The 47,165-nt window shown below is 45.4% G+C and carries 46 protein-coding genes and 3 tRNA genes; 22 read left to right on the top strand and 27 right to left on the bottom strand.

The genetic code is table 11. The features are described from left to right. From Q0389_RS12185 to Q0389_RS12205, 5 genes are all read left to right on the top strand, one after another. A partial coding sequence (locus Q0389_RS12185) for an acetolactate synthase large subunit (RefSeq protein ID WP_298694519.1) occupies positions 1-1,553 on the top strand: 1,553 nt, incomplete at its 5' end. Further along, on the top strand, positions 1,553-2,023 hold the full coding sequence (gene ilvN, locus Q0389_RS12190) for an acetolactate synthase small subunit (protein ID WP_298694521.1): 471 nt from the start codon (positions 1,553-1,555) through the stop codon (positions 2,021-2,023). The genes Q0389_RS12185 and ilvN, both read left to right, overlap by 1 nt. A 4-nt stretch (positions 2,024-2,027) precedes the next feature. Next, on the top strand, positions 2,028-2,981 hold the full coding sequence (gene lpxD / locus Q0389_RS12195) for a UDP-3-O-(3-hydroxymyristoyl)glucosamine N-acyltransferase (RefSeq protein WP_298694523.1): 954 nt from the start codon (positions 2,028-2,030) through the stop codon (positions 2,979-2,981). Between the two features lie 14 nt (positions 2,982-2,995). Then, positions 2,996-3,541 (top strand): hypothetical protein, encoded by a 546-nt coding sequence (locus Q0389_RS12200; protein ID WP_298694524.1) that lies wholly within the window; start codon positions 2,996-2,998, stop codon positions 3,539-3,541. Between the two features lie 73 nt (positions 3,542-3,614). Then, positions 3,615-3,839 carry a hypothetical protein gene (locus Q0389_RS12205; RefSeq protein ID WP_298694527.1) on the top strand — a complete coding sequence of 75 codons (225 nt, stop codon included), beginning with the start codon at positions 3,615-3,617 and terminating at the stop codon, positions 3,837-3,839. 61 nt (positions 3,840-3,900) lie between these two features. Here the strand turns inward: Q0389_RS12205 and Q0389_RS12210 are convergent, their stop codons facing one another. Further along, on the bottom strand, positions 3,901-5,067 hold the full coding sequence (locus Q0389_RS12210) for a pyridoxal phosphate-dependent aminotransferase (RefSeq protein ID WP_298694530.1): 1,167 nt from the start codon (positions 5,065-5,067) through the stop codon (positions 3,901-3,903). A 174-nt stretch (positions 5,068-5,241) separates the two neighbouring features. Here Q0389_RS12210 and Q0389_RS12215 point away from each other — a divergent pair, with 174 nt between their 5' ends. The 3 genes from Q0389_RS12215 to Q0389_RS12225 are packed head-to-tail and all read left to right on the top strand — an operon-like array spanning position 5,242 to position 8,950. Next, entirely contained in the window at positions 5,242-7,200 is a 1,959-nt protein-coding gene (locus tag Q0389_RS12215) for a TonB-dependent siderophore receptor (protein ID WP_298694533.1), read from the top strand. A 5-nt stretch (positions 7,201-7,205) separates the two neighbouring features. Then, complete coding sequence (locus Q0389_RS12220) at positions 7,206-7,703, top strand: YfiR family protein (protein ID WP_298694536.1); 498 nt, start codon at positions 7,206-7,208, stop codon at positions 7,701-7,703. After that, the gene (locus Q0389_RS12225; RefSeq protein WP_298694537.1) at positions 7,700-8,950 is read left to right on the top strand and encodes a sensor domain-containing diguanylate cyclase; all 1,251 of its coding nucleotides are present in this window, start codon (positions 7,700-7,702) and stop codon (positions 8,948-8,950) included. The genes Q0389_RS12220 and Q0389_RS12225 overlap by 4 nt, the downstream gene beginning before the upstream one ends. Positions 8,951-8,965: 15 nt before the next feature. Here Q0389_RS12225 and Q0389_RS12230 read toward each other — a convergent pair whose 3' ends face one another. The 6 genes from Q0389_RS12230 to Q0389_RS12255 form a co-directional block, all read right to left on the bottom strand. Then, a complete protein-coding gene (locus Q0389_RS12230; protein WP_298694538.1) occupies positions 8,966-10,885 on the bottom strand; it encodes a GGDEF domain-containing phosphodiesterase in 1,920 nt (639 codons plus the stop codon). Beyond that, on the bottom strand, positions 10,882-11,412 hold the full coding sequence (locus Q0389_RS12235) for a hypothetical protein (RefSeq protein ID WP_298694540.1): 531 nt from the start codon (positions 11,410-11,412) through the stop codon (positions 10,882-10,884). The genes Q0389_RS12230 and Q0389_RS12235 overlap by 4 nt, the downstream gene beginning before the upstream one ends. Beyond that, positions 11,409-12,344 carry a TonB-dependent receptor gene (locus Q0389_RS12240; protein WP_298694542.1) on the bottom strand — a complete coding sequence of 312 codons (936 nt, stop codon included), beginning with the start codon at positions 12,342-12,344 and terminating at the stop codon, positions 11,409-11,411. The genes Q0389_RS12235 and Q0389_RS12240 overlap by 4 nt, the downstream gene beginning before the upstream one ends. After that, on the bottom strand, positions 12,250-13,413 hold the full coding sequence (locus Q0389_RS12245) for a TonB-dependent receptor plug domain-containing protein (protein ID WP_298694544.1): 1,164 nt from the start codon (positions 13,411-13,413) through the stop codon (positions 12,250-12,252). Before Q0389_RS12245 ends, Q0389_RS12240 begins: the two co-directional genes overlap by 95 nt. 132 nt (positions 13,414-13,545) lie before the next feature. Next, positions 13,546-14,475 (bottom strand): GGDEF domain-containing protein, encoded by a 930-nt coding sequence (locus tag Q0389_RS12250; RefSeq protein ID WP_298694547.1) that lies wholly within the window; start codon positions 14,473-14,475, stop codon positions 13,546-13,548. A gap of 79 nt (positions 14,476-14,554) precedes the next feature. Then, on the bottom strand, positions 14,555-15,316 hold the full coding sequence (locus Q0389_RS12255; RefSeq protein WP_298694550.1) for a TerB family tellurite resistance protein: 762 nt from the start codon (positions 15,314-15,316) through the stop codon (positions 14,555-14,557). A gap of 73 nt (positions 15,317-15,389) precedes the next feature. Here Q0389_RS12255 and Q0389_RS12260 point away from each other — a divergent pair, with 73 nt between their 5' ends. Then, positions 15,390-16,061 carry a tRNA-uridine aminocarboxypropyltransferase gene (locus tag Q0389_RS12260; RefSeq protein ID WP_298694552.1) on the top strand — a complete coding sequence of 224 codons (672 nt, stop codon included), beginning with the start codon at positions 15,390-15,392 and terminating at the stop codon, positions 16,059-16,061. On the opposite strand, the gene Q0389_RS12265 is transcribed toward Q0389_RS12260, so the two are convergent. From Q0389_RS12265 to gspG, 9 genes are all read right to left on the bottom strand, one after another. Further along, complete coding sequence (locus Q0389_RS12265) at positions 16,058-16,288, bottom strand: hypothetical protein (RefSeq protein WP_298694555.1); 231 nt, start codon at positions 16,286-16,288, stop codon at positions 16,058-16,060. The two genes, Q0389_RS12260 and Q0389_RS12265, sit on opposite strands and share 4 nt — an antisense overlap. A 59-nt stretch (positions 16,289-16,347) precedes the next feature. Continuing rightward, complete coding sequence (locus tag Q0389_RS12270) at positions 16,348-16,758, bottom strand: rhodanese-like domain-containing protein (protein ID WP_298694557.1); 411 nt, start codon at positions 16,756-16,758, stop codon at positions 16,348-16,350. 51 nt (positions 16,759-16,809) lie between these two features. Beyond that, entirely contained in the window at positions 16,810-17,235 is a 426-nt protein-coding gene (locus tag Q0389_RS12275; RefSeq protein ID WP_298694559.1) for a lytic transglycosylase domain-containing protein, read from the bottom strand. Positions 17,236-17,237: 2 nt separating this feature from the next. Then, positions 17,238-18,428: a cytochrome c peroxidase gene (locus tag Q0389_RS12280; protein WP_298694561.1), complete on the bottom strand. Its 1,191-nt coding sequence runs from the start codon at positions 18,426-18,428 to the stop codon at positions 17,238-17,240. 75 nt (positions 18,429-18,503) lie between these two features. Continuing rightward, complete coding sequence (locus Q0389_RS12285) at positions 18,504-20,807, bottom strand: alkaline phosphatase PhoX (RefSeq protein ID WP_298694563.1); 2,304 nt, start codon at positions 20,805-20,807, stop codon at positions 18,504-18,506. A 124-nt stretch (positions 20,808-20,931) separates the two neighbouring features. Then, the gene (locus tag Q0389_RS12290; RefSeq protein ID WP_298694565.1) at positions 20,932-21,435 is read right to left on the bottom strand and encodes a type II secretion system protein J; all 504 of its coding nucleotides are present in this window, start codon (positions 21,433-21,435) and stop codon (positions 20,932-20,934) included. Then, positions 21,432-21,872, bottom strand: coding sequence for a type II secretion system protein (locus Q0389_RS12295; RefSeq protein WP_298694568.1), 441 nt, complete (start codon positions 21,870-21,872; stop codon positions 21,432-21,434). Before Q0389_RS12295 ends, Q0389_RS12290 begins: the two co-directional genes overlap by 4 nt. Continuing rightward, entirely contained in the window at positions 21,859-22,407 is a 549-nt protein-coding gene (locus tag Q0389_RS12300; RefSeq protein ID WP_298694569.1) for a type II secretion system protein, read from the bottom strand. The genes Q0389_RS12295 and Q0389_RS12300 overlap by 14 nt, the downstream gene beginning before the upstream one ends. Further along, positions 22,407-22,838: a type II secretion system major pseudopilin GspG gene (gspG, locus tag Q0389_RS12305; protein ID WP_298694570.1), complete on the bottom strand. Its 432-nt coding sequence runs from the start codon at positions 22,836-22,838 to the stop codon at positions 22,407-22,409. The genes Q0389_RS12300 and gspG overlap by 1 nt, the downstream gene beginning before the upstream one ends. A gap of 132 nt (positions 22,839-22,970) precedes the next feature. Here gspG and Q0389_RS12310 point away from each other — a divergent pair, with 132 nt between their 5' ends. The 10 genes from Q0389_RS12310 (at position 22,971) to Q0389_RS12355 (ending at position 33,662) form a co-directional block, all read left to right on the top strand. Next, on the top strand, positions 22,971-23,879 hold the full coding sequence (locus Q0389_RS12310) for a hypothetical protein (RefSeq protein WP_298694571.1): 909 nt from the start codon (positions 22,971-22,973) through the stop codon (positions 23,877-23,879). Continuing rightward, a complete protein-coding gene (locus tag Q0389_RS12315) occupies positions 23,880-25,007 on the top strand; it encodes a hypothetical protein (RefSeq protein WP_298694573.1) in 1,128 nt (375 codons plus the stop codon). It abuts the gene before it with no gap. Next, a complete protein-coding gene (locus Q0389_RS12320) occupies positions 25,004-25,405 on the top strand; it encodes a hypothetical protein (protein ID WP_298694575.1) in 402 nt (133 codons plus the stop codon). Before Q0389_RS12315 ends, Q0389_RS12320 begins: the two co-directional genes overlap by 4 nt. Continuing rightward, on the top strand, positions 25,402-25,914 hold the full coding sequence (locus Q0389_RS12325; protein WP_298694576.1) for a hypothetical protein: 513 nt from the start codon (positions 25,402-25,404) through the stop codon (positions 25,912-25,914). The genes Q0389_RS12320 and Q0389_RS12325 overlap by 4 nt, the downstream gene beginning before the upstream one ends. Then, complete coding sequence (locus tag Q0389_RS12330; protein WP_298694578.1) at positions 25,898-26,716, top strand: hypothetical protein; 819 nt, start codon at positions 25,898-25,900, stop codon at positions 26,714-26,716. Before Q0389_RS12325 ends, Q0389_RS12330 begins: the two co-directional genes overlap by 17 nt. Next, positions 26,700-28,304: a secretin N-terminal domain-containing protein gene (locus tag Q0389_RS12335; RefSeq protein ID WP_298694580.1), complete on the top strand. Its 1,605-nt coding sequence runs from the start codon at positions 26,700-26,702 to the stop codon at positions 28,302-28,304. The genes Q0389_RS12330 and Q0389_RS12335 overlap by 17 nt, the downstream gene beginning before the upstream one ends. Beyond that, complete coding sequence (locus Q0389_RS12340) at positions 28,301-29,815, top strand: GspE/PulE family protein (protein ID WP_298694582.1); 1,515 nt, start codon at positions 28,301-28,303, stop codon at positions 29,813-29,815. Before Q0389_RS12335 ends, Q0389_RS12340 begins: the two co-directional genes overlap by 4 nt. Next, positions 29,815-31,032 (top strand): type II secretion system F family protein, encoded by a 1,218-nt coding sequence (locus Q0389_RS12345; RefSeq protein WP_298694584.1) that lies wholly within the window; start codon positions 29,815-29,817, stop codon positions 31,030-31,032. Before Q0389_RS12340 ends, Q0389_RS12345 begins: the two co-directional genes overlap by 1 nt. Positions 31,033-31,145: 113 nt before the next feature. Beyond that, on the top strand, positions 31,146-33,095 hold the full coding sequence (locus tag Q0389_RS12350; RefSeq protein WP_298694585.1) for an esterase-like activity of phytase family protein: 1,950 nt from the start codon (positions 31,146-31,148) through the stop codon (positions 33,093-33,095). A gap of 129 nt (positions 33,096-33,224) precedes the next feature. Continuing rightward, entirely contained in the window at positions 33,225-33,662 is a 438-nt protein-coding gene (locus Q0389_RS12355) for a bacteriohemerythrin (RefSeq protein WP_298694587.1), read from the top strand. 14 nt (positions 33,663-33,676) lie between these two features. Here the strand turns inward: Q0389_RS12355 and Q0389_RS12360 are convergent. The 3 genes from Q0389_RS12360 to Q0389_RS12370 all read right to left on the bottom strand — a co-directional run bounded on the left by Q0389_RS12360 (position 33,677) and on the right by Q0389_RS12370 (position 33,976). Next, positions 33,677-33,753, bottom strand: a tRNA-Met gene (locus Q0389_RS12360). A 61-nt stretch (positions 33,754-33,814) separates the two neighbouring features. Beyond that, positions 33,815-33,891 (bottom strand) — tRNA-Met (locus Q0389_RS12365). A gap of 10 nt (positions 33,892-33,901) precedes the next feature. Next, a tRNA-Gln gene (locus Q0389_RS12370) sits at positions 33,902-33,976 on the bottom strand. A gap of 160 nt (positions 33,977-34,136) precedes the next feature. Between Q0389_RS12370 and Q0389_RS12375 the strand changes: the two genes are divergently transcribed. Both Q0389_RS12375 and Q0389_RS12380 read left to right on the top strand, forming a co-directional pair. Further along, complete coding sequence (locus tag Q0389_RS12375; RefSeq protein WP_298694588.1) at positions 34,137-35,174, top strand: bifunctional 3,4-dihydroxy-2-butanone 4-phosphate synthase/GTP cyclohydrolase II; 1,038 nt, start codon at positions 34,137-34,139, stop codon at positions 35,172-35,174. 56 nt (positions 35,175-35,230) lie between these two features. Continuing rightward, positions 35,231-35,977 (top strand): complement resistance protein TraT, encoded by a 747-nt coding sequence (locus Q0389_RS12380; RefSeq protein WP_298694590.1) that lies wholly within the window; start codon positions 35,231-35,233, stop codon positions 35,975-35,977. Here the strand turns inward: Q0389_RS12380 and Q0389_RS12385 are convergent. The 8 genes from Q0389_RS12385 to flgA form a co-directional block, all read right to left on the bottom strand. Continuing rightward, positions 35,963-36,319, bottom strand: coding sequence for a VanZ family protein (locus tag Q0389_RS12385; protein WP_298694593.1), 357 nt, complete (start codon positions 36,317-36,319; stop codon positions 35,963-35,965). The two genes, Q0389_RS12380 and Q0389_RS12385, sit on opposite strands and share 15 nt — an antisense overlap. Then, positions 36,319-37,020 (bottom strand): serine O-acetyltransferase, encoded by a 702-nt coding sequence (cysE, locus tag Q0389_RS12390; protein WP_298694594.1) that lies wholly within the window; start codon positions 37,018-37,020, stop codon positions 36,319-36,321. The genes Q0389_RS12385 and cysE overlap by 1 nt, the downstream gene beginning before the upstream one ends. A gap of 9 nt (positions 37,021-37,029) precedes the next feature. Continuing rightward, a complete protein-coding gene (gene speA, locus Q0389_RS12395) occupies positions 37,030-38,859 on the bottom strand; it encodes a biosynthetic arginine decarboxylase (protein ID WP_298694595.1) in 1,830 nt (609 codons plus the stop codon). A gap of 10 nt (positions 38,860-38,869) precedes the next feature. Continuing rightward, positions 38,870-40,087, bottom strand: coding sequence for a histidine--tRNA ligase (hisS, locus tag Q0389_RS12400; RefSeq protein WP_298694597.1), 1,218 nt, complete (start codon positions 40,085-40,087; stop codon positions 38,870-38,872). Beyond that, positions 40,084-40,665, bottom strand: coding sequence for a dTMP kinase (gene tmk, locus Q0389_RS12405; RefSeq protein ID WP_298694599.1), 582 nt, complete (start codon positions 40,663-40,665; stop codon positions 40,084-40,086). The genes hisS and tmk overlap by 4 nt, the downstream gene beginning before the upstream one ends. After that, positions 40,656-41,165 (bottom strand): pantetheine-phosphate adenylyltransferase, encoded by a 510-nt coding sequence (coaD, locus tag Q0389_RS12410; RefSeq protein WP_298694600.1) that lies wholly within the window; start codon positions 41,163-41,165, stop codon positions 40,656-40,658. The genes tmk and coaD overlap by 10 nt, the downstream gene beginning before the upstream one ends. A gap of 108 nt (positions 41,166-41,273) precedes the next feature. Beyond that, positions 41,274-41,798, bottom strand: coding sequence for a UbiX family flavin prenyltransferase (locus Q0389_RS12415; protein ID WP_298694603.1), 525 nt, complete (start codon positions 41,796-41,798; stop codon positions 41,274-41,276). Further along, positions 41,795-42,658 (bottom strand): flagellar basal body P-ring formation chaperone FlgA, encoded by an 864-nt coding sequence (flgA, locus tag Q0389_RS12420; protein WP_298694605.1) that lies wholly within the window; start codon positions 42,656-42,658, stop codon positions 41,795-41,797. The genes Q0389_RS12415 and flgA overlap by 4 nt, the downstream gene beginning before the upstream one ends. A gap of 83 nt (positions 42,659-42,741) precedes the next feature. On the opposite strand from flgA, the gene Q0389_RS12425 reads away from it, so the two are divergent. Further along, complete coding sequence (locus Q0389_RS12425) at positions 42,742-45,084, top strand: EAL domain-containing protein (protein ID WP_298694608.1); 2,343 nt, start codon at positions 42,742-42,744, stop codon at positions 45,082-45,084. The last annotated feature ends 2,081 nt before the right edge of the window (positions 45,085-47,165 follow it).

Consider the following 47,165-nt stretch of genomic DNA (forward strand, 5'->3'; position numbering starts at 1 on the left):
GTCACGAACAAGCGGCAGTCCATGCAGCCGAAGGCTATGCAAAAGCAACCGGAAAAGTCGGCGTAGCGATGATTACGTCAGGTCCCGGATTTACCAACGGTGTGACCGGTTTAGCGGATGCCTATATGGACTCGATTCCCCTCGTCGTTATCAGCGGTCAAGTCCCTATGTCGTTGATCGGTACGGATGCATTTCAAGAGATCGATGCTGTCGGTATCAGCCGTCCGTGTACAAAACATAATTATCTTGTTACCGATGCGGCTGATTTGCCGCGAATCCTCAAAGAGGCATTTTATATCGCCCGTACGGGGCGTCCGGGGCCGGTTCACGTCGATATTCCAAAAGACGTAACGGCTCAAATCGCAACATTTGACTACACGAAAGATGTTGAATTGGAGACCTATAAACCGACGATGAAAGGGAATGCCCGTCAGATCAAAAAAGCGATTGAAGCCATCGCATCGTCAAAACGTCCGCTTTTGTATCTGGGCGGCGGTATTATCAACTCCAATGCGGCAGATTTGGTACGTGAGTTTTCAAAAATGACACAAATTCCTGCTGTTGAGACGTTTATGGCACGCGGAACGCTTAGATATGATGATCCGTTGTTGATCTCAATGCTCGGGATGCATGGATCGTATGCTGCGAATATGGCTATGTCTGAGACCGATATGGTTATCGCGCTAGGGGCCCGTTTTGACGATCGCGTTACGGGTAAACTCTCCGAGTTTGCCAAAAATGCGCAAATCATCCATGTAGATATCGATCCGGCGAGTATTTCGAAACTCGTTACGGCTCATTATCCGATCGTCGGCGATGTTAAAAATGTACTTGAAGCGATGATCCCGTTGGCCAACGAGCAAATCGATCCACAGCGTTATATACCGTGGCACAATACGATTGCCAACTTTAACAAACTTCATCCGCTTGGATATAAAGAAGAGGGTGATCGCATTAAACCGCAATGGGTAGTCGAACGAATCGGGCAGCTTCTAGGCGACGGAGCAAACATCTCCACCGATGTAGGACAACATCAAATGTGGACGGCACAGTTTTATCCGTTTACCCGACCGCGCCAATGGATCAGCTCCGGAGGTCTTGGGACAATGGGATTTGGATTCCCTGCCGCAATGGGGGTTAAACGAGCCGATATGGAGCGGGTAAGTATCAATATTACCGGAGACGGATCGATTCTGATGAATATTCAGGAATTGATGACGGCGGTCGAATATAAACTTCCGGTTATCAACGTCATTCTAAATAACAACTTTTTGGGAATGGTTCGTCAGTGGCAAACGCTCTTTTACGATAAACGCCATTCATCGACCGATCTGTCGATGCAGCCTGATTTTGTTAAATTGGCAGAGAGTTTCGGCGGAATAGGGTACCGTGTAACGACCAAAGAAGAGTTTGATGCCGCCTTGAAAGATGCGGTTGAAAAAAATGTCGTTGCCATTATCGATGTTGCCGTCAACCGTTTTGAAAATGTTTTGCCGATGGTTCCTGCCGGCGGATCGTTGTTTAATATGATGTTAGAGTACAAGGAGAAATAATGGAAGAAGCACGTCGCGTTATTTCGGTTATTGTAATGAACGAAGCGAGCGTATTATCACGTATCGCCGGGTTGTTTTCAGGACGGGGGTATAATATCGAGTCGTTGACTGTGGCTCCGATTCCCGATTCCAAATACTCCCGTATTACCATCGTTACCTCAGGGTCGGTACGGGTGATAGAGCAAATTACGAAACAGTTGCATAAACTGATTCCGGTTTTAAAAGTATATGAACATGCCGATCTCGTTGAAAAAGAGATGGCTATGGTTAAAATTCCGATGAGCGAGTCATTAGGAGATATCGAAGCTTTGGCGCACGCGTATAACGGACGTATCGTTAATGTCGGGAGCGATACATTGATCGCTATGGTAGCCGACGAACCGTTGCGCGTAAGTCATTTCCTCGAAGCGATCAAACGGTTCCACCCTAAAGAGATTGTCCGCAGCGGCTCCGTTGCGCTTGAGAGATAACAGGATGAAACTTCAGGAAATCGCTCTGTTACTGGGATGTGATGGTGTCACGGACACCACGGAGATATTCGGTATGAATACTCTTAAAGAAGCAGGTGCGGGCGAAATTTCGTTTCTTTCGGATTCGAAATACGAAAAAGATTTATCGCTGACCCGTGCTTCAGCCGTAATTCTCCCTAAAGCAAAAGGGCATCTTTTACCTAAAGGTGTTATCGCATTAGAAACCGACGAACCCTATTTGACGGTAGCAAAACTTTCAAAATATTTTGCTATACCGATTCGAAGCAGTGATGTAGCACCGATTATCGGAACCGGTACTGTTGTCTATCCGACGGCACATATCGAAAACGGTGCTAAAATCGGTGAAAACTGTACGATAATGAGCGGTGTTTATATCGGTACCGACTGTATTATAGGAAATGATGTTATTTTATATCCTAATGTTGCCGTCTACCGCAACTGCCGTATCGGTGATGGCGTGATGATTCATGCCGGCAGTGTCATAGGAAGTGACGGTTTCGGATACGCCCATACAAAGACGGGCGAGCATGTCAAACTCTATCAAAACGGTAATGTGATTATTGAGAACGATGTTGAAATCGGTGCGAATACCACAGTCGACTGTGCTGTATTCGGTTCGACGATTATTAAACAAGGCGTTAAAATCGACAATCTTGTCCAAATCGGTCATAATTGTGTGATCGGTGAATACACCATTATGGTGTCCCAGTCGGGACTCGCAGGGTCGACGGTACTTGGACGCAATGTTGTGATGGGCGGGCAAAGTGCAACTGCAGGACATCTAAGTATTGCCCCTTTTACGACGCTTGCGGCACGTTCGGGAGTAACAAAAAGCATTGATAAAAAAGGGGTCTACAGCGGCTTTCCGCTGATGGAACATAAGTTATGGCTGAAAATGCAGGCAAAATTGGCTAAAATGTTGGATAAAAACGTTTGATGCAAGGAGAAGGGATGCGAAAAACGGCAGCGGGACTGATATTCTTGACTACACTTGTGAGTGCGGATGACCTCCCGACCGATATTCGTATGCCTGACATTGTTCTGGATGCAATCAAACATTGCGAATGCCTGAAAGAAAACGGCGAATGCAATCCGAATGTAATTCGGATTAATGCCGTCGAAGAAGCGCAGCGCGCCGCTGCCGCAGGTTTTGCGGTAGAAGGACATCTTATCCGGTGCGGGTCTAGTCAAGAGTGCAGCGTACAGGCGCAGGCTCTCATAGAGGGTGGAATCGTCAACCTCGATCTCGGACCGTATCAAATCAATTACAAATATCATCCGAACCCGATGCTGCATGAATACTTTGAAGAGAGTACAGCCCGCGAACAGGCCAATGCAATTTTGACGAAGCTTGTGAAAAGTTTCGGCTATTCATGGGAAACCTTGGGACGATATCACCACTTTAGTGCAGTAGATAGAACACGAAACGAGCGTTACTACCGTAAAATGTATGCATTTATTTACGGTGATAACGCAAAAGCACAAGGTTCGGAGTAATTCTATTTTTTTTAAGATTGCTTTAGCCAAAATCGGTTAAACTCTTTCCTATACTGTACACATAGGAGAAATTATGAGTTCTGCCGTAACCATTATCAAAGAGATTCCGCTAGACGGAACGAAAAAAGGTGTGATCTCTATTAGTAAGGTAGATGAGCCGTATGGGGCAGGAAGTGACAGTGTCGCAAGTATCGGAATCTCATTATCGGGTGATGTCAAAAATCCGGAATGGAAAGTTCATTTGCCTATGGGAAATATCGATGCGGTCGTTGAAGCCCTCCAAAGTTTGAAGGTATAATCACCGAATTGCTTTAGAAAAAAACTGTCGCGCTTTCGGTTTATACCGAAAGCATCAATAATTACTTTTTAGTTGCAACGAAAGTTGCAATCCGCTTAATCCCTTCACGGATACTGTCGATGTCGGTTGCGAAGCTGAATCGGAAGTATCCCTCAGAGCCGAATCCAACCCCCGGAACTACCGCAATACCTTGATCCTCAAGAAGCTCTTTACAAAACTGCATTGAGTCATTGCTTACTTGTTTAATATTGACGAAGAGATAAAAAGCGCCGGCAGGTGATAAAACGGATAAGCCGTCGATTTCGTTGAAAAGTTTTACCGCTTCGTCACGTCGTGCTTTAAAAGCGACGCGCATTGCTTCGATATCGGCATCCGCAGCACCGTTGAGACCTACGATAGCTGCTTTTTGAGTAATACTGTTGATATTGGATGTGCTTTGGCTTTGAAGTTTTTTGGTTGCTTGGATGATTTCGGTGTTAGCTGCTGCCATATATCCGAAGCGCCATCCGGTCATTGCTACCGATTTTGAAAGACCGTTAATGGTAATGGTACGTTTGTACATATCGTCACTGACGGCTGCTGCAGAGGTGAATTCACCGTCATAAATCAGTTTCTCGTACATCTCGTCACTGGCAACGATAACATTCGTCCCTTCTAAAACTTTTCCGAGAGCCGTAAGCTCCTCGCGGGAATATACCGCACCGGTCGGATTTGAAGGAGAGGTAAGAATCAACATTTTTGTTTTCGGCGTTAGCGCGTTTTTCAGTTGTTCCGGTGTGATTTTAAAGCCGCTTGCATCATCGGTCATAATTTCGACAACTTTCCCGCCGCAGTACATCACAAGCTCGGGATAAGTGACCCAGTAGGGAGCCGGGATAATCACTTCGTCCCCGTTTTGGATCGTACAGGCAAAAAGGTTGTAAAGAGAGTGTTTCGCACCGTTGTTGGTGATGATCTGGTTGGGTTTGTAGTCGAGATTGTTATCCCGTTTGAGTTTAAGGGCGATTGCCGCTTTTAAATCGGGGATCCCGTCTACTGCGGTGTATTTGGTAAAGCCTTCATTAATAGCTTTAATAGCGGCATCTTTGATCACTTGCGGAGTGTCGAAATCAGGTTCGCCGGCGGAGAAACTGAGGATGTTTTTTCCCTGTGCTTTGAGTTCTTGCGCTAGCGTACTGATAGCAATGGTAATCGATTCGGAGAGTGTATTGACGCGATCGGTTAGCATAAAAAGCCCCTGTAAAAAATTTCGGAATTATAACATGGATCGAATAAAAGTTTAATTTGTATACCACACTGGAAAATAAGATCATAATAATGAGTAAAATCTAACCATGAATGCGCTACAATGCGACTCAAATTTGCCGATATCGTAAAATTTATATACAAGGAGGGAGTGAACGTGGCTCGTAATCGTATCAAACGCCGTTCTCTCTCTCTCTCTTTATTGTGCTGTTCGTTTCTTTTTTCATCGGTTCTTATCGCGGATGAGCCGATATCAGTCGATGCTACGTCTATCGACTTCGAAGAGCTTCTGCAAACGGAATATATCCCTGCCAGCCACATCGCCAATCAAATCAGCAACGCGGCTTCCGCCGTATCGATCGTTACTGCACAGGACATCAAAGACTACGGCTATCGAACGCTCGGAGAGATACTGGGAAGTATGCGTGGATTACATACGTTCGAAGACTACAGTTATACCTACCTGGCCGGTCGAGGGTATAGCAGTCCGGGACAATATGCGGGCCGAATTATTGTTCTAATCGACGGATACCGTGCCGATGACAGTATGTTCGGACAAGCATATATCGGCAATGACGGTATTTTAGACATCTCCTTGATTGAACGGGTGGAGTATATCCCCGGCGGAAGCTCTGCCGGATACAGCAACGGTGCGCTACTCGGAGTCATCAATATCATCACGAAAAAAGGTTCCGATCTCGATGCGGTTCAAGTCGCTTACGGATATGGAAGCCATGACACCCACAGCCGTAGAGTTTCATTCGGTAAAAAACTCGATAACGGAGCCGATATCCTCCTTTCGGCATCGGATTACAATAGCGACGGGCGCAATTTCACCTACGATGACGGCGGCGTTGCGACTATGCAACGCGGACAGCACGGCGAGTCGAATAAACGGCTCTTTTTTAAAGGCACATACGATCATGTGACCTTGACAAGCGGATGGGCAAAACGAAAAATCGGTATGCCGACGTATGCTTATGGGGAAGTATGGGAAAAAGATCCGGTACTTAATACGGATGAAAACGGCTTTGTCCGTTTGGTCGTTGATTCGGATTTAGCACAAAATCTTAAACTTTCGGCGTCTGTTTGGTATGGAATGTACCGCTTTGGCTTCGATGATTCCGCATCAATGGCCTTTATGGATTCTAAAATGGAACTCAAAAGTACCGCTCGATGGTATGGAGCCGATGCAAAATTTGTCGGGACGTGGTTCGATAATCACGTTATTTCATTCGGAGCGGAGTATCGTCACGATTATCAATGGGATTATTCACACATATTTAGCGATGTGACGACCGGTGATGTATGGTATGCAGGAAACCATCACTATCCTACCCGAAAAACGTATAGCCTTTACGGTTATGATGAGTTTACGATCACCCCTGAATGGAGATTTAATTACGGTATGCGTTTAGAGACCAGCGATAACGATTATGGTGCCCTCAGTCCGCAGGCGGCGTTGATTTGGAAACCGAGAGAAACGACACAGCTAAAATTATCGACTGGAATCAGCACCCGGCAGGCTACGGCATCGGAGGCACAGACGACGACTCCCGAACAGGTACAAACGACGGAACTAGTAGTCGAAGAAAAATTCGGACATGAAAGTAAAGGGTTGATCTCTTTGTATCGGTATCACTTCGGCGACCGAATATCGCGAACGCCGGAGTCGGATATTATCGCCAGAGGGATCGAAGCCGAGTTCGAAAAGCACTGGGACTCCGGTGTACGGATGCGGACGAGTTATACCTATCAAAAGGCTTACGAGAAAAAAGACTCTCTGCCGCTTGTCAACACTCCGAAACATATTGCTAAGTTTAATTTATCAACCCCGATCATGGACGAGCGGCTCCGTGGCGGAGTCGAAGTACACTATTTGGGCAGCCGCCCACTCGATACGGATACAAGAGAGGAATGCGCTCCGTCGTACACGCTGACAAATGTGACGTTGCTATCGCATGAATGGATTCCGAACAGCGATCTGACGTTTAAAATTCGCAATGTTTTCAATGAACATTACGGTGATGTCGTCAATCTCCAAAGTAACGATGATCTGCTATATCCTCAAGACGGGCGAACCTTCTGGATTGAATGGGAGTATAACTTCCGATGAAATTCTTGAAGAGCTTATTAATCCTGAGTGTTGTATGCTGGCAGATGCTAAGAGCCGACGCATTACCTGAAAATACCCTCAAAGCGGCATACCTGTATAACTTTGCCCTTTTGACCGATTGGCCTAAAGGAGATAAAAGTGAAAATTTTAATCTCTGCTTTTTCCGAGAAAATTTGGGTACGGCGTCGGATGTGCTTCAAAACAAAACGCTGCATAATCAAAAGCTGAAAGTTTTGACCGTGACGAATGCCCAAGAAGCCAAAGAGTGCAAAATGCTCTTTATTCCCGAATCCGAAGAACAGCGGGGGGAAAAAGTGATTCAAAAACTTGCGGGGACTCCGGTATTGGTTATTACGGAAAATATGTCATTTGCCGATACTCATATTATGATTGTACGTGATAATCGCAAATTGGCATTCGATGTCAATTTGCAAACGTTTAAAAATACAGATTTGGATGTCAGTTCCCGATTATTGAAGCTGGCGCGAAAAGTTGAACCGTGATCCCTTTTAAGCAGAGGCTGAATTATTGGCCGATCCAAAAAAAATTGTTTTATTCGAATATGATTGCGATTGCGGCAGCGTTTATCCCTGTCGTCATTGTATTAATGGTGTATGAATATTATGCTTTACGCAGTGCCGTTTTGGATGAAATACGGGTGCAGGCGGATATCGTGGGAGAAAGCTCGGCTGCGGCGATGGCGTTTGGGGATGAAGGTTCGGCTCTCGAAACACTTTCGGCATTGCACGGCGCACAAGACTTGATCGAAGCACATCTGGTGTTAAAAAACGGGACGGTTTTGAAAAGTTATTATGTCGACAGACGTGACCGCAAAAAAAAGATTGAGCATTTTAATGTTTCGAAAGTACATCAAGAACATTTGACAATAAATGATATTACGATTGAAAAACCGATCTTTTTGCGTTCGGAATTTGTCGGCTCCTTGATTTTAAAAAGTAGTCTGAACTCTTTTTACGACCGTATGGGATGGTTTGCTCTGATTGTACTGATGACGGCATCGGCAGGATACTTTCTGGCACGATTGGTAGCGATTCGCATCAGCCGAACTATCACCGATCCTCTTTTGGATTTGATCGCCGCGACACAGAAAGTGACGGACGAGAAAGATTATTCCACTCCGGTGAAGGTGGACTCTCATGATGAAGTCGGGAATCTTTCCCGTGCGTTCGGAGAGATGATGTCACAGATTCGCAAACGTGATCTGACAATGCAGCAGTTGGCCTATTATGACCGTGTAACCGGAATTGCCAACCGTCATTATTTTGAAGAACGGATTGAACAAAGTGTCGGAAATGCTTTACGATACGGGACTACATGCTATCTTATGATTATCGATTTGGATGATTTTAAAGGGGTAAATGATCAATTGGGACACCATGTCGGCGATCTTTTACTCCGTCATATAAGTGAATGCATTACATCAACAATGAGACAAAACGACAGCCTTTTCCGTATCGGAGGAGATGAATTTGCCGTTCTCATCGAAAGCACTTCGGATTGTGAATCGGTCGATAGAATCGCACAGAAAATCATTCAATCGATGTCAACTCCGCTTTTGATCGAGGCTCATGAGGTGAAAGTAGGGGCCAGTATAGGGATTAGCTGTTTTCCTCAGCATGCTCATGACGTGCGTACTTTGATGAGTACGGCCGATAGTGCGATGTATGCCGCAAAACGAGACGGAAAAAATACAATCAGGATGTATGGAGATTCGCAGACGCTTCTTTGATCGAACCGCAATCGCTTAACGGGTCAGGAATTGCGGTTTCCCGGTATGAAATCCTTGCGCATAGGTGATACCGAGGTCGGTGACACTTCGGAGAATCTCTTCGGAGGCAACAAATTCGGCTACGGTATCGATACCGATGCGGTGGGCAAAATCGACGATAGCCTCGACAACGATACGGTGGCGCGGATTTTGGTCGATCGATTTGATAAGAGAGCCGTCTATTTTGAGAATGTCGACATTGAGTTTAAGGATGTTTTCGTAATTCGAATAGCCGGTTCCGAAGTCATCGATGGCGATTTTTACCCCCAGTGTTTTCATGCGCGAGATGAATGAGGCGACCTGATCAAAATTTTCAATCCCTTCAGATTCCAAAATTTCGAAAATGACGCGATTGGCTGTGCCGGTTTGGCGTAAAATATTTTCTATCGTCGTTACGGTTTTTTCATCTAAAATATCGCTGCTGGAGAGATTAATCGAAAACTGTTCGGTACGTCCGGCGAAGAGAGTACATGCCTGATAAACGACCTCTTGGGTAATATGGTGATACAGCTTCGTTTTTTGGGCGATCGGTAAAAATTCGTAAGGGCCGATCAAGGTTCCGTCTTCATTTTTGATCCGTACCAAACTTTCATATTTTTCGATTATACCGCTCTCGCACGAGACGATAGGCTGGTATTGGCACACGATTCGGTGTTCCACGAGCGCTTGTCGGATCTGCGATGACATGGCAATATTGAGTTTATACTGCTGTTCGATCCCCTCGGCACTGTCATAGAGTGAAAACGGTACTTTTGCCTTACGGGCTTTATTTAGTGCGACATCGGCATGAATGAGCGGTTTATCGCTGTTAATCGCCATTCCGACCGTAGCACGGATATGTACCGTCTCATCGGCAATCATAAAGAGTTTTTCATTGAGCAGGGAGAGGAGTACTTCGATATCGTGCCGAAATTCATCATTCGAACTGTTTGATTTTTTTCGGAATGCGAACTCATCGCCTCCGAGGCGATACGGAGAGAGTCTCATCTCGCCAAGCCAATGGGCTATCTGGCTGAGGAGCCAGTCTCCGGCATCGATTCCGAAGAAGTCGTTGATCTCTTTGAAATCGTCTATATTTAAGATAGCAACAGTATTGGTGGTCTGGCTTTGGAGATCCTCTTGGAGTTTAAGACGGTTTGGCAGTGCGGTGAGGTTGTCAAAATAGAGGTGGCGGGTCGCTTCTCTGGTTTGTTCGGTGACCTGTATCTCCAAATCCTTGTTAATGGCTTTAATTTTGTGAGAATACTCCCATACACGATGTTGCATCGATTCGAAAGCATGGATAATTTGGGTAAATTCACGTTGGGCATAGGGAATATTGAACGTGATTTTTTCTCCTGGCTTGAAACTTTTTACTTTGCTTGCAATGATTTTAATCGGCAGTAAAAGACGGTTGATCCATAAGGCCATGATCAAAAGAATCGCCAGAACACTAAGCCCAACCCATATATACAAAACGTAAAACCGCTCCATCGTTTTGGCAAATTCTTCACCCGAATAGGTAAGCGAAATGGTTCCGATTTTTTTGAGAGAAGAAGGTTCCATCAGATTTTTTGTCAGCCGGATCGATTCATAGGGAGAAACAGCCTCGGATTGGCGATAATCCAAAAGAGCATTACCCCGGATGTCACGCACTTCCAGTGCCACCACTTCATGCAGACGGGTGATCGAGGAGAGTTTCTCTCCCATCTCTTTGATTCCCAAGAATAAGGATAGAGAAACGGAAGGTTCGACAGCATCGATCAACAGTGCCGCTTTTTCTTTTTGAGAATTCATGGTCAAATCGCGAACGATGGCAAAAGTCGCGAGGGTAATGATGAAAAACAATACTACGGATGCAATTACAAGTGACGTAAAGAGTTTTGTCGATAGGCGTGCGTTCTTAAAAAGTTTCATTCGACGAGCCTCGCTACTTGAAATAAAATATCATTGAAGCGGATATTGCTTTGTTTGAGTGTTTTTTTGCTGATATAGATAAAGGTTTGGCGTTCGATACTGATTGAGCCTAAAATCCCTTCGTCAAGATCGGAAACATTATACGAGAAACTGGCGATTGAGTTGGCTGATGCCCAAGCGGCTATTTTAGAGGTTATTTGGAAATTCATCGGTGTTACGAAAATGCAGCCGATATTGCGAAGTGAAAAAAAATCATCAGCAGAGACAGCCACCGCGTTAAAAGCGATATTGGCGACTTTGCCGTTATAGTATTTATTCATCTGTTCTGCAATCTCTTTAGCCTCACGGTTCCGTTTGCCTTCATAGACGACGGCAAGGATGACTTTATCGGATTTGGTTTTCGAGAGTATCTGGGTATCGAGCGCCATTAGTTTCGGGATCATACGGATATTTGTATTCAGCAATACGGAGTCTTCAGCATGGATAGCCAAAAACTGAAATACCAAAATGATAAACAACCGGATCAAAACTTCCATCCTGTACGTACCCAATAAGTACGTCCCTCAACCGGATAGTCGTCTTGATAGGTTGAGGGAGGGGAAGGATAACGGTAGATTTCATCCGCAAGATTCTTGATAGCTCCTTGAACATAAAATCCTTGGTAGTTTTCCCATCCTAAAACGATATCTGCCGTCGTAAATGCATCCGTAGCACTGCGGTTATCATTCGGACGGCGTTCTTTAATACTGCTGTATCGCCCTATAAGGCCGACTTTCCATTCGGGTGCCAGCGCATACGATAAAGCCGCTTTTAGCATATGTTGAGATGCGAAAGGGAGATAGTCGGTTGTAACGTTACCTTTGATCGTTTCCCCTGAAATATAGCTGTAAGAGAAAGCGACGTTGTCATCTTCTCCGATTTTTTCGCGAAATTCGGTTTCAAATCCTAAAATATTGCGTTCTCCGACATTTTGAAAAGTGTGGTCGGCGGTGTTGGAGGTGATTTGTTCCGTGTTGTGGATGTAAAAAAGGTTGATTCCCATCGATGCATCTGCCGTCGGTTTGTAAAGATACTGGGTTTCATAGGAGATGGCATGCTCAGGCTCGAGATCGGGATTTCCGATTCTTGCGGGGTTGTTGAGGGTATACATCTCTTGCCAAGAAGGGAGGCGATAGGCATCTCCGACCATAAATTTCAGGATATGTTGCCGATAGGGTTGAAACACCAAAGCTGCCCGCTTGTATGAATGAAAGCTGATATTGGAAGCTTTGGTAGCTCCGACATTCAACGAAAGGGCTAGTTGGTCACTCAGTTCGATCATGTCGCCGAGGTAAAATTCATCGGTATGACGCTGAGCGGCATTTTTATCTAAAAACGGTGCAGAATCGGAATAGTCGACGAGATCGGTACCGTTGTTGACGGTTTCGGTCGTAATGGCGGAGAGAGATGACTTTTTCAAATTTATGGGTATACCCCGCAGTAATTTTATGATTTTCGATTCCGGTATAGGTCGCGGATACTTTTTCGTAGACGGAGCGGCTTTTAAGTTTGTAAAATGCCCAAAAACCGTTAGGATAGGTGTTGCCGCTGTAGGTGGTTCCGGGAGGAAGGGTTTGGGAATCGCTTTCCCATCCGTCTTCCATAATCCCGGCTTTCAGATCGATGGAAAGATTCTCACTGAGAGGGTGCCGGTATTCTCCTTCGATATACCAGGAAGGGAAAGATTGGGTTCCGTCCATATTCGGCAAAGCATATACATTGCCGAAAGCGCTTCCCGATTCAAACCGGTTGAGCCTCCCTTTGAGGGAAAAATCACCGTAGGAATAGGTCACTCCTAGCCCGAATTGGGTACTTCCCAATGGAGCAAAACCGGTATTGCCGTATGCGTCGGTGACACTGATAGGGCTAAGCGCATCTTGGGTTTGATAAAACAGATCGGAGGAAAGTTTCCAGTTAGGTGTACGACGGGTATAGAAAAAACCGGCTTGTCTGGCCGAATCATTGCCGAAACTGCCGAAAATACTTCCGTTATCTCCGCTCTTTTCCTCTTTGGCATAGGTAATGACGTTGATGGTTCCCGAATAGCCGTTGACACCTTCGATGAAACTTCCGCTTCCCCGAACGACTTCGATGCGCTGGATGAGTTCTATCGGAAAATCCAAATAAGCGTTGTAGCTGTCAAATGTGCGGTCATTGACGACGATTCCGTCGATCGCGAGTTTCGTCTGTCCGTATGCCAGAGGATTGGAACCGCGAATAACAGGGGTACGGTTATTCATCGTGTCTCCTGTCATATCGACTCCGGGAATAAGCATCAGGGCATCTTTAAGGGTTTTGGCCCCGAATGAAAATAATTCTTTTTGCTCCCATACCGAGAGGATAAACGGTTGGTAGTCGATGTTTTGATTGGTTTCGTTGGCGAGTTGTGTCGCTTGGAGCATATCGTCGTTTAGAGACGCCATCATAGGATTTTCATCCGCACAGAGGGTACAGGCGACAAAGAAAAGGGCGTAAGAGGAAAACTTCACGACTACCTTTGATATTAAAGTCTATGATTGTGACAAACGGAAGATTAAAAAACAGTAAAAAAGAATACAAATACGAATACAGGAGGGATTCAGGGAGTGCGAAACGCACTCGTGAGATAAGAAAAATAAATTTTAATCTATTAATACCGTTTTATTTTTTCCCTCATTTTTGGCATGATACATAGCTTGATCGGCACGTTCCAAAAAGCTTTCAAAACTGTCCCCTTCATGATGGGTCGTGACGCCGATACTGACGGTGAGTTGAAGCGTTTTTCCCGAATAGATCAAGTGGCTGTGTTCGATTTTGGTACGGATTTTGTCGGCAACGGCAAATGCCTGATCGTGTTCGCAGCGGTTTAGGAGAACGATAAATTCTTCGCCGCCGTAACGGTAGACTTTGTCTCCGCCGCGGATAAGCGATTTGATGCTTTGCGCCATGAAATGAAGTACCTTGTCTCCCGTAAGATGACCGTAAAAATCGTTAAGGGCTTTGAAATCGTCGGCATCGATCATCATCATAACCAACGGCAATTTTTTATTTTTACCCGCTTCGATGCTCGCTTCCAAATCTTCCAACAGCCCTTTTCGATTGGTGATTTGGGTCAAAGGATCGGTGGTCAATTGTTCCTGCGCGTGTTTGAGCTCGGTATTTAAATGATTGATAGTCGATTGTGCTTTTTCGAGTTCAGAAAGCATATTGTCACTTAAAGCACTTAGCCCGTCGATAAAATTAATACATCGTTCTATCCCCTGTTCGGAAGCGTTTTGGATGTACTCTTCTTGCAATTTTGCAACGGCGGAGATATCGGCATGAGTCTCGGCGAAAGTAATTAAAGTTCGATGGGCAATATCAAGATAGCGCGCGAGATCGCTGCTATTGGTATCGACGGCTTCAGCCTCTTTCTGGGCTTTACGCAGTGCGGCATCTGCCTGTTCGATAAAAATCTCGTCAAAATATTTTTTATATTGGGTGGGATAAGGGGCAATTCTGAGTGACCGAAGCGTTCCAACGGCTTGATCATGTATGGCGAAAATCTTGTCGAATACTACTGTTTCGCTCATGGAAAACCTTTGAATAATAATGATGAATTTTTATTGTAACATTTTCAGCGATTATTTACAGTAGGAATCCGATATTTTCTCATATTCCTCGCGTTTTTTTGATCATTTCGTAAGCTGCGTTGATCTCTTGTACTTTTTCGGTAGCCGCTTTGAGATATTCATCGGAAGCTCCCTGTGCTTTGATGATATCCGGATGGTGTTCGCGAACGAGCGCACGATAAGCTTTTTTGAGCGCATCGTCACTGACATCTGGCGTGATTCCCAGAAGAGCGTATGCCTGTGAGATGGAACTCTCTTTGACGCTATGGCGGTGAAACGATCCGAAACGCTCCATCATTTGAGAGAGATGATCGTCATGAAACCGTAAAATAGAGGCAATACGACGCAGCATCGTCTCTTCGCTATGGCTCAAGACTCCGTCTATATAGGTGAGGTTGACCAAAAACTCTAACATTTTTTGTCGTTTGAGGGTGTCGTTTTGGAGCACGTGATACAGCTGTTCTGCCACGGTTTCGAGATTGTCATCGCGTTGCTTCTCGATATCGAAAATCTCTTTGAGCAGTTGTTTCGTCCCCTGCGGATCGGGAAAGAGGGCGCTGATGTCGTTAAACATATTGCCGACGAGTTCCGCTTCGAGCTCATCGACTCTGCCGTCTGCTTTCGCGACTTTGGCGACGAGGGCGACGAAAAGTCCCAATTCGCTTTGCATCAGAGACTCTTTACTCAAAATGAAACTGCGGAACTGATTTTTGGAATAGACATGGGCCTGATTATGCGAATAGCCGCGAAAAATCCAGTAAAATACGCCGACAACAAGGATGAAAAGTATGATTTGAGTCATAACGTCTCCTCTAAAAAATAAAACGGTAGTCTACCTGTTAATCGATAACAAACCAATAGAGAACAAGGGTCGTATGCGCGATATTAACACAATAATACAGGTTAGAGAAAAATGCTACCGGTGCTATCGTCCACTCTCATCATGCATGTGTTCTCATGTTCGACCGGTATCGACGGAAACAAAATTCGTCATCTTGATGCATCCCAAAGAGTTTAAAAAAACAAAAAACGGAACCGGACATCTGACCCATCTCTCATTGCCGAACTCGGAGCTCTATATCGATGTCGATTTTACGGACCACGCCGCCGTCAATGCGATCATCGGGGATGAAGGCAATCGCTGTTATCTCCTCTATCCGGGAAAAGAGAGTATATATCTAAATGAACACCCATTGAATAATCACGATAAACGGGCCGTGATTTTTTTGATCGATTCGACGTGGCCGTGTTCCGTTAAAATACTCCGATTGAGCAAGAATCTGCAAATGCTTCCCCGTTTGAGCTTTACCCATACGAAACGTTCACAGTTTCAGATCAAAGAACAGCCCGAAGAGTATTGTCTTTCGACGATCGAGTCGACATTGAGTGTTTTGGAATTGCTTAATCAACACGGGACGGAAAGAATAGCGCAAGAAGCATTGGAAATGTTTTTGGAACCGTTTTGGGCGATGGTGGCGTATCAGCTCCAATGTGCGTCGAGCAAGGAAGAGAGTGTCCGCTTTAAACCTAAAGAAGCGAAAGATTAGATATCTTCGTCGTCTTTAAATGCTTCAAATACACCTGAAGCGTCTACGATCTCTTGTTCCATCATTTTTTGCGCTTCGGCTTCTTCGACTTTGGCATGAGCTTCTTCGACATATTCGATAAAGGTTTCAATATCCGTTTCGGGGTTGTAAAATTGGGCATAGGTGAGGGCGATTTCTATAAATTCTCGGCCGCATCCGAAATCGCTCAGTTGTTGTTTTAAATCCATGCTGTCTCCTACCGATTTTATCCGCGATATTATTAAAGAATATTGCTTCGAATTCCCTGTTAGTGGGTGAGGGTAAGCCCATCAGCTTTCCATTGGATGATTCCGCCTTTGATATTTATCGGGGTAAAACCGTTATCGGAGAGGATGCGGGATGCGGCCGCACTGCGGTTTCCGCTATGGCAATAGACAAGAATTTTACGTGTTTTCAGGCTTTTAAGAGCGGTAAGGTTGTCGCTTAGCGATTGTACGGGGATGAGAGTCGATCCTTCTATATGCTCTTGATTGTACTCTTCAGGAGTTCGGACATCGAGAATCGGGATTGTTTTGTCGGTTTGGATCATCGCATAGGCCTGCTGCGGCGTTACCGATTCGAAATTAGCAAAAATCCACCCTTTCATATAGGCGAAATAGAGCCCCATTCCCGCGATTGCAAGCCAATAGAGGAGATTGGTAAGTTGTTTTTTCGACATTTTTGACCCCTTTGCCATCATAATAGAAAATACAAGTATAAACTATTTCGGCTAATTGGAGGTTTTTAACGCAATGACAAGCTTACGAAGCCATTGCTCTTTATAGACCGGTGTTTTCGAATGGTAATTGCCTATGGCTTGCAGATTGAATCCGTTTTCTTTGATATGGTTAGATAAGAGCCAGCTTCCGACATAGATATTGATTTTCGGATCCATGATGTTTTTGTCGTCGATCCCCCATTGGCGCAATCGAGGAAGGTGGATCGAGTTGATCTGCATAAGACCGTAGTCTTTCGTACCGTTATCGTTTCGGCGAACGGCGTTCGGATTGCCGCCGCTTTCAATGCGTGCGATATTTTTTAGTAACAGCGGCGGAATGTTGTAATGTTCTCCCGCACTTGTGAAATAGCTGTCAAAGTCTGACGTATCGGCAAAAAGAGTGGCAAAGATAAATAGCAAAATAGCTAATGTTTTCATAATTAGGGTATTTGATATCCATCTGTAAGTGTTTTTAAAAATGCAACCAGTGCATCAACTTCGTCATTAGTGAGTTTTAAATCTCCGACAAGTGTTTTTTCATCAATATTTTCGCTTACTTCGCTTGGCCCCCATCGTGAAGTATTTGTATCCCTGGTATTATAGAATTCAACTACCTCTTTGAGAGTTTTAAAGACGCCGTTATGCATATATGGGGCTGTTAATTCTACATTTCGGAGTGTAGGTGTTTTAAATTTACCTTTGCTCTCCTCTATTTTACCATCAGCTATTACTTTAGGATTACGGGATAGTCCGAAATCAACAAAATTGGTTCCATCAGGATTGTAGGCTGAAGGGATATTGTAATAAGGGTTTTCCGGATTTTTAGGAACACCGATATTAACATAGTCATATTCGGTAAAGAGGGCAGGAACTGTAGTCAAATCTTCGTTGCCTATAGGATGGCAAACATGACAGTTAGCTTTACCTGTAAAAAGGTCTAGACCGAGTTTTTCTTGTGCGGTTAATGTAACTTTATTATTTTGAAATGCATCAAATTTAGAACTAAATCGAGATACTTTTGAAGAACGCTCGTACGTCGCTAAAGCGTCGGCAACAGCAGCAAAACTGGCATTTTCATCATTGAAAATTGTTTGACCATAAATTCGTTTAAATTCGCTAGAGTAAGAAGAAGCGGCAATTTTATCGATATATTCACGGATAGTTGCATTGTGCATTTCGACAGGATTGAGCGGCGGACCTCCGGCTTGTTTTTCCAGTGTTGCGGCTCGTCCGTCCATAAATTGTCCGCCAATATAGTCTGTACCGTCAAAATAAAAATCGGGTGAATACTGTGAATAAGCAATACTCGGTGCATTACGGTCGGCAAATAGACCTGGGACAGCCCCTTCAGAGGTTGCAAAATCATGATTGGGATTAGCAAATCCTGCATCAGGATTATGGCAACTTACACATCCTTGGCCTAATGGTTCCGAAAGGTTAGTGTCAAAGAAAATTGTTTCTCCGAGTGCTATTTTTTCTTCAATAGTGACTTTTTCAGATATAACACTAGAATTAGTTTCTGTTTCAGAGGTATTGTTCTCATTGTTTTCTTCGTTACCGCCGCACCCGTAAATCACAATAAGAAAAACTGCTATCACGGTTCCCAGTTTATAGAATGCTAAATTTTTCATAATATCCTTCTCTTTTGAATACGGCTCTTCGAATGAACCGTATTGAAAAGAGAACCTCCCCATAGGGAGGTGTATTTAACGCATAACAGGGATTTTCATATATCCGATAGATGCTTTTTTCTTATTAATTGTGCTGTTTAGAGACTGAACAATAGAATTTGACGCGTCCCAGTCGACAAGCAATGCATCACCTGGATGCTGAATGCTGGACATAATATATCCATGTCCTCCTAGCTCATCGATAGCCTGAAGACCTGTTGCTTCGGCTCCGGCTGTGTTAGAGAGGATACGAGAGAATTTTTTCGTGTCAACGTTGTATGCCCAGACAAAGTTATTAATGTGCATTCCACTGTCTTCACCGATGAAGAGCGTACGCATTTTTTCAGAGAATTTGAGATTATCCGGATTGGCAACTTTATTAACGTCAGCACTGTTTCCAAATACATCTTTAACCGATACAGTCTGACCTGTCAGAGCAGTAATAGCGTTCATTGTTGTAGCTACATATTCACTAGCTATTGTCGTATTTGATGTATCTTTTTGTGTACCTGTGAGTCCAAGCTCGAATACTGCTCCTGCTTTTTCAACCGGTGCATGGATATCATCGACAGGATCACTGCTACTTGTTGCCATACCGCCGCTCATATTAGAAATAGCCATATAGACTTTTTTGTCTTTAGCGTTGACAGTTACCCCTTCCATTTTGTTGAATTCACTGGTCGCACCGAGCAACGCTCCGTAACGACGCGATTCGAGGAATGCTGCGGCAAATTCCATACCAGATTTGAGTTTAAGATACTCTGTACCTTTATAGGTTTTGATTTTGGTATAACCGCCAGTAGTCGATGAAGCAGTCTCAAAAATATCGCTAAATTTGATTTTATCTGTAATTAATTGTTTGACAGCAGCGTCAGTGGCATGACCGAGTTTGATCCATGAAAGATTTGCTTTTACCGCACGATCAGTGCTATCACTGGTTTGTGACCATTTCGCGGCATACAACGTACCGGCACTTAAATTCCCTGCCGTGTCAGCAACATACATGAAAAGCATGGTATAAGAACCATCGTCTCCGAAATAGACAGTTTTGTTATCCGGCATAACGGCTGCGAGTTCATGAGAGAATCGTCCCATGCTATAGTGTTTTTTTACAGCTGTATTACCTGATGAATCAACTGTCGTTTCGTGGATATATCCGTAGTTGTAGACATTTGCCGTTGTCGTATCGCCGAAATAAGCATTCGGTCCACCAAGAGAATCGGTACCTGTTCCAGTTCCTTGTTCTACTTTATTTGCATCCGGCTCGTATTCTTCACTGCCTAGATGAGTAGTCCATGGTGTCATGCTGGCTGCACAGGTGATCCATAATCCGCCGACATCTTTTGTATCGATGTTTTTGATTGAACTAACGCTAAGTACACCGTTGCTGTCTTGAGTCAGAGTACTGAGATTCATCATTGCAGGTAAAATACCGTATCGGCTTGCTCCACTGCTATCAGCCGTTACATATTCAAACTGAGATACCATACGGATCGCGTTACCAATTTGCATAACGCTTTGACCGTCCGGAGTGTCAGAGACGAAAGGAATAGCTGGCGTAGCAGTTGTATCCATAATCGGATTTTGATTTACATCAAGGATTGCTCCAACTGTTGTACCACCGATGACATCGCCCGTATTCATCAATGTCGTATATTCAATAGGACGGATCAAACGTGTACCGTCACTGTAACGCACGGATACGTAGGCTTCCGAATAGATATGATCCATCTTGTCTGCGGTAGTCGGTGCATCCATTCCTACGAATTCAGTGCTCAGGACCGTTGCGTTGGCTGGAATAGTTCCTGTTGTTGCGAGGGATGAAAGCGTAGAACGAAAATGCGTTCTTGCTGCGTTGGATGTTTTCGGCGTCGCTCCCGCATTTGTAAGAGAAGCAGATACGTTGGCATCATCACTCAAATTAATCGATTTGATTTTTAATGCTTTATTAGCATCAATTTCGATACCGCCGCCCGCATCCGGGTTTCCATCTTTATCTAAAGATTGAAGTAAAATTAGTAAGTTGGTTGTTTTTGTTCCATCAATACCGTCATTGCTAAGATCGAGAGGAGTGATTGTTGATGCACCTTCTGTTTCTCCGATCAAAATACCGTTGGCATCTCCGAGATAAAATTTGACGGTTTGCCCTTTTTCGTATTTAAATGTTCCGGCCGCATCGGTAGTCCCTTTTTGATTACCGCTGACATAATAAAGCCCTTTTACGGGACTATCGACGAATGTCCCGGTTTGGACGTTTGAATCGTCACTGTTGCATCCTATAAGAAACGATGCACCTAAAATAGCTGAAACAGCTGCGAAAGAATAAGTCCGTAAACGCATGATGTAATCCCTCTCGTGATTTTTTGAAAGCGGAGAATGGTATGGATTGAGAATTACATTTTTATTACTGTAATGTTATCGTTTTGTAACATGATTCGTTTAGGATCAACGGAGTTGGCGTACATTATCTTGCGGTTTCAACAGCAAGCGGAGATTGACTGTCGAATTTGACGTAGATCAGTCGACGTGAAGAGGAGTCGTAAATACGAAACAATGCACACTCTTTTCCAATAATGTCGCTGTGAATGAGATAGCGTTTATCGCCATCGATCGGAAGTGATATAGGCGATGCGGATTCCAACCGTATCAAGGTGTGTCCTTCTTGCAGGACTGCCCATACGACATAAGGATGATCGATACCGTACAAAGAGTGTTCCGATCCGATCAAAGAGGCGGTAATATAATTTTTTCCGCCGTTCGTTTGCAGTATCAATGTTTTAACACGGTCAAAATCGCTCCGTATAAGCGATACGACTCTATTTTTTTGGGAGAGGTGTTTTGCTTTAGCCTGATAAAAATCGACTTGGGTACGCAGATTGTCGATCGTACCGAAGAGTAAAACAGTAATGAGTCCGAATAAAACGATGGATATCAGTAACTCGATCAGGGTAAATGCCGTCCGTTTCACAGATTCCCTCCACCGATACGGAAAATGGTTTTTCGGCTGTTTGGGCTTTCGATGTGAATTTTTTGCAAGGAGAGCGTATATCCGCTCAGCGAAGCACCGGTAGAGGTACGTATATCGCTTCCCATCATGGGATCGATGATTTCGGCAGGAAAACGTTTGATCGTGAACGTGTAGGACTTCAGTGCCTCGGAAATTTCAGGATTATCGATCGTATAGCGTCCTTGTAGAAGTTCATAGGCATCCTGAGTATCGCTAATATTATCTGATATCATACTGCTGATGAGACCGCTCAGCAAAGATTCGTCATACGTTTCGATGATACGGGCACTGTGTTTTGAGGAGCTTGAAACGGCTTGTAACAGAGCAAGAGCCGTAATCGAAGCAAGTACTACCGCGACCAGTGTCTCCATAAGGGAAAAAGCTTTATTCGCGCGCATAATCATCACTATTTAGAGGATAGCGTGCGGCGGATAAGAGCTCCTCTTTTAAACGCTCTTCGCTTTGAGTGACAAACGGTTCATCTCCTCCCAACGGTGTATAGAGATAAAAAGTACCGCCGCTTTTGAGCAAGAGAAACGTGGATGTCCCGTCCGGGTAGAGGGTGTATTCGAAGCATCCTTGGACCATTTTGTCTTTTTCATCGGAGACAACCGCTTCCAGAGGTTCAAGATCGCCGAAACGGTTGAACCCGTATCGTTGGATCGACTGGTGTGCCGGGAGCTTGAGAATCGAAGACGATTGCGTTTCACCGGTATAAATACGGCAACTCTCGCACTCGTTGTCGCACAAAAGACGGAGTTTTCCATTGTAGTCCAATGCCAAAAGGGCTTTTTTGATTCCGTTAAGAGAAATGTTCGATGAGGTCACTTTTTCGGCCTTGATAGAAAAAATGCCTATGGAATAGACGATACCGACGATGGTCATAACGATCAGCAATTCAAAAAGGCTCATCCCGCGCCGGGCAGATCGCATCAGTGGCACTCGGAGAGTTTTTGATCCTTATCGGCATCTTTTCCGCCTTCTTTACCATCGCTTCCCAAAGAGATCAATTCGATAGCATCATCGGTATTGAGATACAGATAGTTTCGTCCCCACGGGTCTTTCGGAAGATTTTTACCTTCGATATAACCGCTGGAAGAGTAACCGGTATAGGTATCGGGATCGGGATTGTCGATCAGTGCTTTCAGCCCCTCTTCGGTCGTAGGGTAACTGCCGTTGTCCACTTTGAACATTTTAAGGCTTTCATTTAGGCTTTTCATCTGAACACACACCAATTTTTGTTTGGCTTCCTCGCTTTTGCCCGTAATATTCGGAATTACAAATGCTGCCAACAATCCCAAAATGATGATTACAACCATGATTTCTATCAGGGTAAATCCTCTGCGTACGCGTCTGCTCGTCATGCTTAATTCTCCGTGCTATATGTGAAAATATGCTTGAATTATAACGATTTGAGGATACGGCGTTCGTAATCTTTGTAACATTTGCTTTGTTAAGCTTCTGCTTATAAAACATGCAAAAAGATGAATTTTCGGATGAACAGACGCGGAATCGTCCTCATGATGACACTGTTGCTAATCACCGTAATGATGGGGATCGTTACTTTGGTATTACACAAAAATTCGCATCTTTCGGAACTGGCGGACAGAGGTTTTGTACAGACGTCGTCAATGCGTATCGTCAATGAACTCGAAAGCCAACTCCCTTCCTTGCTTTCAAACGTCAAGACGGCTGAAGATCTCGATATCGCGATGCGCATTCCGTTTCGAATCGAATCGGACAAACGAGATTTTATTTTGAACGCTACCCTGGCATCTCCTTATACCAAGCTCAATATCAATCGGCTCGTGAACGAAGATGGGACGATAAACGAAGCGTATATGAAAGCCTATATGCGGATTTTCGAACTCTATCCGATCAGCGACAGCGATACGTTTACAAAACTCATATTAGATAGTATTGATACGGATTATACGGAACGATTTGCCCAAAGCGAGATCGGGTGGAACCGCCCCGATTTTAAAAACGGTGCCATCGCCGATATGAATCAGTTTGAAGAGATTGTCGAGCGTTATCTGGCATTGACGCGGGATAAAAGCATTCTGCGGATACCGTGGAAAAAATATATCGGTTTTGAAGGGGAACGCGTCGATTTGAATGCGGCGAATCCTGAAACGCTTTCACTGATATTGCCGAATCTTTCTGCCGAAAAAGTGCGTCAGATGACTCTGTATCGAACGAAGGCATTTACGTCGAAAGAGGAAGCGGTGAGTGCGGAAGGTTCATTGTCCGATGTATTCGATACCTATTTTTTTGTATATGACGACACGCTCTCGTACGATCTTGTATGCGATCTGCATCTAGAAGAAAACAGCCGTTCGCAACACATCGTGTTTCAATACAACGTTTTAGAGAAAAAAATTCATGATGTCGAGTTCTTGTAAATGCGGATAAACAGCAACTTCATTACGGTAACGAAACAGATTGTACGTTCATATTGTCGTCGTTTACCGCAATTGGCACAGTGGCTGTGTCCGCCTCGGCCCCTTTACTATCTCGGTGAAAGAGAAACGTCTCCCGAAAGCAATGCGCTAGCGGTTATTCCGCCTAGCGAATATTGGGCTATGGAAGCCTCGTTAAACGTCTCATCGTCTTCCGAGGCGATCCGCTATGCCGCCGCGCTCTTTGATCTGGGATCACACTATCGGTATCAGGCCAAAAAAACGGGCGAGAACCGTTTTGTGTTGATCGCGTACGACCCTGCACGAATCAATGAGAAATGGCCGGACCTCATCGAGCGTTCCGAAAGGCTCAGAGTGACGTTTGCGCAGTGGATTTTTGACGATGAACCTAACCCGATCCGCTTGCCTAACGGACGCTATCTAAGTTGTTCTGATGGGATTGTGGTCGAGATGGACGGGGCGTATGTGAATACCGAACACGCGCTTGATCTGAGTGAAAGTCTGCAACGCCCCAGATACGATTATCCGAGTTTTTCCGCCGAAGCCGTCTCTTCGGGAACGATCTCTCCGAAAACGTTGAAAATGACAGCGGTTGTTTTAGCGCTTTTTCTTATCAATATCGGTCTTCAAATTTTTCAGACGCATACGGCAACGCGACAATTGATCCAGCGCTACGATACGCTTCTTGAATCGTCTCATCTCAGCAGTACGTCGATCGAACGGGAGGTGATATTGGATTCTTTGAAGCACAAAGAGGAGAAACAGCTTCGACTGCGCGAACAATGTTTTAAACTCAAGGATATCCCTATGGCAACATGGAAGGAAGGACCGCAGTCTCTTCCAAAACCTTCTGCGGCTTTGGCAGGAATAGTCCTGATTCCGGGCTCGAAACCCGGCGAGGCGAATCAGCTGCTGATCGACGGCAAAGTAAACGGTGCTGAGAGTGTACCGCCAGAAGAGAGTTTTCAGGAGTTGAGCTATGAGGGAAATATCCTAAAAGTGCTCGTGAACACAGACAGGGGCGAAACCCTAAAGCACGAGTTTGCTAAACGGTTTAAAAAAGCCCGTTTTCAACAAACAGGCCATCGTTTGGAGGTTCGACTGCCATGAAAAATCCCGCTCAAAAATCGTTGCTTATCGGTGTCGGTTTTCTCAGTGTTTTGATCGTATCGGGTGTTATCGGTTTGGTATGGGAAAATAGCCGTTATAACGAAATATTGGACTCATATACACAGCTGCAACGTCAGGCCCAAGAATACGAACGGATCAAAGAACGTCATTCGATTGCGTCATCGCAGGAGACCTTTGATTTTTTAAAACATCATCCGAAGCTTTTAAAAGAGGAGAAACGCGGAGGGAACTACGTTTTCGAATTCGATAATCTCTCCGCATCGGAATTCGATCGGATAACTAATAAAATTCTCAATTCGATGTTGACCGTCAAAAAATTGAGCCTGAAGAAAAACGGAAGTTCAAAAGGTTCGATCAGCGTGGAGATCGAATCGTGAAGCGCTTAGTTTATCTGCTTTATATTCTTGCGGTGCTTATCGTACTGATTCCGAAAGAAAAACTCTATTACACGATGGAGCGGTCGCTGGAACCGTATCATCTCTATTTTGCGAACGAAACTTTGAATAACCGATTTTTTTATTTTGATGCGGACGGGGTGAGTGTAATCCTCGATCATTCTGCGATTGCGACGATAGAGCGGATACGGATTGCTCCGTGGATCGTCTCGAACCGGCTGGTATTTAGTTCGATTGAAGTATCTCCCGAATACAAACTCTTTTTCCCCGGCAAGATTGATGAGATCGAGTTTGTCTATTCGCTGATCCATCCGCTAAGCATCCGGATCGAAGGGCGGGGCGAATTTGGGGAGTGTCACGGCATCATCGATCCGATTAAGGGAAAAATACGCCTCGAATTTGACCGGACGGCACAGTTGCGGGCCTATGCGGTACTTGTCTCCAAACTCCGCGCGGAAAAGGAGAAGCTTGTCTATGAATCCGATTTTTAACGAGAGCTTTCTAAGCCGTTTTAACACCTATGCTCTCCCGGTTGCGGTGATATGGACGCTGAGCTCTGCGGGAAGTATGTTTCTGTCCTCCGCACCGCAAGAAGGGTATGCTCAAAACGAGGAAGGATTTTTCGAGATATTTCGTTTCGGAGACAAGTTTGCTTTGCCTAAATACGTTCGGGGAGGGAAGGGCAAAACGGTTACGAAAACGACGCTCGTGCCGAGCCCCCATCAGGTAAAAGCGATATTCCGTTCCGAAGAGGGTTCGTTCGTGACGATCGATGACGGACGGGAGAGTCTGATCGTTCCGCTGCACGGAATCTATAAAAATACGTTTCGTCTGGTCGGGATGAACGATGAAGCGGCTATTTTTCGCGGACACGGCAAAAACTACCGTCTTCGACTCGGATATCAGGATAATCTGGAAACGGAGCAATCGGTGACGCTCACTCTGGACGATACGAATGCGGACGGAGAGGGGGAATGGCATACGATTACCCATACTCGTCTGATCGAAGGGATGAACAACATCCAAAATCTTTTAAAGACCATCTCTATCCGCGATGTACGCAGCGGAGACAAGATTGCAGGATTCAAGGTAGAACGTATCGCTTCGGATTCCGTTTTTGCACAGCTCGGGGTAATTCAAGGGGATGTGATCGAGTCGGTCAACAACAAGAAACTCGAATCGTATGCAGACGTATTGGGTGTTTATAATCAGGTACCGCACATGAAAAGCATCTGCATCACGGTAGTGCGCAATAATCAACATAAGGATCTTCTGTATGAAATCACACGCTAAATTTTTTGTGGGGTTTATTTTCACTTCCGCACTTTTGATCGCAGCTCCTCACAAACAGGAGAAGATCGCCTTGTCGGTGGATGGGATGAAGATCACCGACCTCATCAAACTGGTGGCGGCATCGACCCATCAGAATATCTTTATCGGCGAGGAGATTCCCGGTACGATCACCTATGTCGGAAACAAAGCGATTACGAAAAAAGAGCTGTACCGTCTGTTGCAGACGACACTCGAATCGAAGGGTTATACGTTGGTGGATACGGGGGGAGGATTTTTAAACGTCGTCAAGATAGCGGATGCTACGCAGATGAATCTGCCGTTTATGGAAAAAAGCGATATTCCGCAGATGCAGACGCGGATTTTCAATTCCCATTTCTCGACGGCGGAGAGTATGGGGACGAAGATCAAACATTTTCTGAGTAAAAACGGCAAGATTACCTTCTCAAAAGAGTCCAATGACGTGATCGTGACCGATTTCCCGGATACGATAGCGACGATCGAAAGAGCGATGAAAGTGTTGGATGTGCAAGATGCGACGATTGCCAATACTACCCATGTTATTCCGCTCAAAAACGCGGATGCCAAATCGCTGGTGACGACGCTTAACACGATCATCGGGAAGATGACTCTGATCCCCGGACAGCAACCGCCGAGCATCACGAGCGACGATGCGACCAATTCTTTGGTGATTATCAGCAGCGACGAACTCTATAAAAGTCTCGAGAAGACGGTTATCAGCCTCGATCATGACCGTCAGCAGGTATACGTTCGGGCGAAGATCATCGAGATCAGCGAGAACCGTTCCAAAGAGGTGGGAATCAAATACGGTCTTTCGGGGGGGAGTGTCGGTTCCAACGGAATGCTGTCGTTTGATACGTCGCTGGGGGATGGTACGGTGTCGGCGGTATCGCTTGATTCGGCACTGGTCAATGCCATCAGTATACCGACGCTTACGAGCGGGATCGCTTTGGGGGCGAACATCGCCCTTTTAAATACGAACGGAGCGGCAGATATCCTCTCGGAGCCCTCTATCTTGTGTATCGACAATCAGGAATCTTCCATCTATGTCGGTAAAACCGAATCGATCAGTTCGGGGACGACGCTGACGGGAACCGGACTGACGCAGGAGAACTATACCCGTCAGGATATCGGTCTGACTCTCAAGATCAAGCCCCGTCTCTCCAATGACAACAAAGTCCTCTTGGCGGTCAATGCAAAACTCGAAGATATCGAACCTAACTCCATCGTAGACCGTCCGAGTACAACGAAGAGGGAAGTGCTAACTTCGGCAATAGTCAATAACGGTGAAAGCGTCATCATCGGGGGATTGATCCGCGAAAAAAACGATCATGTCGATACCAAGGTTCCTCTGCTCGGAGATATTCCGGTACTGGGGAATCTGTTTAAAGATACATCCAACGCTCAGGACAAGATCAATCTCGTCATTATTCTGACCCCTTATATCGTTGAAAAGAGCGGCGATCTGAGCGGACTTCGCCATCAGCTCAGCGAGCTCGATGCCATCGAAGCGAAATATGTCGACAACATAACCAAAAATATTGAGAAAAAAGCCGATTCGAACCGATGATAACACTACCGTATTTGGATGAAACACGTATCGGATTTTATTGTCCCGATGAGGTCGATGTCGCTTTGTGCATCCGCTACTCCCTTTTGTTCTGCCGTTATGAAGAGGAGGCATACGCAATCGTCCCCGAAACGGAAAATACGGGTGCCTTGCAGCTCTACAACAAACTGGGCATGGAGTATCCGCTTGCGCGTTTGGGTAACGAGGGATACGAAAATCTCTATTTGAAGTTCTTGGAATACCGCACCGACAGTGAGATATCCCAAAGTACGGCCCATTCGGCCGAGCTGATCGACGAAGAGCTCTCCCTCGTCGATTTCATCAAAAATTCGGCCGATTTGCTCACCAGTGAAGAGTCCGCACCGATTATCAAATTCGTCAATACGATTTTTTATCAGGCAATCAAGCGCAAAGCGAGCGATATCCATATCGAGACCCATGAGAAAAAAGGGGAGGTTCGTTTCCGGATCGACGGCGCTCTGATCAAACATATCGATCTGGACAAAAATATCATCGATCTGATTATCAGCCGGATCAAGGTTATCTCCGCACTCGATATCTCCGAAAAGCGGCTTCCGCAGGACGGACGGACACAGGTTAAAGTTGCCGGGAAAAATCTCGACATCCGGGTATCGGTTCTGCCGACGTACCACGGTGAGCGGGTCGTACTGCGATTACTGATGCAGGCATCGTCAATCCCGACACTAAGCGAACTCGGGTTCGACGACTCCACGACGGCGCAGTTTGAAGAGCTGCTCAAATTTTCCCACGGAATCATTCTCGTAACCGGACCGACCGGAAGCGGAAAATCGACGACGCTTCATTCGTTTTTACAGCAGTTGGCAACACCGGAGAAAAATATCCTTTCGATCGAGGACCCGGTCGAATACGATGCGCCGCATGTGAGCCAAATCGCCGTCAATACCAAAGCGGGGTTGACGTTTGCAAGCGGTTTGCGCTCTATTTTACGTCAGGACCCGGATGTCATCATGGTCGGTGAGATACGCGATTCCGAAACGGCGCAGATAGCGACTCAGGCGGCGATGACGGGGCATTTGGTCCTCTCGACTCTTCATACGAACAATGCTACTGCCGCTATCACCCGTCTTTCAGACATGGGGATCGATAAGTTTCTGATCACTTCGACGCTGCTTGGAGTATTGGCACAGCGGCTGGTTCGCCGCTTGTGTCCGCATTGCAAAGAGACGGTGATTCTCAGCGATGCGGAGGCGGACGATCTGCATATCGAGTATGGCGTGAAGGTTTCCAAACCCAGAGGATGCAGCGAATGTCACCATACGGGCTACAGCGGACGCATAGCGATCGGAGAGTTTATGCTGATCGACGATGCGCTTAGGGAGGTGCTCAAAAGCGCCCAGAACGACCATGAAATCCGCCAAATGATGAAAGAACGCGGGATGAAGCTTCTCCCCGATCAGCTGATCGGACTGCTTAGAGAAGGGATTACGAGTTTTGACGAGATCATCCGTGTCGGAGTACGGGAAGCCTGATGGAGTTTTTTTATAAAGGGATCGATACTTCGGGAAAACCGGTCAAGTCTGCGATTGAAGCGGCTAATCTCGACGACGCGAAAAAAAGGCTTAAAGCCCAGGGGATTTTATTTTCCGATATTTCACTGAATGCATCTGCCATGGGAGCCGTTTTATCCCTCTTCAAGCGTAAAGAGATACCGACATCTTTGCTCTCGACGCTGAGCCGTGATATTGCCGTCTACCTAAACGCCGGGATTCCGTTGGTACGCGCGTTGAGTCTGATGAAATACCAACACGAACACAACAGCCGTTTGCAGCGTTTTTATGAGACGCTGATCGCTTCGATCCATGAGGGAAAAAGCTTTGCTCAGGCATTGGAAAATCAGGATTTTTTTACTCTGCCGACGTTTTATATCGGAACGTTGAAAATATCGGAGGACAGGGGGATATTGGCCGAAGTATTAAATGAACTCTCTTCGTATCTGTCAGTACAGGAGAAGATCAACAAACAGCTTCGGCAGGCAATGATCTATCCCTCTTTTATTATTGTGGTTTCGATTTTGATGCTCTCGTTTATGCTCAGTGTAGTGGTGCCGAAGATTACATCGGTCTTCGAGACGACGGGGCAGGCGTTACCGACTCTGACGCAGTGGATCATCGATCTTTCGAACCTTTTTGCACAATACTGGTTTGTGATGTTGGCAGGTATTACGATGCTCAGCGGATGGTTCATTTATCAGATGGCACGTAATCATACGTTTAAAAAAAGGATACACCGATTTTTACTCAACTTTCCGGTCATTGGAAAAATGATCGAAACCGGAGATCTGGCACGTTTTTGCACCATTTCGGCTTTGTTGATCCGTTCGGGAATTCCTGTTGTCAATACGATCAAACTCTCTTGTATTACCCTCTCTTCCGAAGTGATCAAAGAGGTATTCGAAGAGGCATCGGGCAAAATTGTGGAAGGGGCTTCATTGTCCAAAGCATTGCATCAAAACACTTTTTATCCAATCGATTCGTCTTTTATCGAAGCCGTATCGATCGGAGAAGAGACGAGTGAGGTCTCTTCGATGCTCGAACATCTCGCACAGTTGTATATGGAGGCGAACCGAGAACGAATCGGTGTTTTTCTGGCTTTACTGGAACCGACATTGATGCTTTTGATCGGTTCGATCATCGGCGTGATCGTCACGGCGATGCTGCTGCCTATTTTTTCGCTAAATCTTGGATAAATTCTAATCATTTTGTAACCAAAACGTTATCGCGCGGTAATGATCCAATATTACACTATGTTCGAAACTATTGCACAGCAAGTGGTAGGATTTTAACAACGGGAAGCACTCTGATGAAAAAAATAGCGACGTATTCGTTATGTTTGGCCGGGATATTGGGTTTTGCAGCATGCAATAATGATTCGGATAGCGCCGTTTCTACAGGATATCTGTATGATGATGTCGTAGGCGGATTGGAATATTCTACCGAGTCGCAAAGCGGTATTACGGGGAGCGACGGTAGTTTTAAATACAGACCGGGAGAAAAAGTCACTTTTAAACTCGGTAATTTGACATTGGGTAAAGCGACGAGCGCAGGTTCTACATTAACTCTTTTCGATTTAGCGACATCCGCAACAAACAGCGACGGTTCCCCTTCGAACGAAGTGGTCAATATGGCATTGTTACTTCAATCGCTTGACAGCGACCAAGATCCGAACAACGGTATTACGATCGATAGTACTACGCGTGCACAATTTAAAACGATTGCGGCACAAACACTCGGCGGCGGCAGCGATGTTACTCAGATCATCCATAGCGATGCGAACCTACCGTCCGTTACCATCAAAGACACAGATGTAGCTACCGATCACTTGTTGACGACGGTTGCAAAAGTCAAAGGGGCGACAGGGTTGACGACGCAGACGTACAGCTCCGGCAATATCACCGAGGTTACCAAATATACCGTCGATACGACCGGTTATGATCTCGATTACGCACTCAACGCCAAAACATCCAAACTCCCATTGGCAGTCGGTTCAGGGCTACGTCTAAAATCGAACTCCAACGGTACGATGGTATTTTACGGTATTACCGACCGCGGTGCCAACGGCGATGCTCCTGAAGGGGGTACGACGGATGTAACGATCAAAACTGCCAGCGATACGTATACGTTGAGTAAATCGTTCCCGATTCCGGCGTATGCGCCGAAAATCGCTGAGATTACTGTGAAAAACGGTAAAGCGACGGTTACGAAAACGATCGATCTGAAAGCCGATGCATCGACTAAAATGAGCGGATTGCCGTTACCTATCGGTACGACGGGATCGACAAGCGAGGTAGGGTTGAGCGCCGATTTGACATCGGTACTTCCGTTTGATGTTAACGGAATCGATCCTGAGGGGATCGATATCGACGGTAACGGAAATTTGTGGATCAGTGACGAGTACGGACCGTTCATTGCAAAAGTCGACCCGACGACAGGTATTGTCTTGCAAAAATTTATCCCGGGTGATGCGACGAATCCGCTTCCGGATATGTTGAAAAACCGTGTTCCTAACCGCGGAATGGAGGGGCTCTCTATCGATCAATCGACCGGATTGGTGTATGCAATCGTTCAAACTCCGCTTGATACGAATACCGATACAGAGTACAAAGGAGACGATACTTATTTGACGTTGGTCGAGCTTAATCCGGCGACAAAAGAGGTAAATCTATATGCCGTTCCGTTCGATAAATACAATTCTTCGACCAATCCGACCGGTTTTAAAGCCAGTAAGGTGAAAGTAGGGGACTTGACCTCTTTGGGTAACGGTAAATTCTTGATGATAGAGCAAGGTTCGAACGGTTCAGGCGATTTGATGAACAACATCGTCTTATTTGATATCTCCGGTGCGACGAAAATCGATTCATCAATGTATGCCGGACAATCGGGTTTAAAAAATATCAGCGGAATTACCCCTGCGACACGGACATTTATCGCCAATCTTCGCGATTTCGGATGGCTTCCTGAAAAAGCGGAAGGTCTGACGTTGATCGATAGTCAAACGATTGCTATCTCTAATGACAACGATTTCGGTATGGCGGCAGTGGCAAGTTGTAAAGTAAACGGTGTTGATACCGAACTTGATCCGAAAAAATTGAGACTCGATCTTACTGCATCAGTACCGAATCAGCTCAGTACGACCGAAAGCGTTACGTGCGACAGCGGAACAGTGAGCTACGGAATCATAAGCAATAGCGAACAAGAACGCCGCACCCGTCTATGGGTCATTAAACTCTCCAAACCCGCTACGGATTTTTAACTTCTATTTTTCTCCGTCTCTGCGTTGTGCAGAGACATCCACGTTTTTTGATCTCTTTTATATGGCAAATCGGTTAGAATTTTGTTGACTTGAAACATAATTTAGTACGTGATCAGAAGGATATATATAATGGCAACAGGGTTGGAATGGGACGAATCGTATCGATTGGGAATCGAGGGGATCGATCTTCAACACATACGGCTTTTTGAGATAGTAGGACGCATTGCCGCACTCGATGCGATCAGCTCTACAAAAGAGCAGCTTAAAGAGATACTGGGCGAATTGAGCGATTACATGCGGGAGCATTTTCGCGATGAAGAGAAATATATGCAAAGCATCAAATACCCCGACTACGAATATCATCATAAATTGCACAACGAAATCATCGATTTTGTCAAAACGTCCGTTTCCAATGCCCCCAGCATCGCAATGATACAGACCAAACTCAAATTTATTATTAAAAAAGCATTGATCGATCATATAGTCCAAGAAGATACGAAAATTAAATTGTATGCCTTAAAAGCCAATACATTTGAAGATGATTGCGTTATTGATTTGATTGGATAAATTTGTGTAATGATTGGTTGCGGAAACAGGATTTGAACCTATGACCTCGAGGTTATGAGCCTCGCGAGCTACCGTGCTGCTCTATTCCGCGACATTTGAAGCTATATCAAAAAAGAAGTGTTTTAAATATTAGAAGAAATAATATCTAGTATTGGTTGCGGAAGCAGGATTTGAACCTACGACCTTCGGGTTATGAGCCCGACGAGCTACCGGACTGCTCTATTCCGCGGTATAAAATATGGATGGGGTAGAGGGATTCGAACCCCCGGGTGACTGGACCAAAACCAGTTGCCTTACCGCTTGGCGATACCCCAACAATCTCGCTTGGAGGCCGAAATTATAGACATTTTTTAAAGAAATGTCAAGTGCTTCGCAAACAACGGAAGAAAAAAAGATCATTTTTAGCGTTGTGATAGATTTTTAATCCTTTTGCTCTATAATTGCCCAACTATATTAATAATAAAAGAGTTTTAAATGTCAGCAGTCCAACGGGTTTTAGATGCAATCGAAGAGTTTAAAAAAGGGCGGATGGTCATCATGGCAGATGACGAAGATCGCGAAAATGAAGGGGATTTGGTTTATGCTTCCGTTTTTTCTACCCCGGATCACGTCAATTTCATGGCGACACATGCAAAAGGGCTGATTTGTGTCTCTATCAATCCTGCCATCGCTAAACGGCTGAATTTGGAGCCGATGGTAAAATCCAATACTTCCATGCATGAAACCGCTTTTACGATTTCAGTCGACGCTACGGCGGCGACAACAGGGATTTCGACCTATGAACGGGATATGACGATCAAAATATTGGCGAATCCTTTGTCCAATCCTTCTGAACTGGTTGCTCCCGGTCATATATTTCCCCTCATTGCCAAAGAAGGCGGTACTCTGGTACGAATCGGACATACCGAAGGTTCTATCGACCTGTGCCGTTTGGCGGGACTTGCCGAATCGGCGGTTATTTGCGAGATAATGAAAGAAGACGGTACGATGGCACGCCGTGACGACTTGGATATCTTTGCCGCCAAACATAATCTCAAAACGGTGTATATTTCGGATATTGTCGAATTTCGTCTTGCCAATGAGACATTGGTAAAAGCGATTTCGGAAGAGGAAATCGAATTTTTCGGTGTACATGTCAAAAAATACGAGTTTGCGGATCATCAAGATAACAGACATACGGCAATCGTTTTTTACAAAGCAGGTGAGACGGCAAACGTCAAAGTTCATAATGTCGTGCCGGATATTGATCTGCTCTTGAATCAAAGCAAATACGCTCATCTCATCGATTCGATCAATTATCTCAAACACAACAGCGGAGTTTTGCTCTTTATCAATAAACCCCACCATCAACAAATAAATATGAAAGAGTACGGCATCGGAGCCCAAATCCTGAAATCTTTAGGAGTCAGACACATGCGCCTGATCGCAGAGTCGAAAATTTCCGATTTCGCGGGATTATGCGGATTCGGATTGGATGTTGTTGAGACAATTAATCCCACCGATGAACGTTAGTTGTTATTAAGGCGAGTGAGTTTAGAATTTCTCAGTACTGAAACGGAGGTATTTTTATGAAATTGAAATCAATTGCAAAAACTTTTTTGATTGCCGGAATGTTTAGCTTGGTCGCTATAGAGTTTACCGGATGCGGTGCCGCACATACTGCCATCAAAAAACGGAATCTCGATGTACAGACGAAAATGTCGGAGACGATCTTTTTGGAGCCTACAGAACCGAATCAGCGTGTTATATATGTTGATGTGCGCAATACCTCGGACAAAGATATCAATGTCAAGGAAAGTATCGTAAGTGCCTTGATATCGCACGGCTATACGGTCACTACGAGTCCTCAAAAAGCCAATTTCATGCTTCAGGCAAACGTGTTGCAAGTAGGGAAAACCGATTTGCGTGAAGCTCAAAATGCACTAGACGGAGGATTTGGAGGAGCCGTTTTGGGCGCTGCCGCCGGATATGCGATGCATGATTCGGGACGCAATGCGGCTGCAGGAGGCTTGATCGGTGCGGCGCTGGGCGTCGTCGGGGATGCCTTGGTGGATGATACATTCTACAGCATGATTACCGACGTTCAAATCCGCGAACGTCCGCTAGCGGGTGAGATGATTACACAGACTCAGGCCGCTAACATTAAACAAGGAAGTTCTACCAACGTCCAACAAAATATCCAAGGCGGGAGCGTCGAATGGAAAACGTATCGTACCCGTGTTGTGAGTACGGCCAATAAAGTGAATCTTGATTTTGAAGAGGCGCAGCCTGCATTACAGGATGCTCTTGCTAAATCGCTTTCAGGACTTTTTTAATCGTATCTGCCCCATGAAGGGGTAGATTAGCTTCGTTACGCTGAATCCTACTAAAATCCCCGTACAATCTGCAATCAGGTCTTCTACAGACGAAAACCGTGTCGGCAAAAATGCTTGAACGACTTCAATACCGATGCCGTATGCTATCAGACTGAATGTCATACGTTGAACGCTATGGCGATATGAGAGTGTATACAGCACATACAAAACAAAAAAAGCAGCGGCATGATTGATCAGGTCGCTGACCGATACGATAGGAGGCAGGGCGGAATAGTCGGGCAGTACGGCTAACGTTGAGATGGAAAACAGAGCAGTGTAGAAAAAAAAGCGAAACAGAAGCATCAGTTCTTCATAGCTTTAATAAACGATTCGTAGATATTTTCCAATTGGAGGTCTTGTTCCAAAATTTCAGTATTGTCCTGTACCATATAATGTTCGAGGACGGCGACACGACGAAGAAGATATTCGAACATCTCTTTGTTGATGTCGGGGAGTTTGTTGTGGCTGAAAGGGTCTTTGTCCCGACCTTTTTGGATAACGTGTGCCGGAATACCGATAGCGGTGCTGTTGTCGGGAACTTCGCGTACGACAACGGAGTTGGCGCCGATTTTAGAATTGGTTCCGATTGTGATATTTCCCAAAACTTTTGCACCCGAGCCGATAACGACGCCGCTTTTGATCGTCGGATGGCGTTTTCCCGGAGTAAGGCTAACCCCGCCGAGGGTGACGCCCTGATAAATAAGGACATCGTCTTCGATGACGGTCGTTTGGCCGATCACGACGCCGAAACCGTGATCGATGAAAACACGTCGCCCGATCGTAGCACCCGGATGAATATCGATATTGGTCAAGATTTGGTTGAATCCCATCAGAATACGGGCAATGGAGCGGAAACCTTTGCGATAGAGGCGGCTTGAGATGCGGTACCAGAAAATGGCCCACACACCCGGATAGTTGAAAAAGAGTTCGATTCTGGAACTGATGGCGGGATCATTTTTATAAACGTTCGAAAAATCTTCGGCTATTTCTGAAAAAAGTCCCAAATTCAATCCTTAGCGTGTGGTTCGCAGATACCCGTTTTGGTAGAGATACATTTCGAGTTTTTGAAGTGTATCACTTTTTTCTTCTTCTGTCCTAAAATCGCTCACGGCAAGTTTATTTTTAAGGTTAGTGAGAAGTTTAGAGGCATCGTATCCGATGTCTTCGAGAATATTGAGAACATTGTCCGATTCGGTAAAGTTTTCGATCTCGTATCCGGTATCGTTGATCAAAATCGTACACTCGCTCGGATGGGTGAAAAGGTTGTGATTCATCCCTAACGTTTCCTGATAGGCACCGACGTTAAAGAACGCTAGAAAATACTCTTCTTCATCCAGATCGATGTCGTGCAGATAGAGCGGAGTCTCAGGTTTGAACCGAATCTCGCCGTCGCTGTCGCAGGTGATATCCCACAAACTCGCGGCACGGATCGCCGGAATATCGAGACGATCCAGCGGCATGATCGGGAATTGCTGTTGTAAGCCCCAATAATCGGGGATACTTTGGAAAATAGAACTGTTAATCAAATAGCGCTCTTGCAGTTTGACCTGTAAACGTTCGATCTCGGGCATCGGATTATCCTGAGAAAGATAGAGCGATTTTTTAATGATCTGATGAACCAAAATCTCTGCATTTGAGCGGTCTTGCAAGTCGATGTGACCAAGATTGAACAGGGTCAAAAGCGATTCCATATGATCCAGCGCATCATGCATATACTCGATGCAGGTACGCGGAGAGAGGAGGGAGTTTAGTTCGCGAAGCTCTTCGATCAACGGCGGATTGTTCTCTTTGAGCTTGAGCGATTTAGCCTGATAATCGTGTGAGAAAAGCTCTAAAACCGGAGCGATCAACACAGAGTGCGAGGCAACGATAAAACGTCCCGATTCGGTAAAAATATCGGGGTGAGCGACACCTTTGGCATTCATAATTTCACGAAGAAGGAAAACGACACTGTTAGAGAACTCTTCGAGGGTATAGTTACGCATTCGGGTAGAAGTGTGCTGGGAATACTCGACCGCGAGACCTCCCCCGATATTGATGGCACGCAGATTGTCGGCACCCATCTTTTTCAACTCGGCGTATATATTTCCCGCTTCGCGCAATACCCGCTTAAGCGGAGCGATATCCTGCATCTGGCTTCCGATATGAAAATGGATCATCGAAAAATGCTCCAACATCTTGTTTTCCTGGAGCATCAGCATCGCTTCGATCAGTTCGGTAGAGGTAAGACCGAATTTAGCGTTCATCCCGCTGCTTTTCGCCCAAATACCGCTCCCCTCGGACTGGAGACGGACGCGGATACCGATATTCGGTACTTTTAGGCCGCAGGATTGGGCGACGTCGATGATCCACTCCAGCTCGCCAAGCCCTTCGATGGTGATCGTAATATTATGTCCTATGTGAGCGGCCATAAATCCGAGCGTTACCATCTCTTCGTCTTTGAATCCGTTGACGGTGATCGGCGAGCCGATAGGGGTCTTGGCCATCGCCAGTGCAAGTTCTGCTTTCGACCCGGCTTCCAGACCGTAGCTGTATTTCTCACCGTGTTCTACGATGGCATCGACCGCTTCGGGAAATTGATTGACTTTCAGCGGGAACACGGCGTGGAATTTTCCGGTATAGTCGTTCTCAAAAATAGCGCGGCGGAAGTTGGAATAGAGCGCATCGATCTGTTTGCCGATCAGGTGGGGAAACCGGAGTATCAATGGTCCGCGCAGGTTGGTTTTTCGGATTTGTTGGGTGATCTCGATCAAGGAAGGGGAACTTTTATAATTAACTTTGATCTTTCCCTGATCGATCATAAAGTTGTTTTCGCCCCAGATGTCTATACCGTATGTTTTCATCTCATGTTCCTTATGCAAAAAAATCGCTCAACGGGATAAGCGATTCGGTCTTTTCGACCAGATCTTTGACCCATATGCTGTTTTGGGTCAACTCATTTTCTCCGATAACGGCGCAATAGCGGGCATTGACCCGGTCGGCACCTTTGAGATGGGCTTTGAGGCTTCGCGGCTCGTATTCGACGACTCCCTTGGTACTGCGGCGTACTTTTTCGGCCGCCAGTAAAACGCTTTGGATCGCTTCGGGATCCAAAGTCCCCAGATAATACCCCTCGCGTTGAGCCTCAGGCATTACGATAAGCTCCATGAGCCGTTCGATTCCCAATGCAAAACCCACTGCCGGAGTCGGTTTGCCGTCTAGAAATTCGATGAGCCGGTCATAGCGTCCGCCGCCTGCAATGGCGCTTTGGCTCCCGATATTGTCGCTGACGAACTCGAATGCCGTTTTGGAATAGTAATCCAGTCCTCGAACCAGATTCGTATCGATCTCATAGGCGATGGCGTGATTGTCCAAAATCTGTTTTAGGGTATCGAAATCGTTTTGGCACTCGCCGCAGAGGTTGTCAATCAGTTTCGGCGCATTGACGTACAGACTTTGGCACGTCTCGTTTTTACAATCGAGAACACGGATCGGATTCGTCGATTTACGGCGGACACAGTCGCCGCAGATCGCGTCGCCGCACGATTCGATGAACGAAACCAATTTTTCGCGATAGGCAGGCATACAGTGTTGATCACCCAGCGAATTGAGTTTCAGCCGATAGCCGATGCCGAGCGCTTTTAAGATATCGGCGATCATCATGATCATCAATGCGTCTTCATAGACGGAAGCAACGCCGAAACTCTCCACTCCGAATTGGTGAAACTCTCTCAACCGCCCTTTTTGGGGACGCTCGTAACGGAACATCGGACCGTGGTAATAAAAACGGTGGATGCCCCCTTTTTTATCGAGCTTGTGTTGGACGAAAGCACGTACGACTCCGGCTGTCCCTTCCGGGCGCAGACATACGTCATTTTCACCTTTATCGGTAAATTGATACATCTCTTTGCCGACGATGTCGCTGGATTCTCCTACAGAACGTTTGAATAATGCCGTCTCTTCCAGCAGCGGCGTTTCGATGTAATGAAATCCATACCGCTTGGCGATGGTCGAGGCTGTAGTCAAAAAGTATTCGAAACGTTCATAGTCATCCGCTAAAATGTCGTTCATTCCGCGCAAAGATTGGATCATAAAGCTCCTTTGATCAAGGTGGTAATTTCTTGTGTAATTGTATCGATAGTTTGTGTCGCATCGATTACATGGGTTTGTATCCCGAGCGCAAATGCCGAAGCGATCAGGGCGTCCTGAATACGCAGCAAGTATTCGATACCGCGCGATTCGATGACATCGTGCTCTTTTTGGCTCAGACGGTGAGTCAGCTCTTCGGCACTTAATTTTAGGATAAAGACCGTATCGGGCAGCGTTCCGCCGGTTGCGAGACGGTTGAGTAAAACGAGGGTAGACTCGTCGCAAAGATCCTGTACACTGGCGTATGCCATACCGGAAACGGCGGAACGGTCACTGATGATCAGTTTGTTCATATTAGGCAATATTACACGTTCCGTATGCTCGGCGCGGTCAGCCAGGAAAAGTAGAAGTTCGGCCGTTTTGCTTTTTAGCTCTCCATGCAAAACCATACTGCGGATCTGCGTTCCGACGGCCGTTCCTCCCGGCTCTTTGGTAATCAGAGCATCAGGAAAGAGGGATGTCAAAGCTTCGATCTGGGTACTTTTCCCGGCTGTGTCAATCCCCTCTACCGCTATATACATGGTGTCGCCTCTGGCAATGTGCATGATTTCATCCCCCAAATAACATTTTGGACGGGAGGAGGGAGCAGATGTTCCGTTTTACCGTTGAATTTTAATAGATTGCGCACAATCGACGAGCTGATGAACGCATGTTTGAGTTTCGGCATCAGATAGACCGTTTCGATATTGGGATCGAGCGAATTGTTGAGATAACCGAGTTGAAGTTCGAACTCGAAATCGCTGACGGCGCGAAGGCCGCGTATCAAGACGGTAGCTCCGAGTGAATAGGCCAGTTCTACGGTCAGATTGTCAAACCCGACAACGGTGACCCGTTTTAAATCTTTAACGGCGAGTTTTACCATTTCTACCCGTTCGTCGAGGGTGAACATCGGCTTTTTTTCCTGTGATTCGGCAACGGCGATAATCACTTCGTCAAAAAGCTTTATCCCCCGTTCGATAATGTCGAAATGGCCGTTCGTGATCGGATCAAAAGTTCCGGGATACAGAGCAATTTTATGCATATGTTTCCATTTCAAACGCCATCTGAACAAAGTCCCGATTGGCTACGCTAACGCTGGGTTCTCTTTGGCAGAATGCCCACGCGCTGCAAGCCGCGCTTTTAAAATTTTTCATTTATCATCCCACCGTTTGTATAAATCGTTGTCGATACCGAGAAGATCGAACCATTTTCCGATCATAAAGTTTTCCATTGCTTCAAGCGTATTTTGCTCTCCGTAATATGCAAGTACGGGAGGTGCGATGACAACTCCCATCATGGAAAGTTTATGCATGTTTTCCAATGCGATGGGAGAATAGGGGATCTCGCGCGGTGCTAAAACCAGAGTGCGGCGTTCTTTAATCATCACGGCTGCGGCACGAGTGATCAGGTTGTCGGCGATACCGCAGGCGATTTTGGCGAGGGTATTCATACTGCACGGGGTCACGATCATCGCATCGGCACCGTACGAGCCTGAAGCGACGGAAGCCCATATTTCATGGTTTTGATGGATGGTCAGGTTCTCTTCCTTTTCCAGTACGATTTGGGCATGTTCGGAGAGAATCAGATGCTTTTGAATCGTATCAGGGAGGGCTTTTAGCGTTTTGATCCCGAGATTCGCACCGCTGGCACCGCTGATTCCTACGATCACTTTCATTGAAGTTCCACCCGATTGTCTCCGATCACTTTGGCTTTTGCACGCTTTCCGTCGTTTTTTTGGACTGTAATAATATCATAGAGTGAGCCTTCTTGTGTCGCTGTCGCAATAAACTCGACGATGACGGCACCGTTTCGTACTTCTACAACGACTTTTTCATTTTTCAAGACGAGAGGAGAGGGCTCGATATTTCGGATCGTTAGAAGTTGGGAGGCTTTGAGATTGGAACGGTAACGAGACGGAATATCAGGCAGTGTGGTGAGAGGTTTATCTTTGAAGGCTTGGAAAGGGACCGATTTTAAAATAGTGTTAAATCCGGTAATCGGCTCTTTACGGAGTACTTTTTGGATCGTATGGAGCACTTCAAGGTTCCCTTGTACCGTATAATCGAGATAATGGCGAAGCCCCTGTGAATCGAGAATATAAAAAAGACCGTTGTTGTTTTGGCAGGTACGATTATCAAAGTAACCCCGTGTATCTTTGCCGATAGAAGCGATATAACCGCGTGGGTGTATAGAGATTTCATCGATTTGCATGGAAGGGTAGCATTCGAGGAGAATCCGGTGCAATTGATCTTTTATCGCGGTAAAATCGACCGGACTGTGGCGTGTAAAATTGACGTATCTGACTTTGTCCGTCTCGACGGCAATGCCGTTGAGTTCGAACGTTTTGGCGATAACGTTGGCATCGATCCGATATTGGCTCTTGTCTGCGGGGATTTTAAGAATTTCAAATTTGGAAGAGAGATCGGGAAACAGATCATTCGAAAAGACGACATCTCTTTCAAATTCGTAATTTTCCTGCAATTCATAACCGAACAAAGGTATAAAAAAAAGGAATAAGCATAGTATTTTAATCATCCGGCAATTGTAACATACGATTAAGTTGTTTTTTTATCCCGTTTAGGTTATTCTGCTGTTATATGCTAAATGAACGGTGATTCATGGTCGTGTTTAACAATAATGATTATTTGGATGAGTTAAGTACTGAAGAGAAAAGACTCATCCGTGACGAGCAGGTTAAAATCGCTTACAATCAGATTCTTCCCTCGATCGTTCCGCTCTTTATCGGTGGAGCCGCAATCGTTTATTTTTACAGTGATACGGCGGTAAAAGAATATGTTTTTTTGTGGTTTGCAATCGTATGTTTAACCCTCTTATGGCGTATTTTCTTGGTTTTTCAGTTTCGTAAACGTTCCATACTCAGTACGATTGATTGGGAATATCAATTCAATCTCATGATGCTTGTTTCCGCATTTACATGGGGAATATCGGCTTTATTTATTAATAATTCTTTGAATCCGTTCGATCAATTTTTTCTCATGTTTATGCTAGCGGGGATAGGTTCAGTGGCATCCGGCACTCTTGCGTCTCTTCCTTCTTTGGTATCTGCTTTTTTGGTAATGCTGATCGCTCCGATGTTTTTTACGATCATAGGTATTGGAGGCGATGAGCACTACGTGATGGCGGGGATGATTGCCGCTTTTTTATTGTTGTTGATTATTGCGTCGAAACGGGTTTATATCAATATCGTCAATGCACTGAAATCGAAACTGCTGCATCAAAAAGCAACGGATGCCTTGGCCCTTTCGGAAGAGCATTTCGAGACGATTTTTAAAGATGCCCCTGCCGGGATTTTTTATTATAATACCGATTTGATGATTATCGATTCCAATGCGGAGATGATGAATATTCTCCGTATCGACCGAAATATGATGATAGGTCTGGATCTCAAAGCACTTCCCGATTCCAGTCTGTATATGGCTCTGAGTAATCCTATCGGAGGACATAAAGGGTATTATGAAGGGCCCTATAAAACCAGATTTATGGGACTGGATTTGTGGATCGTTCTGCAAACTTCGCCGATTTATGATATGAAACGCAATATTATCGGAGGAGTAGCGATCGTGAACGATGTGACCGATCGCATTATGGCCGAAGAGAAAATGAAACATCAAGCCTATTTCGATGCGTTAACCGATATCCCGAATCGGATATTGCTCAAAGATCGGATCGAACAGGCATTGGCGATGTATCGTCGTACGCGCAATCTTTTGGCAATCTTGTTTTTGGATTTGGACCATTTTAAAAGTGTCAATGACTCACTGGGGCATCATGTCGGCGATATGTTGCTGATCGAGACGGCCGAACGTCTCAAACGGGTATGCCGGGAAGGGGATACGGTAGCGAGACTGGGGGGCGATGAATTTATCATATTGCTCGGACAGCTGGGAACAGACCCGCACAGTGCCGCTTCACACGCCGAGTCGGTTGCTGAAAAAATCCATCAGGCACTGGCAGTACCGTTTGTGCTTGAGTCAAATGATCCTATTGCGACGACATCGAGTATCGGGATCGCTATCGTGAGTTCCAAAGAACAAAATGCGGACGATTTGCTCAAATATGCCGATACGGCTATGTATCAGGCCAAAAAAGAGGGACGGCATACGACCCGCTTTTATCAAGAACAGATGGATCAATGGATCAAGAAACGTTTGTATATGGAGAATGGGCTGCGTCACGCAATCAAGAACGGTGAACTTGAACTTTATTATCAGCCGGTGATCGAAATCGACACCCAGAGAATTATCGGAGCCGAAGCGCTGTTGCGATGGAATCATCCGGAACTTGGATTGATTATGCCGGATGAGATTATCGATATAGCCGAAGAGAGCGGTTTGATCGTCTCTATCGGAGAATGGGTGATACAACGCGCATGCTTACAGTTATTGGAATGGAATAGCGGGCGTTTGGAAGATGAAAAAATCCAGCGGATCGCGATTAACGTCAGTGCGATCCAGTTTCGTCAAAGAGAGTTTGTCGAGAGAGTCATAGCCATTATCGCAGAGTCAGGGATCGATCCTTCGATGGTAGAGATCGAATTAACCGAATCGATCATCATCGATTCGATCGATACCGTTATCGAAAAAATGGAGAAACTTCGTGCTTTCGGCATCGGAATATCGATGGACGATTTCGGTACGGGGTATTCGTCGTTGGCATATCTCAAGCGGCTTCCGTTTACGACACTGAAAATCGACCGCAGTTTCATACGCGACATAATGAGTGATAATGACGATGCGGCATTAGTCGAGACGATACTTTCGATTGCACTGATTTTCAATCTCGACGTTATCGCCGAAGGGGTAGAGACGATAGAGCAGTTTGAATTTTTGCATCGTCATCAATGCCGCTATTTTCAGGGCTATCTGTGCAGCAAGCCGATCCGGGCCGCAAATTTCGAATTATTGCTTGAAAATGACGTACAAAGATGCCAAGCCCTATAATAGGCGTTTTTGTAATCTTTTTGTAGCTTTGTTTACACCATTTTTACACTCTTTCTGATACTATAATGCTCGAAGTTACTATCATGTTACTGTTCTGACGCTACTATAAAATCTTCATATAAAACAGCAAAATAGTGATTGCATACCGTAATAAGGGAAAAACGTGGATTATGCCGATTCCGCATCTTATCGTCTGGAAAATATTGAACGTGAAATTCGTGACGGACAGATAGCAATCGCTTTTCGTCAGCTTCCCTCGGCATTATTGACGATGATTTTTATATCCTTTCTTCTCAGCGTTATCCAATGGAGCGTTATCGACCATACGATTCTCATCGTCTGGTTAGTCTTGCAATTGGGTGTCGCTGCATGGCGTTACGGGTTGTATCGGCGGTTTGTAAGAGACTTTTCTGCCGATACGGCCGATAAGATGAAAAAAATGTTTATGAAGGGACTCGTCGTATCGTCAATCGTATTCGGCAGCGCGTCTATTTTCCTTTTTCCTTCACACGATATCGTTCACCAGGCGCTTTTATCTTTTGTATTTGCGGGGATGAGCGCAGGAGCGACTACGACGTTATCATCGCTTAAACATGCCGTAGCCGTTTTTTTAGCGCTAACCCTTTTTCCGCTGATGGTTTCGCTTATATTGGAACATACCTATACTCACACACTGATGTTTGTGATGGTCGGCCTCTTTTGGTTTATGCTTTTTGTTATTTCGAGACGCCTTTACAATTATATTCATCAATCTCTCTCTTCGAAGATGCTTTATCAAAGCACATTTAAAGAGCTGCAATGTACGGAAGAGAGGTTCACGACAATTTTTAAACAAGCTCCCGTCGGTATTTTCTACTACGATAATGCATGTGTGATTTTAGAAGTTAACAATGCAATGGCACATATTCTTAACACTTCTGAAAAGATATTGGTCGGACTCGATATGAACCATCTATCGGATAAGCGGTTAATACCGACGATTACAGCTGTGCTGAGAGGAGAAGACGGCAATTATATCGGTCCTTACCATTCGACGCTCAGCAGTCTGGACCTGCATATCGTATTGCATACATCTCCGGTGTATGACGAAGCGCGTAATATTATCGGAGGGGTCGGAATAGCGATGGACATTACCGAACGGGTTGATTCGGAAAATACGATTCGACATTTAGTCTATTATGATGCACTGACCGATATCCCGAACCGGTTTTTATTGATGGAACGGATACAACAGGCTCTAATCCGCTGCAAACGTAATCAAAACATAGCGGCTTTAATGTTCATTAATCTGGATCGTTTTAAAACGATAAACGACTCATTGGGACACAATATCGGAGATGAAATTCTAAAAGATGTTGTACAGAGGATTCAACAAAACGTTCGAGAGGAAGATACCGTTGCCCGCGTCGGCGGAGATGAGTTTGTTGTTTTGCTGTTAAACTCGGGCACGGGGTTTGAACAGGCCACTTCGAATACCGAACGCATTGCCGAAAAAATTCATCAGGCGATTGCCGTGCCGTTTCACGTTGAGGGGCATACGCTCAATGTAACGTCGAGTATCGGGATCGCTTTCGTCCAAAATGAGAATGAGAGTGCAAACGATCTGCTAAAACATGCCGATGCGGCGATGAGTCATGCCAAAAAAGAGGGGAAAAATACTACCCGTTTCTATCAAAGCCATATGGATGAATGGATTAAAAAACGGCTCTTTTTGGAACGAGAGCTGCGCCATGCGGTTGAAAACGGTGAGCTTGAACTTTATTATCAACCGGTTATCGAGATCGAAACGCGTAAAATAATCGGGGCAGAAGCGTTGTTGCGATGGAATCATCCGAAATTGGGGCTGGTGATGCCGGACGATATGATCAGCATCGCTGAAGAGAGCGGCTTGATCGTCCCCATCGGCGAATGGGTATTGCTGAGTGCATGCCGCCAGTGTGTCGAATGGAAAAGCAAGCCTCCCCGAGGTGAACAAATTACCAAAATCGCCGTGAATGTCAGTGCCTTGCAGTTTAAACAGCATAATTTTGTGGAAGATCGGAAGAGCGTCGTGTAGGGAAAGAGTGTAGATCTCGGTGGTC

The sequence above is a fragment of the uncultured Sulfuricurvum sp. genome (assembly GCF_937936435.1).
Taxonomy (GTDB): Bacteria; Campylobacterota; Campylobacteria; order Campylobacterales; family Sulfurimonadaceae; genus Sulfuricurvum.

Bases quoted from the DNA above. Each gene is read 5' to 3' on its own strand.
- Q0389_RS12425 (WP_298694608.1), top strand. From the start codon at position 42,742: ATGGTCGTGTTTAACAATAATGATTATTTGGATGAGTTAAGTACTGAA.
- Q0389_RS12260 (WP_298694552.1), top strand. From the start codon at position 15,390: ATGCGCGATATTAACACAATAATACAGGTTAGAGAAAAATGCTACCGG.
- Q0389_RS12265 (WP_298694555.1), bottom strand. From the start codon at position 16,288: ATGGATTTAAAACAACAACTGAGCGATTTCGGATGCGGCCGAGAATTT.
- Q0389_RS12340 (WP_298694582.1), top strand. From the start codon at position 28,301: ATGATAACACTACCGTATTTGGATGAAACACGTATCGGATTTTATTGT.
- Q0389_RS12230 (WP_298694538.1), bottom strand. From the start codon at position 10,885: ATGAAACTTTTTAAGAACGCACGCCTATCGACAAAACTCTTTACGTCA.
- Q0389_RS12315 (WP_298694573.1), top strand. From the start codon at position 23,880: ATGCGGATAAACAGCAACTTCATTACGGTAACGAAACAGATTGTACGT.
- tmk (WP_298694599.1), bottom strand. From the start codon at position 40,665: ATGTATATAGCGGTAGAGGGGATTGACACAGCCGGGAAAAGTACCCAG.
- coaD (WP_298694600.1), bottom strand. From the start codon at position 41,165: ATGCATAAAATTGCTCTGTATCCCGGAACTTTTGATCCGATCACGAAC.
- hisS (WP_298694597.1), bottom strand. From the start codon at position 40,087: ATGATCCAATCTTTGCGCGGAATGAACGACATTTTAGCGGATGACTAT.
- Q0389_RS12380 (WP_298694590.1), top strand. From the start codon at position 35,231: ATGAAATTGAAATCAATTGCAAAAACTTTTTTGATTGCCGGAATGTTT.
- Q0389_RS12285 (WP_298694563.1), bottom strand. From the start codon at position 20,807: ATGCGTTTACGGACTTATTCTTTCGCAGCTGTTTCAGCTATTTTAGGT.
- Q0389_RS12210 (WP_298694530.1), bottom strand. From the start codon at position 5,067: ATGCTAACCGATCGCGTCAATACACTCTCCGAATCGATTACCATTGCT.
- Q0389_RS12310 (WP_298694571.1), top strand. From the start codon at position 22,971: ATGAACAGACGCGGAATCGTCCTCATGATGACACTGTTGCTAATCACC.
- Q0389_RS12320 (WP_298694575.1), top strand. From the start codon at position 25,004: ATGAAAAATCCCGCTCAAAAATCGTTGCTTATCGGTGTCGGTTTTCTC.
- Q0389_RS12255 (WP_298694550.1), bottom strand. From the start codon at position 15,316: ATGACTCAAATCATACTTTTCATCCTTGTTGTCGGCGTATTTTACTGG.
- lpxD (WP_298694523.1), top strand. From the start codon at position 2,028: ATGAAACTTCAGGAAATCGCTCTGTTACTGGGATGTGATGGTGTCACG.
- ilvN (WP_298694521.1), top strand. From the start codon at position 1,553: ATGGAAGAAGCACGTCGCGTTATTTCGGTTATTGTAATGAACGAAGCG.
- Q0389_RS12345 (WP_298694584.1), top strand. From the start codon at position 29,815: ATGGAGTTTTTTTATAAAGGGATCGATACTTCGGGAAAACCGGTCAAG.
- speA (WP_298694595.1), bottom strand. From the start codon at position 38,859: ATGAAAACATACGGTATAGACATCTGGGGCGAAAACAACTTTATGATC.
- Q0389_RS12205 (WP_298694527.1), top strand. From the start codon at position 3,615: ATGAGTTCTGCCGTAACCATTATCAAAGAGATTCCGCTAGACGGAACG.
- Q0389_RS12200 (WP_298694524.1), top strand. From the start codon at position 2,996: ATGCGAAAAACGGCAGCGGGACTGATATTCTTGACTACACTTGTGAGT.
- gspG (WP_298694570.1), bottom strand. From the start codon at position 22,838: ATGACGAGCAGACGCGTACGCAGAGGATTTACCCTGATAGAAATCATG.
- Q0389_RS12270 (WP_298694557.1), bottom strand. From the start codon at position 16,758: ATGTCGAAAAAACAACTTACCAATCTCCTCTATTGGCTTGCAATCGCG.
- Q0389_RS12295 (WP_298694568.1), bottom strand. From the start codon at position 21,872: ATGCGCGCGAATAAAGCTTTTTCCCTTATGGAGACACTGGTCGCGGTA.
- Q0389_RS12375 (WP_298694588.1), top strand. From the start codon at position 34,137: ATGTCAGCAGTCCAACGGGTTTTAGATGCAATCGAAGAGTTTAAAAAA.
- Q0389_RS12330 (WP_298694578.1), top strand. From the start codon at position 25,898: ATGAATCCGATTTTTAACGAGAGCTTTCTAAGCCGTTTTAACACCTAT.
- flgA (WP_298694605.1), bottom strand. From the start codon at position 42,658: ATGATTAAAATACTATGCTTATTCCTTTTTTTTATACCTTTGTTCGGT.
- Q0389_RS12350 (WP_298694585.1), top strand. From the start codon at position 31,146: ATGAAAAAAATAGCGACGTATTCGTTATGTTTGGCCGGGATATTGGGT.
- Q0389_RS12415 (WP_298694603.1), bottom strand. From the start codon at position 41,798: ATGAAAGTGATCGTAGGAATCAGCGGTGCCAGCGGTGCGAATCTCGGG.
- Q0389_RS12280 (WP_298694561.1), bottom strand. From the start codon at position 18,428: ATGAAAAATTTAGCATTCTATAAACTGGGAACCGTGATAGCAGTTTTT.
- Q0389_RS12385 (WP_298694593.1), bottom strand. From the start codon at position 36,319: ATGCTTCTGTTTCGCTTTTTTTTCTACACTGCTCTGTTTTCCATCTCA.
- Q0389_RS12250 (WP_298694547.1), bottom strand. From the start codon at position 14,475: ATGAGCGAAACAGTAGTATTCGACAAGATTTTCGCCATACATGATCAA.
- Q0389_RS12275 (WP_298694559.1), bottom strand. From the start codon at position 17,235: ATGAAAACATTAGCTATTTTGCTATTTATCTTTGCCACTCTTTTTGCC.
- Q0389_RS12355 (WP_298694587.1), top strand. From the start codon at position 33,225: ATGGCAACAGGGTTGGAATGGGACGAATCGTATCGATTGGGAATCGAG.
- Q0389_RS12335 (WP_298694580.1), top strand. From the start codon at position 26,700: ATGAAATCACACGCTAAATTTTTTGTGGGGTTTATTTTCACTTCCGCA.
- Q0389_RS12300 (WP_298694569.1), bottom strand. From the start codon at position 22,407: ATGCGATCTGCCCGGCGCGGGATGAGCCTTTTTGAATTGCTGATCGTT.